At 69.5% G+C, this 50,614-nt stretch carries 41 protein-coding genes and 2 tRNA genes; 22 read left to right on the forward strand and 21 right to left on the reverse strand.

Annotation, left to right across the window (positions count from 1 at the left end):
• The 8 genes from PHN62_RS13445 to PHN62_RS13480 all read left to right on the forward strand — a co-directional run.
• On the forward strand, positions 1-424 hold a 424-nt coding region (locus PHN62_RS13445), incomplete at its 5' end, for a 3-oxoacyl-[acyl-carrier-protein] synthase III C-terminal domain-containing protein (RefSeq protein ID WP_300151490.1).
• A 108-nt stretch (positions 425-532) separates the two neighbouring features.
• Positions 533-841 carry an integration host factor subunit alpha gene (ihfA, locus tag PHN62_RS13450; RefSeq protein ID WP_300151492.1) on the forward strand — a complete coding sequence of 103 codons (309 nt, stop codon included), beginning with the start codon at positions 533-535 and terminating at the stop codon, positions 839-841.
• Complete coding sequence (locus PHN62_RS13455; RefSeq protein WP_300151494.1) at positions 816-1,499, forward strand: MerR family transcriptional regulator; 684 nt, start codon at positions 816-818, stop codon at positions 1,497-1,499. Before ihfA ends, PHN62_RS13455 begins: the two co-directional genes overlap by 26 nt.
• Before the next feature lie 381 nt (positions 1,500-1,880).
• Positions 1,881-1,957: transfer RNA gene (locus PHN62_RS13460), tRNA-Pro, on the forward strand.
• Between the two features lie 146 nt (positions 1,958-2,103).
• On the forward strand, positions 2,104-3,201 hold the full coding sequence (locus PHN62_RS13465; RefSeq protein ID WP_300151496.1) for a 2'-deoxycytidine 5'-triphosphate deaminase: 1,098 nt from the start codon (positions 2,104-2,106) through the stop codon (positions 3,199-3,201).
• A 73-nt stretch (positions 3,202-3,274) separates the two neighbouring features.
• A complete protein-coding gene (locus PHN62_RS13470; protein ID WP_300151498.1) occupies positions 3,275-3,568 on the forward strand; it encodes a hypothetical protein in 294 nt (97 codons plus the stop codon).
• A 122-nt stretch (positions 3,569-3,690) separates the two neighbouring features.
• Entirely contained in the window at positions 3,691-4,782 is a 1,092-nt protein-coding gene (locus PHN62_RS13475; RefSeq protein ID WP_300151500.1) for a LacI family DNA-binding transcriptional regulator, read from the forward strand.
• A gap of 158 nt (positions 4,783-4,940) precedes the next feature.
• Positions 4,941-5,261 (forward strand): 2Fe-2S iron-sulfur cluster-binding protein, encoded by a 321-nt coding sequence (locus tag PHN62_RS13480; protein ID WP_300151502.1) that lies wholly within the window; start codon positions 4,941-4,943, stop codon positions 5,259-5,261.
• Positions 5,262-5,655: 394 nt separating this feature from the next.
• On the opposite strand, the gene PHN62_RS13485 is transcribed toward PHN62_RS13480, so the two are convergent.
• Positions 5,656-5,907, reverse strand: coding sequence for a DUF1150 family protein (locus PHN62_RS13485; protein WP_300151504.1), 252 nt, complete (start codon positions 5,905-5,907; stop codon positions 5,656-5,658).
• Between the two features lie 47 nt (positions 5,908-5,954).
• Entirely contained in the window at positions 5,955-6,371 is a 417-nt protein-coding gene (locus tag PHN62_RS13490; protein ID WP_300151506.1) for an Hsp20 family protein, read from the reverse strand.
• A gap of 269 nt (positions 6,372-6,640) precedes the next feature.
• Here PHN62_RS13490 and PHN62_RS13495 point away from each other — a divergent pair, with 269 nt between their 5' ends.
• Positions 6,641-7,153 carry an H-type lectin domain-containing protein gene (locus tag PHN62_RS13495; protein WP_300151508.1) on the forward strand — a complete coding sequence of 171 codons (513 nt, stop codon included), beginning with the start codon at positions 6,641-6,643 and terminating at the stop codon, positions 7,151-7,153.
• A gap of 96 nt (positions 7,154-7,249) precedes the next feature.
• Here the strand turns inward: PHN62_RS13495 and PHN62_RS13500 are convergent, their stop codons facing one another.
• Together PHN62_RS13500 and tsaD are read right to left on the reverse strand one after the other, a co-directional pair.
• Positions 7,250-7,522, reverse strand: coding sequence for a YciI family protein (locus PHN62_RS13500; RefSeq protein ID WP_300151510.1), 273 nt, complete (start codon positions 7,520-7,522; stop codon positions 7,250-7,252).
• Positions 7,523-7,578: 56 nt separating this feature from the next.
• Entirely contained in the window at positions 7,579-8,700 is a 1,122-nt protein-coding gene (gene tsaD, locus PHN62_RS13505) for a tRNA (adenosine(37)-N6)-threonylcarbamoyltransferase complex transferase subunit TsaD (protein WP_300151512.1), read from the reverse strand.
• Between the two features lie 123 nt (positions 8,701-8,823).
• Between tsaD and hemC the strand changes: the two genes are divergently transcribed.
• From hemC to dusA, 6 genes are all read left to right on the forward strand, one after another.
• Positions 8,824-9,762, forward strand: a complete 939-nt coding sequence (gene hemC, locus PHN62_RS13510; RefSeq protein WP_300151514.1) for a hydroxymethylbilane synthase — start codon at positions 8,824-8,826, stop codon at positions 9,760-9,762.
• 17 nt (positions 9,763-9,779) lie between these two features.
• A complete protein-coding gene (locus PHN62_RS13515) occupies positions 9,780-10,499 on the forward strand; it encodes a uroporphyrinogen-III synthase (RefSeq protein WP_300151516.1) in 720 nt (239 codons plus the stop codon).
• A gap of 130 nt (positions 10,500-10,629) precedes the next feature.
• On the forward strand, positions 10,630-12,540 hold the full coding sequence (locus tag PHN62_RS13520; protein WP_300151518.1) for a hypothetical protein: 1,911 nt from the start codon (positions 10,630-10,632) through the stop codon (positions 12,538-12,540).
• 40 nt (positions 12,541-12,580) lie between these two features.
• Complete coding sequence (locus tag PHN62_RS13525) at positions 12,581-14,083, forward strand: heme biosynthesis HemY N-terminal domain-containing protein (protein ID WP_300151520.1); 1,503 nt, start codon at positions 12,581-12,583, stop codon at positions 14,081-14,083.
• Positions 14,084-14,254: 171 nt separating this feature from the next.
• Positions 14,255-14,330, forward strand: a tRNA-Thr gene (locus PHN62_RS13530).
• A 141-nt stretch (positions 14,331-14,471) separates the two neighbouring features.
• The gene (dusA, locus tag PHN62_RS13535; RefSeq protein WP_300151523.1) at positions 14,472-15,497 is read left to right on the forward strand and encodes a tRNA dihydrouridine(20/20a) synthase DusA; all 1,026 of its coding nucleotides are present in this window, start codon (positions 14,472-14,474) and stop codon (positions 15,495-15,497) included.
• A gap of 82 nt (positions 15,498-15,579) precedes the next feature.
• On the opposite strand, the gene PHN62_RS13540 is transcribed toward dusA, so the two are convergent.
• Together PHN62_RS13540 and PHN62_RS13545 are read right to left on the reverse strand one after the other, a co-directional pair.
• Positions 15,580-24,627: a translocation/assembly module TamB domain-containing protein gene (locus PHN62_RS13540; protein ID WP_300151525.1), complete on the reverse strand. Its 9,048-nt coding sequence runs from the start codon at positions 24,625-24,627 to the stop codon at positions 15,580-15,582.
• Positions 24,627-26,804 (reverse strand): autotransporter assembly complex family protein, encoded by a 2,178-nt coding sequence (locus tag PHN62_RS13545; protein ID WP_300151527.1) that lies wholly within the window; start codon positions 26,802-26,804, stop codon positions 24,627-24,629. Before PHN62_RS13545 ends, PHN62_RS13540 begins: the two co-directional genes overlap by 1 nt.
• A 196-nt stretch (positions 26,805-27,000) precedes the next feature.
• On the opposite strand from PHN62_RS13545, the gene folD reads away from it, so the two are divergent.
• On the forward strand, positions 27,001-27,906 hold the full coding sequence (gene folD / locus PHN62_RS13550) for a bifunctional methylenetetrahydrofolate dehydrogenase/methenyltetrahydrofolate cyclohydrolase FolD (RefSeq protein WP_300151529.1): 906 nt from the start codon (positions 27,001-27,003) through the stop codon (positions 27,904-27,906).
• Between the two features lies 1 nt (position 27,907).
• Here the strand turns inward: folD and PHN62_RS13555 are convergent, their stop codons facing one another.
• The 3 genes from PHN62_RS13555 to PHN62_RS13565 are packed head-to-tail and all read right to left on the reverse strand — an operon-like array spanning position 27,908 to position 30,233.
• Positions 27,908-28,654, reverse strand: a complete 747-nt coding sequence (locus tag PHN62_RS13555; RefSeq protein ID WP_300151531.1) for a 1-acyl-sn-glycerol-3-phosphate acyltransferase — start codon at positions 28,652-28,654, stop codon at positions 27,908-27,910.
• 1 nt (position 28,655) lies between these two features.
• Positions 28,656-29,537 carry an FtsX-like permease family protein gene (locus tag PHN62_RS13560; RefSeq protein ID WP_300151533.1) on the reverse strand — a complete coding sequence of 294 codons (882 nt, stop codon included), beginning with the start codon at positions 29,535-29,537 and terminating at the stop codon, positions 28,656-28,658.
• A 42-nt stretch (positions 29,538-29,579) separates the two neighbouring features.
• Entirely contained in the window at positions 29,580-30,233 is a 654-nt protein-coding gene (locus PHN62_RS13565; protein ID WP_300151535.1) for a cell division ATP-binding protein FtsE, read from the reverse strand.
• 135 nt (positions 30,234-30,368) lie between these two features.
• Between PHN62_RS13565 and PHN62_RS13570 the strand changes: the two genes are divergently transcribed.
• Entirely contained in the window at positions 30,369-31,076 is a 708-nt protein-coding gene (locus tag PHN62_RS13570) for a zinc-ribbon domain-containing protein (RefSeq protein WP_300151537.1), read from the forward strand.
• A gap of 442 nt (positions 31,077-31,518) precedes the next feature.
• Here the strand turns inward: PHN62_RS13570 and PHN62_RS13575 are convergent, their stop codons facing one another.
• Complete coding sequence (locus tag PHN62_RS13575; RefSeq protein WP_300151539.1) at positions 31,519-32,316, reverse strand: PAS domain-containing protein; 798 nt, start codon at positions 32,314-32,316, stop codon at positions 31,519-31,521.
• Positions 32,317-32,551: 235 nt separating this feature from the next.
• Between PHN62_RS13575 and PHN62_RS13580 the strand changes: the two genes are divergently transcribed.
• From PHN62_RS13580 to gltA, 3 genes are all read left to right on the forward strand, one after another.
• Positions 32,552-33,982: an FAD-binding oxidoreductase gene (locus PHN62_RS13580; RefSeq protein WP_300151541.1), complete on the forward strand. Its 1,431-nt coding sequence runs from the start codon at positions 32,552-32,554 to the stop codon at positions 33,980-33,982.
• Positions 33,983-34,051: 69 nt separating this feature from the next.
• The gene (gene gltX, locus PHN62_RS13585) at positions 34,052-35,467 is read left to right on the forward strand and encodes a glutamate--tRNA ligase (RefSeq protein ID WP_300151543.1); all 1,416 of its coding nucleotides are present in this window, start codon (positions 34,052-34,054) and stop codon (positions 35,465-35,467) included.
• A 144-nt stretch (positions 35,468-35,611) separates the two neighbouring features.
• Positions 35,612-36,904, forward strand: coding sequence for a citrate synthase (gene gltA / locus PHN62_RS13590; RefSeq protein ID WP_300151545.1), 1,293 nt, complete (start codon positions 35,612-35,614; stop codon positions 36,902-36,904).
• 69 nt (positions 36,905-36,973) lie between these two features.
• Here the strand turns inward: gltA and PHN62_RS13595 are convergent, their stop codons facing one another.
• Positions 36,974-37,528 carry a GNAT family N-acetyltransferase gene (locus PHN62_RS13595; RefSeq protein ID WP_300151548.1) on the reverse strand — a complete coding sequence of 185 codons (555 nt, stop codon included), beginning with the start codon at positions 37,526-37,528 and terminating at the stop codon, positions 36,974-36,976.
• Positions 37,529-37,785: 257 nt separating this feature from the next.
• Here PHN62_RS13595 and PHN62_RS13600 point away from each other — a divergent pair, with 257 nt between their 5' ends.
• On the forward strand, positions 37,786-38,382 hold the full coding sequence (locus PHN62_RS13600) for an HNH endonuclease (RefSeq protein ID WP_300151550.1): 597 nt from the start codon (positions 37,786-37,788) through the stop codon (positions 38,380-38,382).
• Between the two features lie 10 nt (positions 38,383-38,392).
• Here the strand turns inward: PHN62_RS13600 and PHN62_RS13605 are convergent, their stop codons facing one another.
• The 6 genes from PHN62_RS13605 to PHN62_RS13630 all read right to left on the reverse strand — a co-directional run bounded on the left by PHN62_RS13605 (position 38,393) and on the right by PHN62_RS13630 (position 43,713).
• A complete protein-coding gene (locus PHN62_RS13605) occupies positions 38,393-38,866 on the reverse strand; it encodes a disulfide bond formation protein B (protein ID WP_300151552.1) in 474 nt (157 codons plus the stop codon).
• Between the two features lie 2 nt (positions 38,867-38,868).
• Positions 38,869-39,462 carry a YqaA family protein gene (locus PHN62_RS13610; protein WP_300151554.1) on the reverse strand — a complete coding sequence of 198 codons (594 nt, stop codon included), beginning with the start codon at positions 39,460-39,462 and terminating at the stop codon, positions 38,869-38,871.
• Positions 39,463-40,104 (reverse strand): phosphoribosylglycinamide formyltransferase, encoded by a 642-nt coding sequence (gene purN / locus PHN62_RS13615; RefSeq protein WP_300151556.1) that lies wholly within the window; start codon positions 40,102-40,104, stop codon positions 39,463-39,465.
• A complete protein-coding gene (gene purM / locus PHN62_RS13620) occupies positions 40,101-41,174 on the reverse strand; it encodes a phosphoribosylformylglycinamidine cyclo-ligase (RefSeq protein ID WP_300151558.1) in 1,074 nt (357 codons plus the stop codon). The genes purN and purM overlap by 4 nt, the downstream gene beginning before the upstream one ends.
• Positions 41,175-41,316: 142 nt before the next feature.
• Positions 41,317-41,958 carry a hypothetical protein gene (locus PHN62_RS13625; protein ID WP_300151560.1) on the reverse strand — a complete coding sequence of 214 codons (642 nt, stop codon included), beginning with the start codon at positions 41,956-41,958 and terminating at the stop codon, positions 41,317-41,319.
• A 54-nt stretch (positions 41,959-42,012) separates the two neighbouring features.
• The gene (locus PHN62_RS13630; RefSeq protein WP_300151562.1) at positions 42,013-43,713 is read right to left on the reverse strand and encodes a tyrosinase family protein; all 1,701 of its coding nucleotides are present in this window, start codon (positions 43,711-43,713) and stop codon (positions 42,013-42,015) included.
• 272 nt (positions 43,714-43,985) lie between these two features.
• On the opposite strand from PHN62_RS13630, the gene PHN62_RS13635 reads away from it, so the two are divergent.
• On the forward strand, positions 43,986-44,594 hold the full coding sequence (locus tag PHN62_RS13635; protein WP_300151564.1) for a LysE family translocator: 609 nt from the start codon (positions 43,986-43,988) through the stop codon (positions 44,592-44,594).
• 6 nt (positions 44,595-44,600) lie between these two features.
• On the opposite strand, the gene gstA is transcribed toward PHN62_RS13635, so the two are convergent.
• From gstA to aceE, 4 genes are all read right to left on the reverse strand, one after another.
• Positions 44,601-45,212, reverse strand: coding sequence for a glutathione transferase GstA (gene gstA / locus PHN62_RS13640; protein ID WP_300151566.1), 612 nt, complete (start codon positions 45,210-45,212; stop codon positions 44,601-44,603).
• A gap of 87 nt (positions 45,213-45,299) precedes the next feature.
• Positions 45,300-47,075, reverse strand: a complete 1,776-nt coding sequence (lpdA, locus tag PHN62_RS13645; RefSeq protein ID WP_300151568.1) for a dihydrolipoyl dehydrogenase — start codon at positions 47,073-47,075, stop codon at positions 45,300-45,302.
• A gap of 19 nt (positions 47,076-47,094) precedes the next feature.
• Positions 47,095-48,420 (reverse strand): dihydrolipoyllysine-residue acetyltransferase, encoded by a 1,326-nt coding sequence (gene aceF, locus PHN62_RS13650; protein WP_300151570.1) that lies wholly within the window; start codon positions 48,418-48,420, stop codon positions 47,095-47,097.
• A 45-nt stretch (positions 48,421-48,465) separates the two neighbouring features.
• Positions 48,466-50,614 (reverse strand): pyruvate dehydrogenase (acetyl-transferring), homodimeric type (gene aceE / locus PHN62_RS13655; RefSeq protein WP_300151572.1); only part of this gene is annotated, 2,149 nt, incomplete at its 5' end.

The following is a 50,614-nucleotide window of genomic DNA, read 5'->3' on the forward strand; positions in this document are numbered from 1 at the left end:
CACGCTCCTGCGCTCGGACGGGGCTTTCTACGACATCCTCTACGTGGACGGCGGAGTCTCCAGCACGCAAAGCACGGGGCATCTGCGCATGAAGGGCCGCGAGGTCTTCCGCCACGCCGTCGAGAAGCTGTCCTCGGTGGGCGAGGATCTGCTCGCGCGCCACGGCCTCAAGGGCGAGGACGTGGACTGGATCGTCCCGCATCAGGCGAATTCGCGCATCATCGACAGCACCGCCCGCCGCATCGGCGCCAGCATGGACAAGGTGATTCTCACGGTTTCGGAGCATGGCAACACTTCGGCGGCCTCGGTGCCGCTGGCTCTGGACTGGGGCGTGAGGAACGGCCGGATCCGCAAGGGCGATCTCCTGCTGCTGGAGGCCATGGGCGGAGGACTCTCCTGGGGCGCGGCCTTGCTGCGCTGGTGAGCGCTTGCGCGGGATTTTCAAGACTCTCCAAGCCTTTGAGATTGACTTTGCCCGGAGGGCGGTCAAATCTGGCCCCTCAGAGGGACCAAGGGAGGGAGAACGAAAGCCATGGCTTCGCGAACCGTGACGCGGGCCGACCTCAGTGAGGCGGTCTATCGGGAGTTGGGATTGTCCCGCGCGGAATCCGCGGATCTCGTCGAGGCGATCCTCGAACAGATCGCCGAGGCGCTGGCGCGCGGCGAGAAGGTCAAGATCTCCTCCTTCGGAACCTTCGAGGTGCGCGAGAAGCGGGGCCGCGTCGGGCGCAACCCCAAGACGGGCGAAGAAGCGCCCATCGATCCGCGCCGGGTTCTCGCCTTCCGCCCCTCCCATGTGCTTAAGGACCGGATGAATGAAGGCCTCGACGGAGCGGCGTGAAGCCGGAGTCCGGCGGGTCGACTCGCCGGCCAAATCGGATCTGGCTTTCCGCACCATCGGCGAAGTGGCCGAGGAGCTGGGCGTGGCCGCGCATGTCCTGCGCTTCTGGGAGACCAAGTTCCCCCAGATCAAGCCCGTGAAGCGGGGCGGCGGACGCCGGTATTATCGCCCCGACGACGTGGCTCTGCTGCGCGGCGTGCGGCGGATGCTCCATGTGGAGCGCTATTCCATCAAGGGCGCGCAGAAGCTGCTGAACGAGCAGGGCGTGGCGGCGGCCATGGCGCTCGGGGCCGAGCCGGAGGGACGCCGCGCCAGGATGCGCGTGGCGGAGGCTCATCCCGTCGAGGGCTTCGGCGAGCCGGAGGCCTTCGGACTGGATCCCGTCGCCGGAGATTCCGCGCCCGAGGATTCCGGCGCGGCGCTCTTCGAGGACGACTTCGATCTGGATTCGGCTTCGCTCGGCGGGGTGGTTCCTCAGGGGCCTGCGCCCGAGCCTGCTCCGGCTTCGGCCTTCCGGCCTTCCAGCGCCTCGCCGGAGGCCCGCGAGATCGAGCGGGCTTCGGCGGAGCTGCGCGCGCGTCTGGAGGCCGCCCTCAAGGCCGCCGAGGAGGCCCGCGAGCTCCTCGCCCGTCTGGAGGCGCGTCGGCGCGACGTCTGAAGCCGGGCCTCGCGCCAGGCGCGACGCGGAACGACAAACGACCGGATCCGGATCGCGCGGGACAGGCGCGGTCCGGATTTTTCATGTCGGGCCCGGCGCTCCTGCGGCGCAAGGCCCATGCAGGGTCAGCGGAGGGGGCGTTCCGGAGATCCCCGGGGCCGCGGCGAGCCGGACGCGCAGTCCCGAACTGATGGGACATGGGGTCGCCGAAGCCTCCCGCGATTCCTGCGTGACGGCGGGCGTCCCGGCCTTTCGCAGGCGACGAGGCCCGAGCCTGGCCTCCGTCTGGAGGCCTGCGGCGAAAAAACCTGAAAATCCTTTCGGAAAACGCGTTTTCGCATTTGCGCTCCTGCGAAGAGGCGGTTATAACCCGCCCCGTGTCGGGCCGTGGCGCAGCCTGGTAGCGCGCTTGCATGGGGCGCAAGAGGTCGTGAGTTCGAATCTCGCCGGCCCGACCACCGACATACGAGACGCCGCCCGCCGAGACCTCGGCCGGCGGCGTCTTCGTTTTCAGACCGCCCCTTTCACGTCCGAAGACCGGCATGAAGGCGTCGCGAGCCGCGCCCGACGAAGGCGCCGCGCGGCTCCGTGAGGAGAGACGAAGATGAACGGCGACCGGACGGGGGTTCTGCCCTCTCAACATCTGCGGCGTCTCATCTCCGAAGGGGCGATCCGGGCGGAGCGTCCCGTCTCCGAGGCGCAGATCCAGCCCGCCAGCCTCGATCTGCGGCTCGGGCGGCGCGCCTGGCGTCTGCGCGCGAGCTTCCTGCCGGGCGCGGGCCTCGCCGGCGCCTCCGCCGCCGCGGCGACGGTCGCCGCGCGCCTGCCCGACTTCGCCATGCACGAGATGGATCTGACCGAAGGCGCCGTCTTCGAGCGGGGTTGCGTCTATCTCTGCGAGCTGGCGGAATCCCTGGCCTTGCCGCCCGACGTCTCCGCCGCCGCCAACGCCAAGAGCACCAGCGGAAGGCTTGACCTCTTCGTGCGGCTCATCGCCGACGGCGCCGCCGAATTCGACCGCACGCCGGAAGGCTACGCCGGGCCGCTCTTCGCCGAGATCTCGCCGAGGAGCTTCAGCGTCCTTGCGCGTTCGGGGGCGCGGCTGAACCAGATCCGCCTGCGGCGCGGCGATTCCCGGCTGACCGAAGCCGAGGCCCAGGCGCTCGATCCCGAGGGCCGCGGCGACGCGCGTCAGGGGCGGGCCTTCAGCGTGGACCTGCGTCCGGCGGGCTCGGATGTGGCGGGCTGGCGGGCCCGTCGCCATACGGGGCTGATCGATCTGGAGAAGACGGGGGGATACGCCGCCCGCGATTTCTGGGAGCCTCTGCCGGCGGAGTCCGCGGGGCGTCTGATTCTGGATCCTGGCGCCTTCTACATCCTGGCCTCGCGGGAGAACCTGCGCACGCCCCCCGACTGCGCCGCCGAGATGACGCCCTTCTCGGCGGGGGTGGGCGAATTCCGGGTGCATTACGCGGGCTTCTTCGATCCCGGATTCGGCTGCGCCGAGGCGGGCGGCGAGGGGGCGCGGGCGGTCCTCGAAGTCCGTTGCCACGAGATCCCCTTCGTGCTGGAGCACGGGCAGGACATGGGGCGTCTGGTCTACGAGCGGATGCTCGCCCGCCCCGACAAGCTTTACGGCGCCGGAGGCGTGGGCTCGCATTATCAGGGGCAGGGGCTGAAGCTCGCGAAGCAGTTCGCCTAGAGCCTGCGGTCTCTCTTCGGGCTTGCGCTCCGGAGAGCGGGCTCTATCCTGCGGCGAGAGCAGGAGGACGAAGATGCGGGAGGCGAGCGCGGCCCTGGAGGCCTTTCTCGACGAGACGATCCGGCGTTCGAAGAAGGCCGGATATCATCCGACCGCCTTCATCGTGATGCGCGGTCGTCTGGGGTCTCTCGAAACGGTCTCGCGGCTCGTGCGCTCCGGCGAGATCCAGAGCGGCTTCAGGGAGCTCAGGCGGCTGAACCTGCTGGACTGGTCCGTGGAGGCCGCCGTGGTCGCCTTCCCCGGCGAATTCTCGAAGGTCGATCTCGATTGCGCCCGCTGGCGGCTGGATCAGGCTCAGGGCCTCTGACTGCGGCTTTCTGACGATTCGCCTGATTCCCCGCGCCCTTGCGCCTGTCGCGGGTTTTCGGCAAGATGAAGCTTCGCGCCTTCGCGCGCCGACAGGTTCTCCCGAGAAGGTCCGCTCCCCTCATGACCGACAGCGATCTGGAATCCGCAGCCGCCGCGCAGGAGGAGGGAATCTGGCGTCAGGAGCGGATCAGTCTGAAGGATCTCTCCCGGCGTCTGAATCTCTCGCCGACCACCGTCAGCCGGGCGCTCAACGGCTTTCCGGAGGTCAGCGCCGCCACGCGTCAGCGGGTCTCGGAGGCGGCGCGGCTCTACGGCTATCGCCCCGACCGCAACGCCCGGCGTCTGGCTCAGGGGCGGGTGGGGGCCATGGGGCTGGTCTTTCCCGCCGAGGCCACCGCGCTGCATGATCCGCTCTACATCGAGTTCCTCGCGGGCCTGGGCGAGGCCGCCGCCGAGGCTCAGATGGAGATCACCCTGATCCCCGCCCAGCGCGCCGACGAGATCGGCGCCTATCGCCGCGCCGCCAGCGAACGCAGCGTGGACGGCTTCGTGGTCTCCTCGCCCCTTCTGCGCGATCTGCGGGTGAAGGAGCTGGCCGCTCAGGAGATCCCCTTCGTGCTGCACGGCCGCACCCAGGGCGCGGGAGCCCACGCCTGGTGCGACATCGACAACCGCGACGCCTTCGCCCGGGCGGCGCGTCTGCTGACCGACCTCGGGCATCGACGCTTCGCGCTGATCAACGGCAAGGCCGAGGCGCAATTCGCCGTCGAGCGCCGGACGGGGGCGCTCGGGGCTCTGGAGGCGCGGGGTCTGCGGATCGCGCCGCCCTTCGTGTTCCATGTGAACATGACCGAGGAGGAGGGCTATCGGGCGGGCAGGCTCTGTTTCCAGCGGGCGCCCGCCGAAAGGCCGACGGCCTTTCTGGTCTCCAGCGTGTTTCTGGCTCTGGGGCTGATGCGGGCCGCGCGCGAAGCCGGACTCGAGGCGCCGCGGGATTTCTCGGTGATCGCCCATGACGACCGCACGCCCTATCTGCGGGGCGAATTCTTCGATCCGCCCCTGACGGCCACCAGCGCCTCGATCCGCGACGCGGGGCGTCGGGCGGTGGAGCTGCTCAGCGCCCGGCTGGAGGGCGCGCCCATCGAGAGGCTTCAGGAGATCCTGCCGCTGGATCTCGTGCTGAGGGCCTCGACGGGCCCCGCCCGGAGTTGAAGGCGCAGGCTCTGGCGCGTCGCTGCGCGATGGGCTAAAGCGGGCCGGAAGCGCGATCCGGATGAATTGCGCGCCCCATTCGAAACCTGAAGCGTTCGAGGATCCGGCCCGGTCCGAAGACGCTCCAGCCTCGCGCCAGATGCGTTCAGGAGTCCGTCATGCCGAAGATCACGTTCCTCGATTCCGAGGGGACCGCCCGTGAAGTCGAGGCTCAGGCGGGCCTGAGCGTGATGGAGGCGGCGATCCGCAACGACGTGCCCGGGATCGACGCCGATTGCGGCGGCGCCTGCGCCTGCTCGACCTGCCATGTCCACGTCGCGGAGGATTGGGCGGAGCGTCTGCCGCCCATGGATCCGCTGGAGCAGGACATGCTCGACTTCGCCTTCGAGCCCGGCCCGACCTCGCGGCTTTCCTGTCAGATCCGGATCACCGCCGAGCTGGACGGACTGGTCGTGCGCACGCCGGAACGCCAGATCTGAGGCCGTCGCAATTCTCCGGATTCAGGTCGCCTGGAGCGCCGCCGCAGGAGGCCCGCTTCTTGCGCATGGTGAACGAATCCTTGCGAAAATCCGTCCAACCCCCTGGGAATTCTCAGAAAAAGACGCGAAAGGAGTCGCGGGCCGCAGCGGCGCCGCCAGCTTCCGCAGGGGCGCAGGCGCTGAGGGCGCCGGAAGGCGCTTCCGCGATCTCGCCGCGCTCATGAAAAACCGCCCTTCCCGAGGGGAAGGGCGGTTCTGAGTGGGGTTCGGCCCGTCGCGGCGTCCGGAGCCGGAGGCTCCGGCCGGGATCCGCGACGGAAGGGCCCTTCGCGAGGGCCTGCGATCCTGTCCCGCCGGTTCGCGGCTGCGGCGAGCGGCCGCCCCCGCGGGAGGCTCAATGCGCGCTGACGGGCGCGAAGCTGTTCTGCCGGGCGATGGCGAAGGCTGCGGCGCGGTCGTCGAAGACCGCCAGCCGACGGCCGTTTTCATCATGCACGGCGTAGAGATGGGTCACGCCCGGGGGCAGAGCGCCGAAACGGCCGATCTCGTCGGCGCGGATCTCGCGCACATAGGCCAGAGGCTGGGCGGCCAGCGCCTCCTCCGGATCGGCCTCGGGAAGGACGCTCTCGCGATCGAACTTGGCCATGGCGATTCTCCTTTCCAATGCGGCTCCCTCTTCAGGAGGCGGCCGCGTCAGTCTCCGCCCGCGATGGGCACGGTGCGGACGACGGTCTCGGGCTCGGACTTCGCAAGGTCGATATGCAAGAGTCCGTCCATCAGGCTCGCGCCCGCGACTTCGACGCCTTCCGCCAGCACGAAGTTGCGCTGGAACTGGCGGGCGGCGATGCCGCGATGCAGGAAGACGCGGGGCTCCGCGTTCTCCTCCTGTCTTCCCCGCACGACGAGTTCGTTGTCCTCGATGGTGATGTTGAGGTTCTCGCGCGAGAACCCGGCCACCGCGAGGGTCACTCTGTAGGATCTGGGGCCGGTCTGCTCGATGTTGAACGGAGGATATCCGTCCGAACCGGATTTCGCGGCCCGCTCCACCAGCCGCTCGACCTGCTCGAAGCCGAGCATGAACGGATGGAGGGCGAAGGTCGTGCGCGTCATTGCGAGTCCTTTCAAAGCCCTTGATGCAAGCGACTTTATCGCAGGGCCCGTGAGCGGCGCCCTGCAGGGATCATGTGGGGGGCGGTCTCATCCTTTCAAGGGGAAAGCGCGGGGGCCTCTCATGTTTGCGGTTGGCGGAGAGCGAAGAGGGACGAGCCGCCGCCGGAGAAGCGCTTTTTGCAATCCTTATGGATGTGTAGATCATAGACCTCTCTTTTGCGGTCGTTTAGACTCCACGCGACTCCATTGTCGAATGAGGGAGGTCGATCATGCGTCTGACGAAGCGAGGTTTTCCGAATTCTGCGCGCGCGTCGGTTTTGCTGGGAGTTTTGACGGTCGTTTCAGGGAGCGCGTCCTCCATGGCGCAAGTGGCGGGGGCCGGCCTCATTCAGCGTCTGCAGGCGCTTGAGGCGAAAGTCGCGGCCTTGGAGGAGCGGCGCTTCGAAGGCGGGGATCTGTTGATCCACAAGGATCAATTTCCGGAATTGCTCGACACCAGCAACTGCGCCGGCGAGCATAGAGGAATTGTGAATAAACGCGTGACCTTCTCGCAGCCTTTCGTCAGGACGCCCAAAGTGGTTTCCGGCGTCACCAAATTTGCCATTGGCGAAGGTGGATCAAGCCCATGGCATCGGTTGGATCTTTACATCTCGACGGTAGATGAAGAAGGATTCACCTATAGTTTTACAACTTATTGCGACACAGCTCTCTGGTATGCGAATGGGTCATGGTTCGCCTTTCTGGAGGATGAGCCTCCGGAGAAGCCGTCGCAGCCGGATTGATCCGGCGCGCCGCGTCTCAGGCTCCGGAGCCCTCCCGCCGTCTGGGGGGAAGGCTCCGGCCCGCTTCAGGCCCGCAGGCCCGATCCTGACGAGGCCTCAGCCGATGACCTTGCGGAAGGGACGGATCTCGACCGTGGCGAAGAGGCCCGCCTTGGCGTAGGGGTCGTTGGCGGCCCAGGCCTCGATGGCGGCGCGGTCGGGGGCCTCCACGATCAGCAGGCTGCCGATGGGAGTCTTCTCGTCCTCGCCCAGCATCGGGCCCGAAAAGACCGGGCCGCCCGCTTCGAGATATTTCAGATGGGTCGGGCGGGTGGCGTCGCGCAGAGCGCCGGAATCGGGTTTGTCCTTGCAGATCACCGCGTAGAGCATGGGGTTTCCTCCAGAAGATGAGGCGGGTCCGGAAAGGCCCGCCGGGTTGTGAAGAGTCAGGCCTTGGCGCCCTTGCGTCCGGCGCCCACCAGAGGCGCCGCCGTCTCGTCGAGAGGCCAGCGGGCGCGGGGCCGCGCCGTCAGAGACGCCGGAAAACCCGCCGCCAGACGCTCAAGTCCGGCCCAGGCGATCATCGCGCCGTTGTCGCCGCAGAGGCTCAGCGGCGCCGCGTGAAAGGCGAAGCCCTGAACGGCGCAGGCCTCGGCGAGGGCAGCCCTCACCGCGCCGTTGGCCGCCACGCCGCCCGAAACCGCCAGAGCAGGCGTCGCCTCCGGTCGGCGCTGGACGAAAAGACGCATGGCTCTGGCGCTCTGGCGCGCGAGGTGCTCGGCGGCGGCGCTCTGGAAGGCGGCGCAGAGATCGGCCTTGTCCTGCTCCGTCGGAGCGGCGCCGAGGGAATCGCGGGCCATGCGCGCCGCGGTCTTGAGCCCCGAAAAGGAGAAGTCGCAGCCGGGGCGCCCGATCAGCGGCCTCGGCATGGGAAAGCGCGCCGGATCGCCCGATTGCGCCGCGCGCTCGACGGCGGGCCCCCCCGGATGCCCGAGCCCCAGCATCTTGGCGGTCTTGTCGAAGGCCTCGCCGGGGGCGTCGTCGAGGCTGGCCCCCAGCCGCGTGAAGGCGCCCGGGCCATCCACGATCCCGAGGAGGCAATGTCCGCCCGACGCCAGCAGCGAGAGATAGGGATAGGCCGCTCCATCCGTCAGACGCGCCGTCAGGGCGTGGCCCTCGAGGTGGTTCACCGCCACCAGAGGCTTGCCCGCCCCGAGCGCCATCCCCTGAGCCGCGAGGACTCCGGCGATCAGCCCGCCGATCAGTCCCGGCCCGGCGGTCACGGCCAGAGCGTCGACCTCGTTCAGCGTGAGGCCCGCCTTGCGCAAGGCCTCCTCGACGGCGCGGTCGATCTTCTCGGCGTGGGCGCGGGCGGCGATCTCGGGCACCACGCCGCCATAGAGCGCATGCAGGTCCATCTGGTCGTAGACCACGCTGGAGAGGATCCCGGCCCGAGGCGCGCCCGCCTCCGGGACGACGCCCCGCACCAGAGCGGCGGCGGTCTCGTCGCAGCTGGATTCGATCCCCAGAACGGTGATGGGCTCCAGAACGCCAGGGGCGCGCGCCATGGCCGGTCCTTTCCTGTCAGGCCTTTCATTGTCAGGCCTCCCCGCCTCTGATAGAGCGGCGCAAGGCGTGAGGAAAGCCCCCGCCGCATCTCCGGACTCCATGATCTTGTCGAAGGCCCGCCCATGACCGCCCTCTGGACCCGTCCGCTTGTTCTGGCCACGCGCGCCAGCCCGCTCGCCATGGCTCAGGCCGAGGAGACGGCGCGGCGCCTGCGCGAGCAGGCGGGAGTCCCGGCGGAGCTGGTGACGATCCTGCCGCTGACCACCGCCGGAGACCGCATCCAGGATCGGGCGCTGAACGCGGCGGGCGGCAAGGGGCTCTTCACCAAGGAGATCGAGGAGGCCCTTCTGGAGCGTCGCGCGGACATCGCGGTCCACAGCATGAAGGACGCGCCCACCGAGACTCCTGCGGGCCTGGTCTTCGCGGCCCATCCGCCGCGCGAGGACGTCCAGGACGCCTTCGTCTCGATGAAGGCCGCCAGCCTCAGGGAGCTTCCGCCGGGCGCGACGGTCGGCACGGCCTCGCTGCGCCGTCAGGCCCAGACGCTGCGTCTGAGGCCCGATCTCAAGGTGGCGCTGCTGCGGGGCAACGTCCAGACGCGGCTGAAGCGTCTGGAGGAAGGCGCCGCCGACGCCACCTATCTGGCCATGGCGGGGCTGAACCGTCTGGGGCTCGGGCATGTGGCGCGGGGGCCCGTCGAAGGGATGCTGCCCGCCGTGGCGCAAGGGGCTCTGGGGCTCCAGATCCGCGCCGGGGATTCCGGACTCGCGGAGCTGATGCGCGCGCTGCATTGCCGCCGCACGGGGCTTGAGGTCGCCGCCGAGCGGGCCTTCCTCGCGGCGCTGGACGGCTCCTGCCGGACGCCTCTGGCGGGGCTGGCGCGGGTCGAGGGCGAGGAGGGCCGCGAGCGCCTGCGCTTCGAGGGCGAGATCCTGACTCCCGACGGGCGGATCCGCCATCACGTCATGCTGGAGGGCGCCGCCTCCGAAGGCGAGGCCATGGGCCGCCGGGCGGGCGAGATCCTCAAGGCCCATGGCGGGCCGGATTTCTTCGCGCATTGATCCTCCATGAGACTCTCATGAGCCGCCGCGTCGTCCTGCTCACGCGCCCGGAAGGCGCCGCCGCCGCGCGCAGCCTTCGGCGTCTGAAGGCCCTCGGCTGGGAGGGGATCCATGTCCCGCTCACCCGCATGGAGGCTCTGCCCGATCCGGGCCTGACCTCGGGCGCGCTGGATCCGGCGGCGGCTCAGGCGCTGATCTTCACCAGCGCGGAGGGCCTGCGGCGCTTCGCGGCCCTGAGCGGCTTTCGCGGACGCCCCGTGCACGCGGTGGGCGCGGCGACGGCCTCGGCGGCGCGGGCGGCGGGCTTCGCGCAGGTCGAGGAGGGCGGCGGCGACGTCCGGAGCCTCGCGCTGCATCTGGCGGCGCGGCTGCGTCCCGAGGCGGGTCCGGCGCTGCATTTCGGCGCCGAGGCGCCTGCGGGAGATCTGGCGGGGGATCTGGCGGGCTTCGGGCTGCGGCTGATCCGGATTCCGCTCTACCGGACCCTGCCCCTGACGCGCCTTCCTGAATCGGCCCTGCGCGCCGAGGGCCTCCGGGCGGCGCTTTTCCACGCCCCGAGCGCCGCCCGCGCCTTCGCGGCCCTGCGGCCCGAGCCTGCGGCGCTGGAGGGGATCTTCGCCGCGACGATCAGCGCGGCGGCGGCGGAGCCCTTGGAAGGATTGGGCTTTCGCGGAGTTCTCCGCGCCGCCCGTCCGGACGAGGCCCACATGCTCGGAGTTCTGGCGGCGCTCGGCTGAGCCCCTCCGCCTCCGGACCCTCTCCGAAAGCGCAAAAATCTTGGCCCGAGGCCCGCGCTGGTCTAGGTTGATGCGCGCCCTGCAGGCGCGTTCACCCTATGAGAGTCGGACGTCAACCGGAGCGTGAATCATGGCCGATCCCAAAGGCAAACCCAAAAAGCCGACAGACGAAGCCTTCAAGGACGTGTCCATCGGTCAGGACGGGGTCTATCGGGTCACCGAAGCCGCCTCCGCAGCCGCCGCAGAGGCCGCGAAGCCCGCCGCTCCGCCTCCTCAGCCGTCCGAAGCGCCGACGCCCCGGGACTCCGCGCCCGAAAAGACCGCGTCCGGCAAGCCCACCCCCGGGAAAACCATGACGGAGAAGCCCGTGACCTCCACCACCGCCTCGGGCGGCGCCTCCTCCAGCTCTTCGCCTTCCTCCTCCTCCGCGCCGCCGCCGTCTTCGGGCGGCTCCTCGGGCGGCGGGATGAAGACCGCCCTGACGGCGGTCGGCGCCCTCGTGGCGGGCGCGCTGCTGGCCTTCTGGGTCGGACCGAAGCTCACCGGCGCCGCCGAGACCGAGCGCAAGGTAAATGATCTCGGCCAGCGCGTCGCGCTCTTCGACCAGCAGACCAACGCCCTCAACGAGGCCGCCGGACGCGTCGACGCCCTGGACGCGCGGGTCGAGGCCATGGCGGGCGGGCTCGGCGCGCTGGAGGGCTCCGTGGCGGGCCTGCCCAGGACCGACGAGGCCGGGCCGCGAATCGCCGCCCTGACCGAGCGCCTCGACTCTCTGGAGACGGCCCTTTCGGCGCTCTCCGAGCAGCAGGCCGCCGTGGTCCGCAGCGTCAACGAGGCCGCCGCCGCGCCCGCCCGTCCCTCCGAGGAGACGACCGCGCAGCTCGGCGAGATCGAATCGCGCCTCGCGCAGCTCGGCGAATCCGGAGCCGCGCGCGCCAGCGCGGTGGACGAGAAGCTCGCCGCCCTCGCGGAGCCGAGGCTCCCCGCCGAGGCCGATTCCCGCATCGGCGCCCTCGAAGCCCGTCTGGAGTCGCTGACCGGCCAGATCGCCGCGGCCCTCGCCAACGGCGGCGGCGAGGAGACTCCCGCCGCGCCGAGCGCCGAAAGCCTGCGCGCGGCCTCCGACGCCGCCGCCGCCCTCGCGGGGATCCAGCGGCTCGAAACGCGCTTCGGGAATTTCGACGGCGCCGCCCTGCGGACCGAGCTTCAGGGCGAGATCGCCGAAGCCCGCGCCCGCGCCGAGGCCGCCGAAGCTTCGGTCGGCGCGCGGCCTTCGGTCTCGCCCGAGGAGCTGGCCGCCCTGAGCGCCCGTCTGGACGAACTGGCCGCCCGTCAGGAGGCCGCCGCCGAAGCGCCCGAGCCCGAAGCTCCTGCGGCGCCCGCCCTCTCCGCCGCCGATCTCGAAGGCTTCGGCTTCGCCAGCCGCACGGATCTGGAGGCCCTGGCCTCGCGCGAGGATCTCGACGCCCTGGCCGCCCGCTTCGACAAGGTGGAGTCCGAATCCGCCTCGGCCAACGCGGTCCGGGTGGAGGCCGCCGCCGCGGTGGCCGCCGCCGATCTGGCGAGCGTCGCTTCGGGCTCGGCGCCCTTCGCGACGCAGCTGGCCAATCTCCAGCGCCTCTCCGGCGTGGAGCCCGACCCGGCTCTGGCGATCTACGCGCGGACGGGCGTGCCGACCATGGCCACGCTGCTCTCCGGCTACGACGCCGCCGAACGCGCGGCGCTCGCCGCCGAGCAGGCCGCCCGCGCCCGCGAAGCCGAGGCCCTCGGCGACAAGCTGACGGGCGCCTTCTCCTCTCTGGTTTCGGTGCGCAAGACCGCCGAATCGACCGGAGTGGACACGGCCTCGATTCTGGCCCGCGCCCGCGTGCGGCTGGGCGAAGGCGACCTCGCCAGCGCCCTGACGGAGCTGGATCTCCTGCAGGCCGCCCCGCGTGAGGGCATGGCCTCATGGCTGCAGGGCGCCCAGGCGCGGCGCAACGTCGAGCAGAGCCTCGGACGCCTGCGCCAGAACCTGCTGATCGCGCCCGGCGCTCAATGACCAGCCGCTCCGCTCCTCATTCCTCAGGGAAGAAGCCGCCATGCCTCGCCTTATTTTCCGCATCCTTCTGATCTTCGCGCTCGCCGGAGCGGCGGGCTGGGGATATCTCTGGATCCGCAAGAACGTGAGCGCCGCCTCGATCACGGTCGGGGACCGGATCGTCGACGTCCAGGCGCCTTTGCTGATCCTCGGGCTTCTGCTCGGGGGGATCGGCTTCTACATGCTGATCCGGCTTCTGCGGCTGGTGTTCTTCGCGCCGAGCCTGGCGGCCAGGGCGCTGGAGCGTCAGCGCGAGGCCCGGGGCGTCGAGGCCGTGACGCGCGGCCTCGCGGCCATGGAGGTCGGCGACGCGAAATCGGCGCTCCACGAGGCGCGCAAGGCCGAAAAGCTGCTGCATCACCGCAAGGACCGCAGCCTCGCGCGTCTGGTGCAGGCGCGGGCCCAGACCCTCGCCGGCAACGCCGACGAGGCCCGGCAATATTACGAAGCCATGCTGGAGGCCCCCGGCACCGAGCTCGCGGGTCTGCGGGGCCTGACGGCTCAGGCGGCGGCTTCGGGCGACACGGCGAAGGCGCTTCAGCTGACGCGCCGCGCGGTGGAGCTGCGTCCGCGCGATCCGGCGGTGCTTTCGGCGGCCTTCGACACCCAGGTTGCGGCTCATGAATGGGGCGAGGCGCGCCAGAGCCTCGCGGCGAGCATCCTTGCGGGCGCCGTCCCGAAGGCGGTGGGCAAGCGTCGCGAGGCGGCGCTGCATCTGGCCGAGGCCATCGAGGCCGATCTCGCGGGCGACAGGACGCGCGCGCTGGAGGAATCCCGCGCGGCTCTGAAGATCGCGCCGGGGCTGTCTCCGGCGGCGGTTCTGGCGGCGCGGCTGCTGGCCGACGGCGGCGAGAAGGAGAAGACCGAGGCCGCGCGCCACATCGAGGCGGCCTGGGCGCAATCTCCGCATCCGGACCTCGCGGAGGCCTATGCGGCCCTCGCGCCGGACGATCCGCCCGACACGCGCCGCAAGCGCCTTCAGCGGCTGATCAAGAGCTATGCGGATCATCCGGAATCGCGGCTGCTGTCGGCGGAGCTGGCGCTCTCGGCGGGCGACGCGGCGGCCGCGCGCAAGGCTCTGGCGGGCATGGAGGTCAATCATCCCGGGGCGCGGGTCTTCGCGCTGATGGGGGCCGTGGCCCGGGCCGAGGGCGCTTCCGAGACCGAATTGCGGCAATGGCTGGCTCGGGCGGTTCAGGCGCCGCGCGCAGCCTGGACCTGCGAGTCCTGCGGTCTGACGGCGCCGCGCTGGGTCTGCTGCTGCCCGCAATGCGGAAGCTTCGACAGCTTCCACTGGACCTGGCCTCCGGCTGCGCCGGTGGCGGACGGCCATGCTCTGGCGGCGGCGATGGCGCCTCTGCTGGAGGGCGGGCCTCGCGCGGCCTCCGCCCGACCGGGGCCCGGCGTGGAGGCTCCGGCTGCTCCGCCGCCGCGTCCGGCGCCCGGGAGCGAGCTGGTGCCGGTGCCGCCGAAAGCGGAGGGCCCGGAGGCCAGACCGGCCTGAGGCCGGGCGCTCCGCAGAGATCTGAAACCCGAGGAGGGGAGCGGTTCCAGGCCGCTCCCCTTCGTCTTTCGGGGAGGTCTGCGCCGATTGCGTCGCCGGAGGACGGGAGCTCGGCGAACCTGCGTTTTTTCGCTTGCGCGACGTGCGGGCTGCCCCTATGGTCCGCCCCGCGCCGCAGTAGCTCAGCTGGTAGAGCACGTCATTCGTAATGATGGGGTCGGGGGTTCGAGTCCCTTCTGCGGCACCAGATCTCCCCTGAAGTTCCGGATCGTCGCGCGCCTTCGGAGGATGTCGGAGGCGCGGCCTCGCATGGCCTCGGCGAGAGGCCCCCGAGCGCGCGGACCGCCCGCCCTCCGGAGCAGGCGCGCAAGAGCGGGAGCGCCCCGGCATGACCACACCCCAGACAAATCCCCCGGATCATCGCCTCTGCGTCGCGCCGATGCTCGACTGGACGACAGGTCCTTGCCGATTCTTCCACCGTCGGCTGTCCCGCCGGACCCGGCTCTATACGGAAATGGTCGTGGCGGAGGCCCTGATCCGCGGCGACCGCGAAAAGCTCCTCGGGCATGATCCCGAAGAACGCCCGCTCGCCCTCCAGATCGGCGGCTCCGATCCGCGCCGCCTCGCCGAGGCCGCCCGCATCGGCGCCGAAGCCGGTTACGACGAGATCAACCTCAACGTCGGCTGCCCCTCGGACCGCGTGCAGTCCGGAACTTTCGGCGCCTGCCTCATGCGCAGCCCCGATCTCGTGGCCGAGGGCGTCGCCGCCATGATCCGGGCCGTCGGCGGAGCGGCGGAGATCACCGTGAAATGCCGCATCGGCGTGGATGATCAGGAGCCCCGCGACGTCCTGCCCGACTTCATCGAACGCGTCTCGGCGGCGGGCTGCGGAGTCTTCATCGTCCACGCCCGCAAGGCCTGGCTGAAAGGGCTCTCGCCGAAAGAAAACCGCGAGATCCCCCCGCTGGATCACGAGCTCGTCCATGAGGTCAAGGCCGCGCGGCCCGATCTGCGGATCATCCTCAACGGCGGCGTCGAGAGCCTCGACGTCGCCGAAGCCCACCTGGCCCGGGGCCTCGACGGCGTGATGATCGGGCGGGCCGCCTGGCGCGATCCGGTCGCGGTGCTGGCCTCGGCGGATCGGCGCATCTACGGCGAGGCGGTCCCCGACGCCGATCCCTTCGCCGCCGCCGAGGCCATGCGGCCTTATCTGGCGGCGCGGCTGGCCGAGGGCTGGCGGCTCGGGGCTCTGGTCCGGCCGATGATCGGGCTGTTTCTGGGGCGTCCGGGCGCGCGGCTCTGGCGACAGAGGCTTTCGGAGGGCGCAGCGAAATCCGGCCCGGGGCTGGAGCTGTTCGACGAGGCCCTCGCCGCCATGAGGGCCGAAACCCTCCGCGCGCAGGACGCCGCCTGACGGGATCTGCGGACGAAGGAAAGGGGCCGCCTCTCGGTTGGAGAGGCGGCCCCTTCGTCGTTGCGGTCGGGCGGAGGGCGGATCAGTAATCCATCTTCCAGTTGATTCCGGCCTTGGTCTCGCTCTGGCCGATCTCGGCGTCGATGACGATGTTGTTGAAGGTCTCGATCTCCACGAGGGCGGTGGTCTGGCCCGTGCCGAGATCCTGACGCGCCCCCACGAACACCCCGTCGGCGACGTATTTGCCGGTCGAGATGGCGGCGCCGCCGTCGGTTCCCTCCTCGATGCGCAGGGTGTCCACGCCCGCCACGTCGCGGAGCATGTCCATGGCGCCGGGGCGTCCGCTCATGAGCGTGGCCACGCCCGCCGCCAGCTGCGCCGCCTCGATGGCGGAGAGCGACTGCTTGGAGCGTCCGAAGAGCAGGCGCGGCAGCACCTCTTCTTCAGGCAGGCCCTGGTCCGAGCCGAAGGAGACCTTCGGATCCGAGGAATAGCCCGCCACCTGCAGCCAGCCGCGGATGTCGTTGGACTCCGCCGTCAGGCGCACCGTCACATAGGGATCGAGATCTCCCGAGAAGCGCACCTCGCCGATCTCCAGATCGAACTGACGCCCGAGGAGATCCAGCCAGCCGCGCCGCTTCTGGATCATGCCGTTCACGCGGGGCGCTCCCGCATGGCCGGTCACCTGGAGCTGGCCGCCCCATTCCGATTCCAGACCGCGCCCGCGCACATAGGCCTGGCCGGGGATGTTCACCACGAGGTTCAGGTTGATCCTCTGGCTGGCGGCCGAGGGCGCGCCTGCGGCGCGTCGAGGGGTGCGCGGCGCCGAGAGCCCCACCGGAGTCGCCTCGATCACCACCAGATTCGGAGCCCCGCCGCCGATCAGACGGAACTCCAGGAAGTCGTTGTCGATGCGCCCGTTCACGTTGATCGAGGCGGCGTCTCCCCGGGCGGTGATCTCGCCCGAGACGATGGCCGTCAGATCGTCGCGCCGGGCGGCGGCCATGCGGTTGACCCGGACGGTCGCGTCCAGAACCCGGCTGGAGAGCACATAGGAGCCCATGGCCGAGATCTGGCCGCCATAGCCGTCGTTCCCCTGCGCGGTCAGCGTCAGGCGTCCGTCGGCGGAGAAGGTCGCGTCGGCGCCGAGGCTCTGGACCACCGTGCCGTATTCGAGATTCTCGTAGCGTCCGTTCCGGATCTGCAGGCCGCCCGCCGTGCGCGGCGCCGCCAGAGAGCCCTCCAGCGTGGCCGAAAGCGTGGCCGAGCCCGAGAGCAGATGATCCGGCAGAGGCAGAAGCGGCCAGATCTCGCCGAGGTCGCCCGCCCAGGAGGCTTGCGCCGAAATCGGGCCGTTGCGGTCGGGCATGGGGATGCCGCCGCCCGGCAGCAGGGTCAGGCGGGCGTTGGCCTGGAGGGGCTGGCGGAAGCTGGCGCTGGTCATGGTCAGGGAGGCGGTGAGCTGCGTCCCCGACCAGGAGCCTTCGGCGTTGGCCTGGATCGGCGAGGTGAGCCCCGCCTCGCTCAGGGTCATGCCTTCGGTGCGCAGGCTGAAGCTCCCCGAGTTCCGGCGCGAATCCATCTGCGCCTCGCCGAAGAGATGGCCCTCGGCGGGCGGCGCGCCCGCGAGGCTCAGCAGCCGCAGGGGCAGATTGTGCAGCACCAGATGTCCGAAGGAGCCGCTCGGGGCGTAGGTCAGATAGCCGCCCAGCATCCCCGAAGCGCCGAGGCGCAGGTCGAGGTTCTGGAAGCCGAAGCCGCCGTCCGGCGTGGGGCGCAGCTCCACCGCCTGAGCCAGAGAAAGGTCTTCGCCGCTGATCCGCCCGTTGAAGCGGTGCAGCGTGACGCCCTTGAAGCCGCCCGCCGCGTTCACCCGCGCCTGAAGGCTGAAGCTGTCGAGTTCGCGCAGGCCCTCGTCGAGCAGGTCGCCCGTGCCGTCGAAGGTCGCGTCGAGATCCGAGAGCGGCCCTTGCAGCGCCGAACGCACGTCGGTGAGCAGGATCCCCGCCGCCTCCAGGCGCTGGCCGTCGAGATTCGCCCGGATGTAGGGATCGGCGCCGAAGGCGTCGTCCACCTGGGCGTTGAAGTTCAGGCTGGTGATCCCCGCGAGGAAATCGCCGTTCTGCGCGATGCGCAGATTCGAGGCCGCGCCGCGCGCCAGAACCGTCTGACGCCCGCTCTGGCCGCTGAAGCTGAGGTTCGCGTCCAGAGCGCCCGTCGCCTCATAGCCGAGCAGGGCGCCGATGGGCCCGAGGCTGGCCGAACTCAGCAGAGCGGAGCCCTCCATGAGTCCGCCCGAAGCCATGTTCAGGCGGCCCTCCGCGAAGAGCCCCAGGCCTTCGAGGCGGAAATGATCCAGCTGGATCTGTCCGTTCTGCGAGGCGAAGCGCGCCGAGGCCGTCAGGGGGCCCTGCGGAGTCTGGGCGCTGAGGCTGGCCTCGCCCTGAGGCGCCGAAACCAGGCGCGTCAGATTGAACTGCGCCTGAGCGTCGCCGAGGGCGCGCCCGTCATGGGCCAGAGCCCGCAGGCTCGCCGAGCCTCGCGCCGAAGGATCGGCGAAGGGGCCTTCGATCCGGGCGTCGAGCTTGCCCGCGCCGGAGATCTGCGCCCCCGCGAAGCCCGAAAGCGGCGAGAGGTCGGGGAGATCCGCCGTCACGTCGAGGGCCATGGCCTGATTGGCGAGGTCCACCTGTCCCGAGGCGCGCAGATGGCCCGCCGCCATCCGGACTTCGGCGGGGTTCAGCAGAAGCTGACGCGTCGAGGGATTGTAGGAGCCCTGAGCCGAGAGGGTCGCCTCGCCGAGCAGTTGTTCGATGCGCGGATCTCCCATGCGCGGGCCGGAAACCCGCGCCTGGGCGCTGAAGGGAATCGAGCCGTCGGGCTGGGGCGAGCTGGAGAGATCCAGATTCAGCCCCGCCAGGCCGTATTTCCCGTATTGCAGGCTCTGGCCTTGGGCGGTCGCCTGGAGGCGGGGCGCGGAGAGCGTCCCGTCGATGCGTCCCGAGGCCGAGAAGGCGCCGCCGAGCGTCTCGCCCGCAAGCTGCGAGAAAGGCGCGAGATTGCCGATGTTGGCGCTGAAATCGAGTCCGAGCGTCTGGTCCCTGGTTCCGAAGAAGCCCGAGACCCGCGCCGAACCAAGGCCCGCCGTCACCTCGCCGGGCTCCAGACGGAGCAGGCCGGTGGTCGGGTTGAAGGAGCCCCGCGCGCTGAGGTTCACGTCGCCGATCAGGGCGTCAAGCTGCGGATCTCCCATGCGGGGGCCGCGCGCCTGAGCCGAAACCGTGAAGGGGATGGTCCCGTCCGGCTGAGGCGCGCCGGAGAGGTTCAGATTCAGCCCCGCGATCCCGTATTTTCCATATTGCAGGTTCTGGCCCTGCGCCGCGAGGGTCACGCTGGGGGCCTTGAGGCTCCCCTCCACGCGGCCCGAAGCCGACAGAGATCCGCCGAGAGCCTCGCCCGCCAGAGCGGAGAAAGGCGCGAGATTGCCGAGATTGGCGCTGAAATCGAGTCCGAGCGTCTGGTCTTTGGTCCCGAAGAATCCGGAAACCCGCGCCGAGCCCGCGCCCGTCGAGACTTCGCCGGGCTCCAGACGGAGCAGGCCGGTGGTCGGGTTGAAGCTCCCCTGCGCATTGAGGCTGACGTTTCCAAGCAAGGCTTCAAGCTGCGGATCGCCGAAGCGGGGTCCGGCGGCCTGAGCCTCCACCGAGAAGGGGATGGTCCCATCCGGCTGAGGCGCGCTGGAGGCCTTCAGATTGAGCCCGGCCAGGGCGTATGGGCCGTATTGCAGGCTCTGGCCCTGGGCCGTCAGGCTGACGCGGGGCGCCGAGACGCTGCCGTCCACGCGGCCCGAAGCCGAAATCGCGCCGCCGAGAGTCTCGCCCGCAAAGCTGGAGAAGGGCGCCAGATTTGCGATGTTCGCGCTGAAATCGAGGCCGAGACTCTGGTCTTTGGTTCCGAAGAAGCCCGAGACTCGCGCCGAACCCACCGCCGAAGTCGTGACTTCGCCGGGCTCCAGACGGAGCATGCCGGTCTCGGGGGTGAAGCTGCCCCGAGCGTTCAGCGTCACGTTTCCAAGCAGGGCCTCAAGCTGAGGATCGCCCAGACGCGGCGAGACCGCTTGCGCCTCGACGCTGAAGGGAATCGTCCCATCGGCGCCGGGGGCGCTGGAGACCTTCAGATTCAGCCCCGCCAGGCCGTATTTCCCGTATTGCAGGCTTTGCGCTTCAGCCGTGGCGTTGACGCGGGGCGCCTTGAGGCCGCCTTCCACGCGGCCCGAGGCCTTCAGAGCCCCGCCCAGAGCCTCGCCCGCCAGGCCCGACAAGGGCCCGAGATCGCGCGCGTCCAGGTTGAAGTCGAGGCCGATGGTCTGGTCCTTGGTCCCGAAGAAGCCCGAGGCTCGCGCCGAGCCGAGGCCCGTCGAGATCTCGCCGGGATCCAGCTTGAGCAGGCCCGTCTGCTGGTTGAAGGAGCCCTTGGCGTTCAGCGTCACGTCGCCGATGGCGGCGTCAAGCTGAGGATCGCCGATGCGCGGCGAACGGAGGTCGCCCGCCACGGAGAAGCCCATGGTTCCATCCGCCGCAGGCGAACTGGAGATGTCGAGGTTCAGCGAGGCCGCGCCATATTTCCCATATTGCAGGCTCTGGCCTTGGGCGGTCGCGTTGATCTTGGGCGCCGTGAAGCTTCCCTCCACGCGGCCTGCGGCCTTGAGCGATCCGCCGAGCGTCTCGCCCGCGAAGCGGGAGAAAGGCGCGAGATTGCGCGCGTCCACGTCGAAATCCAGGGCGAGGGTCTGGGCTTTGGTTCCGATCTGGCCCGAAAGCTTCGCCATGCCGAGTCCGGTCGTGATCTCGCCCGGCTCCAGACGCAGGAGTCCCGTCTTCTGGTTGAAGCCGCCGCGCGCGTTGAGCTTCACATCGCCGATCAGGGCGTCAAGCTCCGGATCGCCGATGCGCGGGGAACGGACGTCGCCCGTCGCGGTGAAGCTCAGGGCGCCGCTCGCATTGGGCGCGGCCGAGAGATTCACATCCAGAGCCGCCGCGCCATAATCGCCGTAGCGCAGGCCCTCGCCCTGAGCCGCGAGGCTCACCTTGGGCGCGGAGAGCGAGCCCTCGACGCGGCCCTCGGCCTTGAGCGAGCCCGCCAGAGTCTCGCCCGCCAGACCCGAGAAAGGCGCGAGATTGCGCAGGTCGGCGTCGAAATCCAGCGCGAGGCTCTCGTCCTTGGTCCCGAAGCGGCCCGAGACCTTCGCCGAGCCCGCGCCCGTGACCGCCTCGGCGGTTTCGAGGCGCAAGAGGCCCGAAGAAGGATTGAAGCTTCCCGCCGTCTTCAGAGTCACGTCGCCGAGCAAAGCCTCAAGCTGCGCGTCGCCGAGCAGGGGGCCCTGCGCCTCCACGTCGGCCTCGAAGGAGACCACGCCGCCTGAGCCGGGCGTGGTGCGGGCCGAGATCTTCAGCCCCTTGGCGCCGTAGCGGTCGAAGACGAGGTTGTCGCCCGTGGCGTCGAAGACCAGACGCGGCGCCGAAACCTCGCCCGTCAGACGGCCTTCGGCCTTGAGCGATCCGCCGAGCCTCTGGCCCGCCTTGGCGGAGAGCGGCGCGATGTCGTCGAGATCAGCGGCGAAGCGCAGATCCAGAGCCATGGTCCTGGAGTTGACCGTCCCCGAGAGGTCGGCCCCGCCCATGGCGGTCTCCAGATGCGTGGAGGTCAGGCGCAGGAGCCCGCTCTCCGGATCGAAAGAGCCCTTCGTGGTCAGCGAGGGATCGCCGAGCAGGGCTTCAAGCGCCTCGTCGCCGAGGTTCGGCCCGGCGATTTTCAGATCCGCCTCGAAATTCAGCGCGCCGTTCGCTTGCGGCGCGGCTGTGGCGGTCAGGGCGACGCGATCCGCGCCGCGCCCGTCGAAGACGAATTTCGTGGCCTCGCCCTGCAGCGTGACGCTCGGCTGCGTGAAGGAGCCCTTCGCCGAACCCGAGCCCTTGAAGGCGCCGCTGAGAGGGGCGCCCGCATAGCCCGAGAGCAAGGCGAGGTTCTTGACGTCGGCGTCAAAGGTCACGTCGAGGGTTTGAGCCTTGGTCTCGATGCGGCCCTTGAGGTCGATCTGACCGATGGCGGCGATGACGCGGGCGGAATCCAGCACCACCCGGCCCGTCTCCTGATTGAAGGAGCCCGTCGCCCGGATGCGCGGCTTGCCGCCGAGCACGCGCCGCAGATTGGGGTCGTCCAGCGGCGCGCCGTCGAGCGTGGCGGTGGCGGTGAAGGGGAATTCGCCGTCCTCGCGGGGCGTGGGGCCATATTCGACCTCAAGCTCGGAAAGGCGGTATTGCTCGTAGAAGAGGTCGACGCCGCCGCCCTTCACGCCGATCATCGGCTTGTCGAAGGCGCCCGCGAGGCTGATCGAGGCGCGGATTTCGCCGCCCATCTCGGCGCCCCCCGCCAGGGGGGAGAGGCTCGCGAGGTTCAGCCCCTCGGTGTCGAGTTCGAGGTCCATCTCCCGCCCGGCGAGGTCCACCTCGCCCTTGACGAGGATCTCGCCCGGCGCCGCCGTCAGATGCGAGGAGGCGAAGTTCAGCTTCTGCGCCGCCGGATCGAAGGAGCCTTCCAGCGAGAAGGTCGGATTGGGGCCGATGGTTTCTTCAAGGGCCTCGTCGCCGAGGCGGGGGCGGTCGAGCGCCAGATTCAGGTCGAAGGGCAGGGCGCCCGAAGGCCGCAGCGTCGCCGAGCCCTTCAGCGAGGCTTCCTCCGCGCCATATCGGCCGTAGCGCGGCGCCTGAGCCGCGAGGTCGAGGTTGATCCGGGGCGCGTCGAGCGAGCCGCGCGCCTCGACGGTCAGGCGGCCCGAGCCCGAAACGGGCTCCGGCGCCAGAGCCGAGAAGACCGCCAGATCCGGCAGATCCGCCGTCAGGTCCATGTTGACGGTGCGTTCGGTGAGATTCGCCTCGCCCGAGATGACCGCTTCGCCCGCGGCGAGGCTGGCCTTGATCTCGTCCACAGTGAGCAGGCCAGTCGCCATGTCGTGGATTCCGCGCCCTTCCAGACGCGGCGTCTCGCCCGCCAGAGAGGTCAGGGCGGGGTCGCCGAGGTCGGGCTGACGGATCTCCGCCGTGAAGCTGAAGGGCGCGCGCCGATCCTTGCGGGTCTGGCCTTCGGCCTCCAGCGCCACGGAGAGGGCGCCATATTGCTGGAACTTCGGATCATCCACCTGGGCGGTGGTGCGGAGCTGCGGCTCGGAGAGGCTGCCCGTCACCGCCGCCTGACCAGCCGCCGCCGAGAAGCTCAGGCCCGGCGCGAAGCCCGCCAAAGCCTGAGGATCGGTCACGCGCCAGTCGATGGCGAGGTCCACGCGGTCCTGCGCCGGAGAAATCTCGCCGGAGAAATCCGCCGCCAGAGAGGCCGAGGAGATTCCGCCCTTCGCGACGCGCATCACCCCCGGAGAGGATTCCGCCACGTCCAGCGTGATGGTCGCCTCTTCGCCGAGCGCCGCCTTAATATTGGGATCGCTGGAATCCAGCCCGCGCAGGCCCGTTTCGAGCTGAAGCGCATGGACGCCCTCGGCGCCCGCCTTCTCCACGGTCAGATTGAAGTCGGCGGCGCCGCTCAGGTCGATCCCCGCCAGACGCGCGAAAGGCGCGATCTGCTGCGAAACGCCGGTCAGGCTTCCGTCGAAAAGCTTGGTCCCGACGTCGAAGGCGCCTTGGCCGTCCATCTGGAGGCCCTCGGCGCGCAGAGTCAGGGCCTCGATGGCCGCGACGGACTGCGCCGCGCGCCATTGGCCTCGCAGATCAAGGGTCGGCTCGGCGCCGAGGGCCTCCAGCAAGGCGGGGTCTTTGGGCGCGAAGCCCGTCGCGCCGATCTGCGCCGTGAAGCGGGAATCCGCGATCCCGCCTCCGGCGGGCGCCGAGGCTCCGGCGGGCGGGGCGGCGTCGATCTTCAGCCCGATGCGGCCCACCGCGCCGAAATCGCCTTGCAGCCCCTCGACCACCGCGTCGATATGGGCCGTCGGGGCTTTGAGGTCGCCGGTGATCTCGGCTTCGCCCTGCATGGCGGTGAAGCGGGTGGGGGCGATCACCGCGTTGAAGGCGGCCACGTCGCGGGCGCGCCACGAGATCTTCAGCGCCGAATCGCTGGAGCCCGGCGAGAGAAGCCCCGCGCCTTCGGCCTCCAGAATGGGGCTCTCGACGCGGAAGGCGTTGAGCTCATAACCGCCGCTGGCGGTCTGGCGGCCGTCGAAGGTCAGGGTCGAGCGCTCGCCCAGAGCCCGCCGCCAGGTCGCCGAGGCGCGTTCGTCCGGGGCGATGGCGCCCGAGAAGGTCACGGCGGGCGGACCCCGGAAGGCGACGGAGCCTTCGCCTGTGGCCGCGCCCATCTCGCCGATGCGGCCACCGATCTGGAAAGGCAGATTCTCAAAACCGCCGTCGGCGGTGAAGGTCAGCTCCACGTCCTGTCCGGCGGGCAGGCCCGCCGCCGTGGCCACCAGCCCCCCCGCCTGCTCCGAGGCTTCGAGCGAGAGCTTGGCCTTCCCTTCGTCGAAGTCGAGGTCGCCGGAGAACTTGAACGCGCCGCGCCTTCCGTCGGTGCGGGTGACGGTCAGGCTGGCGGTCTGTTCGTCGCCGACGTCCGAGAATGAGCCCTCGACCCGCGCCTGGAGCGCCTGAGGCGCCAGCTTGTCGCTGACGGTCAGCTTGTCGATGCGCAGCTTGTCGATGGTCAGGCTGGTCGGAGGCCGCGGCCAGGCGAAGGAGACCTGGGCCTCTTCGCCGGGGGGATCGCCGCGCCCGATGGGCGCGCGCAGGACGTTGATCTCTTCGGCGCTGAGCGTCTGGAAGTTGAAGCGCGCCCGCAGCAGCGAGCGCACCCGCCAGTCGATGACGATTCCCTTCGCCGTGACCCATTCGCCGTCGCCGTCCTTGAGGCTCAGGGTCTCGATGCGGGCGAATCCGTCCTCGGGCCGCGTGACGCGCCCCAGCTCGATCTCGAATTCTCCGGGCGCGTTGATCTGGCGCACGGCGAACTGCAGCACGTCGTTCCAGGCGCCTTCGGTGTCGAGGAAGGCGGAGGCGGGGGTGGTCCAGCCGAGGCTCAGGCTGAGCGCGAGGCCGGCGGCGCCTGAGCGCAGGATCGTCTGTCGCTGGGTCATCAGAAGGCCTGCCCGATGCTGAAGTAGAGTTGATACCGGTCGTCCTGCGGACGCGGGTCGATCGGCACGGCGACGTCAAGGCGGATCGGCCCGATGGCCGTGTAGTACCGGAGCCCGAGGCCCGCCGAGAAGCGGACGTCGTCGAATTCGCTGAAGAGCTCGCGGCCGACGATTCCCGCCTCCACGAAGGGCACCACGCCGATGCTTTCGGTGACCTTGGCGCGCAGCTCCAGAGCCGCCTCGCCGAGCGTCAGCCCGCCGACGGGATCGCCGTTTCCATCCAGCGGATTGGCGAACTTCAGGGAATAGCCTCGCAGAGAGCCGCCGCCGCCCATATAGAGCTGACGGGTAGGGGGCACCTTGTCGGGACCATCGGCGAAGATGGCCGCTCCGCGCAGACGCCCCGCCAGCACGAAGCGTCCGTCCTCGTCGATGGCGTAATAGGCCGAAGCCGTGGCGTCGGTGGAGAGGAAGGCGGTCGCGTCGCCCTTGTAGACGCCGCCCCAGGGCGTCGCCGCCAGCCCGAGCCGGAAGCCGCGCGTCGGATCCAGCAGATCGTCGGTGTTGTCGAAGCTCAGCGAGACCGGCGCGCCGAGCAGATAGCTCCATTCATGCTCTTCGCCGGGGCGCTCGACGCGGGCCACCTCGAAGGCCAGCCCCGCCGCGCCGCGCCAATGCTCGCCGAGGATCTGGGCGACGCCGATTCCGCCTTCCGCCGCGAAGGCTTCATAGGCGTCGGTGTCCTCGTGGTAGATCTCGAGCTCGGCGGTGAGGTCGCGGTTGCGGTGATGGAAGCGCGGCTTGCGGAAGCCCAGATCGAGGCTCTGCTTGTTGAGCGAGCCGTCCAGCGTGACGCCGAACTGCTCGCCGCGCCCGAACATGTTGCGATGCTGCCAGAAGACCCGCGCGCCGGGCCCGTCGACGGTGGAGTATTTCAGGCCGCCGCCGATGGTGCGATGCGGAGCCTCCTCCACCTCGATGTGCACGGGGGCGACGACGTAGGCCGCTTCGGGCGGCTCCTCGGCGATGCGCAGGCTCACCGCCTTGAACAGCCGCGAGGCGGTCAGATCGCGGCTGACCTCGGCGATCTCGGCCCGCGAGACCGGATGTCCCTCGGCCCAGGTGGGGAACTGCAGCACGTAGTCCGGCTGCACGCTGGTCAGGCCGGAGACGGTGGTCTCTCCGTAGGCGGCGTAAGGGCCGGTGGCGATCTCCGTCTCGACGCGGAGTCGGTCGTCGTCCCAATCGGCTTCGGCGGCGCGGCCCGACTGCTTCGCCCAGGGGTTGCCGGAGTTCTGGAAGGTCCCGACGAGGCGGCTCTCGGCGCTGGCCACTTCGGCGCCGCGCGCGGGGCCGCCCACATGGCGCTGAGCCTCGGCCTCCTCCATCGCCCAGAGGATTTCGGCCTCCGAGGGCGGGGGCGTGAAGGCGAACTCGTGCTTCTCGATGAGGAAGAGCGGGCCCTTCTCCACCTCGATCACCGCCAGGGGGCGGAGATCGGGAGCGGGCTTTTCGGCTTCGGCCCTTTCGCGCTCGCGCTCCAGCAGAAGGTCGTAGGCGGTCTGAGGGGCGGCGGCCTCGTCGGGCGCGCGGCCGTCGGCGTAGATCTTCACCTCGGCGCGGCCCTTGTAGTAGCCTTCCGACTTCAGGATGCGTTCGATGATCTCCTTGTCGGCCTCGGCGCGGCGACGCAGCAGCGGCAGGCTCGCGGGGGGGCGGTCCTGCATGCGGTACAGCCGCGTCGCGGCTTCGATCAGCCCCGTGATTCGCGCGTTTTCGGCGGAATCCCCCTCTTCGAGCCCCTTGACCTCGATCTCGTAGAGCACGCCCTCGGTGGCGCTGAGCCTCGGCAGATTCATCAGCGGGCGCTCTTCCTCTCCGGTGAACCAGCTGGTCACGCGTCCGAGAATCGAGCGGAATCCCTGGGGCTGCTCGGGCGCGGAGGCGTCCACCAGCGGCGAGGCCGCCGCCGCCTCGGCCGCCGAGAGCGAAGCGGCCAGCAACGCCGGATCGGTCGCGGCGGCGCCCTGATCGGTCGCCGGGACCGCGCCGAGAGCCGGATCCTGCAGGTCCCTCGGCGCAGGCGAGCCGAGGTCCATGAAGCTTGCGCAACCCGCCGTCAGGGCGCCGAGCGCGCAGGCGAGTCCGGCTTGGCGGAAGGTGCGGCGGAAGGTCATGCGGCGGGCTCCGTCTGGGGGGGCGTGGAACGGCGAGGCCGACGCGCCTCTGCGAGGGCTCGATTTTATGTGCATGACACGGCTGAAAAACAAGGTAAATGGGCGCGACGATCTTCGCGGCCGCCCGAGCGTGGCCGCCATGGCGCCTTGGGGCGAGCCCCCAGCGGCCCGCCGGGATCCCGGAGCGGAGCGAATCATGACGGCTCAGATCATTGACGGAAAATCCTTCGCGGAGCGTGTACGCGCGCGGGTGGGAAAGGCTGTGGCGCGGCTCGGGACGGAGCGCGGCCTGACGCCGACTCTGGCGGTCCTGCTGGTCGGCGAGAACCCGGCGAGCCAGGTCTACGTCGCGAGCAAGGGCAAGACCGCCAGAGCCCTGGGCGTGGGCTCCCTCGAGCGCATCCTCCCCGCGACGGCGTCCCGGGCGGAGGTCGTCGCCGTGGTGGACGAGCTCAACGCCGACCCGGAGGTGCACGGGATCCTGATCCAGCTTCCGCTCCCGAAGGGCCTCGACGAGGATGAGATCCTCGCCCGCGTGGACCCCGCCAAGGACGTCGACGGCTTTCATCCGCAGAACGTGGCGGCTCTGGCTCTGGGGCGTCCGGGGCTGGTTCCCTGCACGCCGCTCGGCTCCCTGATGCTGCTCAAGGCGCAGCTCGGCGATCTCTCGGGCAGGGAGGCCGTGGTCCTGGGGCGCTCGCGGATCGTGGGCGCGCCCATGGCTCAGCTTCTGCTGCGCGAGAACGCCACCGTGACCATCGCCCATTCGCGCACGCGGAATCTGCCGGAGACGATCCGTCGGGCGGAGATCCTCGTGGCGGCGGTGGGGCGTCCGGAGATGGTGAAGGGCGAATGGCTGCGTCCCGGCGCGACGGTGATCGACGTGGGCATCAACCGCCTGCCGCCCGACGCTTCAGGCAAGGCCCGCCTCGTCGGCGACGTGGATTTCGCTTCGGCCGCGCAGGCGGCGGGGGCGATCACGCCGGTTCCGGGCGGGGTGGGGCCGATGACCATCGCCTGCCTGATGCACAACACGGTCCTCGCCGCGACGCGTCAGGCGGGACTCCCCGACCCCGAGGAGTTCGCCGGGCTGGTCGGCTGACTCAGGTCAGCCGATCCGCGATCCGGCGCTGTTCGATCTCGCCTTCGAGCCTCAGCCGCTCGGAGGCGGTTTCGATGGCGACCTCCATCCGCGCGAGAAGCTCGGCGGGAGTCCCCTCGGGCTGGATGCGCTCGGGCAGGAACTCGATCACCGCCAGGCCGGGCCGCTTCGGCCCGCGCTTGGGCCAGCAGAGCCCCACGTTGGTCGCCGCCGGAACGCAGGGCATGCCGAACCGCTGCGCCAGAACCGCCGCCCCGATCTTGTAAGGCGCCTTGACGCCCGGCGGAATGCGCGTGCCCTGGGGATAGATCACGATCTGGCCCCGCTCGCCGCGCTGCTCGGCGAGGCGCTTGCTCATGCTCTCGAGCGCGGCCTTGCCCTTGCCCCGGTCCACCGGCGCCGCCCCGATGCGCAGCGCGTAGAACCCGAGGATCGGCGTCCACATGATCTCCTTCTTCATCACGTATTTGCCGCGCGGCAGGGCGTGCATGAGCAGCAGGATGTCGAGATAGGACTGATGCTTGCTCGCGACGACCACTTCCTCGCCGGGCTTGGGCGGCTCGCCCCTGATCTCGACGCGGACGCCGCAGATCACGCGCAGCAGCCAGAAGACGTTGCGCGAATAGGTCTTCATGATCCAGTAGGTCGCATCGCGCGAGGCGATGGCGGCGGGCGCCGCAAGCAGGCCGAACACGAACATCCAGCCGTAGATGAGGACGTCGGCGATCACGGAACGAAGGCGCATCATGTCAGGTCTCCCGGCGCAAGGCGGCGAAGGCGGCGGCCCGGGCGGCGAACATGGCGGCCAGAGCCGCCGCTCCCACCACGCCCAGAGCGGCGAAAGGCCACCATCCCGGAATCTCGAGTCCCGGCGCGAGTCCGCGCAGATGGGCGGCCCGCGTGAAGGCGACCACCACCCCCATCCCCAGACCCACCCCGATCAGGGCGCCGAGGCCCCCCAGAACCAGAAAGCGGCGCTGATAGATCGCCGCCACGAAACGGTCTTCGGCGCCCGAGAGCCTCAGGGCCGCGATGACGTGGCGCTGCGCCCCCATGCCTCCCCGCACCGAAGAGACGATGGCCGCCAGCATCGCCGCCAGAACCGCCGCCAGCGTGCAGATCGCCGTCAGACGCACCGCGCGGGCGGCGGCGGCGGCGCGTCCGCGCCAGACGTCGTGGCCGTCGTAGGTCGCCTGAAGCTGCGCGCCGTCGAGCCGGGCCTGCATCACGCCCGGATCGGGCGGAGAGGAAGGGTCCAGCGTCACCTCGATCACGCGCGGCGCCGGCAGCGAGTCGAAATCCTCGCCCTCGCCGAACCAGGGCTTGAGCAGATCCGCCACCTCCTCGCGCGTGAGCGCCCGCGCCCTCTGGACGCCCGGCGTCTCGCCGAGCAGCCGCAAGGCGGTCTGGACGCGGGCGTCGGCGCCCTCGTCGAAGGCGGAGACCCGCACCGTGGCCGCCGTGGCCAGCCCGTCCGACCAGAGATCCGCCGCCCGCGAGGCTCCCACCGCCGCCGCCAGAGACAGACAGGCCACGAAGGCCAGAGCGCCCACGATCACGGCCATCAGCCAGCCTCCTCCCGCGTCGGGCGGGATGAGCGCGCTGCGGCGTGGTTTCGTGAGGGCTCCCATGGGCGGCTCCTGAGGCGGTTCCGGGAGAATCCCCGGAGGAGGTCAGACGGCGAAGGCGCCGTCCACCAGCTTGAGGATGGGCGCGCCGTAGCGCGCGGCGAGGCTCACGTCATGCGTGGCGATGAGCACGGTCTTGCCGATGCGGTTCATCTCCAGGAACAGCCGCATGATGCGCTCGGCCATTTCGGGATCGACGCTGCCCGTGGGCTCGTCGGCGAGGATCAGGTCCGGAGAGGCCACCACCGCCCGCGCGATGGCCAGCCGCTGCTTCTCGCCGCCCGAGAGCTCCGGCGGACGGGCGTAGATCTTGTGTCCGAGCCCCACCCATTCGAGCATCTCGGCGACGTTCTCGCGATAGCCGCTCGCCCGCGCGCCCGCCACCCGCAGCGGCAAGGCCACGTTCTCGGCGGCGGTCAGATGGTCGAGCAGGCGGAAATCCTGGAACACCACTCCGATGCGCCGCCGGAACCAGGCCGACTCGTCGCGCGAGAGGCTGGAGGCGTCGCGGTTGAAGATCGTGAAGCGTCCGCGCGTCGGCGCCGATTCGAGATAGAGCATCCGCAGGAGCGAGCTTTTGCCCGCTCCGGAGGCCCCGGTCAGGAAATGCAGGGAGCCCGAGCCTAGCCTGAAGTTCAGATCCCGCAGGATTTCCGCGCCCCTTCCATAGCGAAAACCGACATTTTCAAACTGAATCAAGACGGGGCTCCACTTTCGCGCGCGGCGGCGCGCTTGGCGCGGCGTGCGCCGGACGCTATTTAAAATTCTCCGTCCGGGCAAGCGGTCGCGCTGCGGAATCCGGATGGACTCCCGAGCGCGAAAGGGGTTTCGCCGATGATCGTCTCCTGTCCGGAATGCCGCGCGCGCTTCATGGTGGACGACGCCCTCTTTCCGCCGCGCGGAAGACGGGTGCGCTGCTCCTCCTGCGGCAAGGCCTGGTTCCAGCCCGGACCCGTCGCGGCGGGCGTCGCGGCCGCAGGCGCGGAGGCCGCTCCGGCGCCGCCCGGCGCGGCGCGTCCGGAGGGCGAGGGCAGGCTCACGGGCTGGCTCTTCGCGGGGCTGGGGGCTCTGGTGGCGGTTCTGGCCGGGGCCTACGCCTTCGCGCCGCAACTGGCCGCGCGGGCTCCGGCTCTGGCGCCGACGCTCGAATCCTACCGGGCGGCGGTCGGCTTCGGGGCGGGCGCCATCGGCGGAGGCGGGGGCTCGGGCGCCTTCGACGGCCGCCACTTCAGCGTGATCGACCCGCTCTATTCCTATGAGGATCCCGACGAGGACGAGATCGCGGCGGCGGGAGCTCCGCGCTTCGTGATCGTCTCGGCCAGTCTGGCGAATCTGGATTCGCGGCCGCATCCGGCGCCCCGGCTCAAGGCCACCCTGCGCGACGCGCAAGGCGATCTGGCGGCGGAGGCCTACATGGGCGCTCTGGAGGACAGGACCATGCTGGCGCCGCGCGAGACGGCGCATTATTTCTTCCGCGTGCCGCTGCGCGACCGGCGCGAGGTCGAGGTGACGCTGCGGGCCGTGGAGGCCAAAAGACCCTGAGATCGGGCGCGATCCTGTAAAATTCTCCGCAAATTCCGCGCGGGCCTTCAGGATCCGCGAAGCGCGCCGCCCTATCCTGTCCGGAGAATGGAGGATGGGGGCATGGTCCGTTTCACGAAACTCCTCCCGAAGGGCTTGCGGCGGCTTGGCGTCGCGGCGGCGCTCGGGAGCCTCATGGGGGGAGCCTGCGGGGGCGCCTGCCAGGCCGAAAGTCCGGCGGGACGTCCGGAGGCGGCGGCGCGCGAATCGCGCCTCGCCATGCGCGCGCCGCTCGCGAAGGAGACGGCGGCGCGTCCTCCGGCCCTCTCCGCGGAGGCGGCCGGGCTGGAGGCGGCCCGCGCGCAGCAGGCCGAGGCGGCCCGCAAGGGCGTTCTGGCGCTTCTGGCGGTGCTGGCTCAGGGCGGTCCGGAATCCGCCCTCTGGGCCGACTCCGGACGCGGCCTCAGACCGCGTCGGACTTCACGAGCCGCAGATGGCCGCGATCCTTCAGCCCAGGCTCCTTGCGGGCGCCGTCTTCGCCCTCGGCGCGGAAAGGCCTGACTCCGCCGGGCTTGCGTCCGCCGTCGATGGCGGTCAGCACCGGAGCGCCCTGAAGGGCCCGGAAAGGCGGAGAAGCCCGGAAGGGATCGCGTTCGCGCGGCGGCGGCGTCCGGAAGGGGTCGCGTCTGGCCTGTTCGGGCGCGGCGGCGGGGCCGGGGCGCGTGAAGAGCCGTTGAGCCGGGAGATCCTCGGCGGCCTCGTCCGAATCGATGGGATAGAGGTTCACCGTGTCGACCCAGTGGTGGATCGGGTCGTAGACGTTGGCGAAGGCGCGCTCCTCGCCCATGTAATAGCCGCAGCCGAGGATCCGGGTCAGCTCGTCGCGGTCCGAGCGCAGCGGCATGTAGAGGAATTCGGCGCCGTAGACGAATCCGCCGCGATTCTCGACCGTGCAGGCCACATGGCCGATGGTCGGGCCGCTGACCACCCGCAGGATGAGGTCGCGCACCTTGGCGCGGTCCTCGCCATGCCAGAGCGCCAGGGCGCTCATGCCGCGCAGCTCCATCCCGAAGGCTTCGCAGAGCCGCGTCCCCGCCAGGCGGAAACGGATGTTGTCGGCGTTCTGGACTTCCAGGATAAAGGTGCTGTCGAGCAGCGGGGCGATCTCTCGTGGATCGACCTCGTTGCGTCCAGGGGCCAGACGGCCGTCGCGGAGGGCGTTCCAGTAATCATAGAGCGCGCGCGTTTTCGGGTGTCTCATGCTCGTTCTGCCCCAAGATCAGACGTTTTCCGAGTGCTTTTGCGAGAAGCTTTTCCCGAGCCTTCGCAAGCTTTGTGCCGAAAAACGCCCCGATCTTGCCATGGTCGGGCGGGAACGGAAAGATCTTTCCGCAGATTCACCCCAAAATGAAACGGATCAGATGAAGATTTGTAAACGTCATATCTGAGCGTGGCGCTGCCAAGCCCTTGAATTTCCCGAATGAGGAATGGATCTCATGAATTTGTGCGAGCCTGCCGAGGATTTCCTCGCCGCTGCGAAAAACCTTCTCGGCCCGGCGGGCTGGCGGGCCGGGCCGGAGGCCGCAGGCTATCTGACCGAGCCGCGCGGATTGTATCAAGGCAGGGCGGCTCTGGTCGCGCGTCCCGACTCGACGCAACGGACGGCCGATCTGGTGCGGCTCTGCGCGCAGGCCCGCGTCGGGATCGTGCCCCGGGGAGGCGGCACCGGGCTGGTCGGCGGACAGGTCAGGCCCGAAGGCCCGACGCCCATCCTCCTGTCTCTGGAGCGGCTCGGCCGCACGCGCGCCGTCTCGCGCGCCGACGAGGCCATGACCCTGGAGGCGGGCGTCACGCTCGCCGCCGCTCAGGCCGTCGCCGAGGGCGTCGACCGGCTCTTTCCGCTCAGCCTCGCCTCGGAGGGAAGCTGCACCGTGGGCGGAGTCCTCTCCACCAACGCGGGCGGCGTGCAAGTTCTGCGCTACGGCAATGCGCGCGACCTCTGCCTCGGGCTGGAGGTGGTGACCGCTCAGGGCGAGATCTGGGACGGGCTCTCGCCCCTGCGCAAGAACAACACGGGCTATGATCTGCGCCATCTGCTCATCGGCGCCGAAGGGACTCTGGGGATCGTCACGGCGGCGACGCTGAAGCTCTTTCCGCGTCCGCGGGCCTGGGCGACGGGCTTCGCGGCTCTGGCTTCTCCGGCGGCGGGTCTGGCGCTGCTGGCCCGGGCGCAGGAGGCCGGCGACGGCGCGGTTTCGGCCTTCGAGCTGATGCCCGCCTTCGGTCTGGATCTCTCCTTGCGTTTCAATCCTGGAACGGCCTCGCCTCTGGCGGCCCCGACTCCCTGGATGGCGCTGGTGGAGATCTCCGGCGCGCGGCCCGAGCCTGTGGCCGAGGCGCTCGAAGCGGCCTTCGGCGCGGCCTGGGAGGCGGGCGAGATCTCCGACGCCGCCCTGGCCGCCAGCGAAGCCCAGCGCCAGGGGCTCTGGAGGCTGCGCGAGAGCCTCTCCGAGGCCCAGAAGCTGGAGGGGGGCGGAATCAAGCATGACGTCTCTCTGCCGCCGCGCCGCATCCCGGAGTTTCTGGAGCAGGCCGCCGCCCTGATCGAGCGTCTGGCGCCCGGCGCCCGGCCCTGTCCCTTCGGGCACATGGGCGACGGCAACCTGCATTACAACGTGCTGCCTCCGAGCCTCGCGGAGAAGGGCCCCTTCCTCGCCCGCTGGCAGGAGATCAGCGAGGCCGTGCATGATCTCGTCCTGAGCTTCGGCGGCTCGATCAGCGCGGAGCATGGAATCGGGCGGCTCAAGGCGCGGGAGCTGGCCCGCACCGCCGATCCGGCGAAGATGGCGATGATCCGCCGCATCAAGACGGCCATGGATCCGCTCGGGATTCTGAATCCCGGCGTCATCCTGCCGGAGAGCCCCTGACCGCCAGACCTTTACGCGCCCGCCCTGCGGCGATAAGACCCCCCGACCAATCCTTGAGGAAATCCCGTCATGACCGCCGCCTCTTCGCCGCTCGTCTGCCGCTTCGCGCCTTCGCCCACGGGCTATCTGCACATCGGCGGAGCCCGCACGGCGCTGTTCAACTGGCTCTACGCGCGCGGCAGGGGCGGCAAGTTCCTGCTGCGCATCGAGGACACCGACCGCGCCCGCTCCACGCCCGAAGCCACCGAGGCCATCTTCAACGGCCTGAAATGGCTCGGCCTGGACTGGGACGGCGAAGCGGTCTCGCAATATTCCCGCGTCGAGCGCCATCGGGCCGCCGCCCGCGAGCTTCTGGAGAAGGGCGCGGCCTATCGCTGCTATTCTCCGGCCGAGGAGATCGACGCCGCCCGCGAGGCGGCCAGGGCCGAAGGCCGTCCCCAGCGCTTCGACAGCCCCTGGCGCGACGCCAAGCCCGAGGACTGGCCCGCCGACAAGCCCTGGGCGGTGCGCATCCGGGCCCCCCGCGAAGGCGCGACCGTGATCCGGGATCACGTCCAGGGCGAGGTCGTGATCCAGAACGAGCAGCTGGACGACATGATCATCCTGCGCTCGGACGGCGACCCGACCTACAACTTCGCCGTGGTGGTGGATGATCACGACATGGGCGTGACCCTCGTCATGCGCGGCGTGGATCATCTGACCAACACCGCCCGCCAGAGCCTCGTCTACAGGGCCATGGGCTGGGATCTGCCGGAATTCGCCCATGTGCCGCTGATCCACGGCCCAGACGGCGCGAAGTTCTCCAAGCGCCATGGCGCTCCGGCGGTCGAGAACTACCGCGACATGGGCTATCTGCCCGAGGCCATGCGCAATTACCTCGCGCGGCTCGGCTGGAGCCACGGCGACGACGAAGTCTTCTCCACCGAGCAGGCCATGGAGTGGTTCAACCTTGAATCGCTCGGCAAGTCTCCGGCGCGCTTCGACTTCGCCAAGCTCGAGGATCTGAACGCCCGCCACATCCGCGCCGCCGAAGACGAAAGGCTGGTCGAGGCCGTCGAGGAGCTGCGCGCCCTGCGCGGCGAAGCCCCGATTCCCGCCGCGAAACGCGAACTCCTCCTGCGCTCCATGCCGGGGCTCAAGGAGCGGGCCCGCACCCTGACGGATCTGGAGGATTCAGCCGGATATCTCTTGAAAGACAGGCCTCTGGACCTCGATGAAAAGGCGGCGGCGCTTCTCTCCCCCGAGGCGAAAGCGCGCATCGCCCGTTTGACTTCGCTTTTGCAGCATGTTAGCGAATGGAAAGCGGAGAATTTGGAAAGCGCCGTGAAAGATTATGCCGAGGCGGAGGGGATGAAGCTCGGCAAAATTGCGCAACCTCTGCGCGCCGCCCTGACGGGACGCAGCGTCTCTCCGGGCGTCTTCGAGGTCATGGAAGTTTTGGGCCGTGCGGAAAGCCTCGCGCGGCTGGAGGCGCAGGCTTCTTGAAGCTCCGGCGAGTCCGCAGGGCTGAGGAAGAATCGCGCCTGTTCGAGATCCGCGCCGGATTCGTCCGGCGCGCGAGACTGCGGCGCAGCGCGACTTCATGGCGCGCGCCGGGGGAGCGCCCGCATCTGCTAGGGAGAAGCCTTGATGCCTGACTCGAAAGCCGCCATCTCCTATGGCGAAACCAAGACCGAAGCTCCGGTTCTGTCCGGGTCCGTCGGCCCTTCCGTCATCGACATCCGATCTCTCTACGCCCAGACGGGCTGCTTCACCTACGATCCGGGCTTCACGTCGACCGCCGCCTGCAAATCGACCATCACCTACATCGACGGCGACAAGGGCGAGCTGCTCTATCGCGGCTATCCCATCGACCAGCTGGCCGACAAGAGCAACTATCTCGAAGTCTGCTATCTGCTGCTCTACGGAGAGCTGCCGACCGCCGCCCAGCTCAAGGACTTCGAGAACCGCGTGACGCGGCACACGATGATCCATGACCAGATGCAGTATTTCTTCCGCGGCTTCCGTCGCGACGCGCATCCGATGGCGGTCATGTGCGGCGTGGTGGGCGCGCTTTCGGCCTTCTACCACGACTCGACCGACATCAACGACCCGGTCCAGCGCGAGATCGCGTCGATCCGGCTCATCGCCAAGATGCCGACCATCGCGGCGATGGCCTTCAAGTACTCCAGCGGCCAGCCCTTCATCTACCCGAAGAACGAGCTGAACTACGCCGAGAACTTCCTGCACATGTGCTTCGCCACGCCCTGCGAGGAGTACAAGGTCAATCCGATCTTCGCGCGGGCCATGGACGTGATCTTCACGCTCCACGCCGACCATGAGCAGAACGCCTCCACCTCGACGGTGCGTCTGTCGGGCTCTTCGGGGGCGAATCCCTTCGCCTGCATCGCGGCGGGCGTGGCCTGTCTCTGGGGCCCGGCCCATGGCGGCGCCAACGAGGCGGCGCTCAACATGCTCCGCGAGATCGGCACCCCCGACCGCGTGCCGGAATACGTCGCCAAGGCCAAGGACAAGAACTCGGGCTTCCGCCTGATGGGCTTCGGCCATCGCGTCTACAAGAACTACGACCCGCGCGCCAAGGTCATGCAGCAGACCGCCAAGGAGGTTCTGGCGCAGCTGGGCGCTTCGGACAATCCGATCCTCCAGGTGGCGCAGGATCTGGAGAAGGTCGCGCTCTCCGACCCCTACTTCATCGAGAAGAAGCTCTATCCGAACGTCGATTTCTATTCGGGCATCATCCTGAACGCCATCGGCTTCCCGACCTCCATGTTCACGGCGATCTTCGCCCTGGCGCGCACGGTCGGCTGGATCGCCCAGTGGAAGGAGATGATCGAGGACAAGGACCAGAAGATCGGCCGTCCGCGTCAGCTCTACATCGGCGCTCCGCAGCGCGATTACGCCGACATCAAGACCCGCGGCTGATCCGCAGGCCTCAGGACGAAGACCGAAGCCCCGCGCCGGACAGGCGCGGGGTTTTTCACGCCGGGGCTTTCAGCCCTTCGCCTGCAAGGCTTCGAGATCCGGCGGCTCTGCGCCGAGTCCCGCGCGCGGCGAGCGGCGGTCGAGAATCGCGACGTCGCGCCAGCGCCGGTAGGCCGGATGTTCGTGCCAGCCCATGCGCTCGCGGATTCCGAAGAGCTTGAAGCCCAGGGATTCATGCAGCCGGATGCTGGCGCGGTTCTCGGCGAAGATCAGCCCTGTCACCAGCCATGCGCCCGCCGCGTCGGCCTCCTCCAGGGCGGCCCCGAGCAGCGCCTTGCCGAGGCCTCGGCCCTTGGCTCCGGGCGCGACATAGACCGTATCCTCCAGCACGCCCGCATAGAAGGGGCGCGAACTGGTCGGGCTGAAGCCCGCATAGCCGAGGATCTCGCCGTCTTCCTCGGCCACGACGCGTCCGAAGGGCAGGCGGGCGGCGAACCACTCGGGCCACCAGCTTTCGCGCTCGGGGATCCGGGTGAAGAAGGTGGCGTCTCCGCCGAGGATTCCGGCCGCGTAGACGGCGTGCACGCCGTCGCGGTCGTCAGGCGTCATGGGACGCAGGCGCATGTGGATCTCCTGATCCGTCCTGGTTTCGTCATGAAGGGCGCGGAGACTGGACCTCGGGCGCAGATGCGGGCTGCGCCGAATCGTGGCCTCCCGGTTGCAGGAACAACAAGAAAACAATCCTGCGTCCATGCGTGATTTGACCGCAGCGAAGGGGCGCGATAGAAAGAGGTTCGGGGACGCTTGTCCCGATCAGGGATGGCGCTCCGGTTTTTCGCCCGGAACGGTCCGGGCTTCTTGTTGCTCAGAGGCTCCCAGAAATGTCCCTCACCGCCGCCGCCGCCGCTCTGGCCTTCGCCCGAAGTCCGGCCGCGCTGCGCGACCATCCGGCTCTTGTGCTCAACGCCGATTACCGGCCGCTGTCCTATTTCCCCTTGTCGCTCTGGTCCTGGCAGGAGGCGGTCAAGGCGGTGTTTCTGGATCGCGTCTTCACGGTGTCGGAATACGACTTCGAGATCCGCAGCCCCAGCTTCGCGATGAAGCTGCCGAGCGTGGTCTGTCTGCGCGATTACGTGAAGCCGGCCAGGCATCCGGCCTTCACGCGGTTCAACCTCTTCCTGCGCGACGAGTTCCGCTGTCAGTATTGCGGCGCGGTCGGCGAGATGACCTTCGATCATGTGACTCCCCGCGCCCGCGGCGGCAAGACCACATGGGAGAACGTCGTGGCGGCCTGCCCCTCCTGCAATCTGCGCAAGGCGGACAAGGCGCCGGACGTGGTCGGGTTGCGCCTGCACCGCAAGCCCGTGCGGCCTTCGGCCTCGCAGCTGCAGAACATCGGGCGCAAGTTCCCGCCCAACCACCTCCATGAGAGTTGGATGGACTACCTCTATTGGGATGTGGAGCTTGAAGCCGAATGACGGCCCGCCCTCACCCGGCGGGCCGAATTTTTCTCAGGGTCGAAAAGGCGAGAAAAGCCAGAACCAGAGAAACGAGGCCGTTCCAGTTGGCCATGCTCAGGCCGAGCCAGGGATCTTTCCACGCGATCTCGTCGCAGCGAGGGGCGACGTTCGCGCCGGAGAGCAGGGCGGCCGGATCGAAGGTTCCGGGCAAGCCGCCCGAGCAGGCCGATCCCCAGAACTTCAGCTCCACGCCGGAGTGAAACCCGGCGAGCCCGGCGTTCACCAGAAAGGCGAAGCCCGCCAGAAAGGCCAGAAAGACTCCGACCCGCCGCCCCACCGCCCGACTGGCGAGCAGGCTGACGACCGCCGCCGCGCCCAGAGCGTAACGCTGCTGGATGCAGAGCGGACAGGGATGCAGACCCCAGACGTATTGCGAGGCCAGAGCCCCGCCGAGCATCGCCGCTGCGATCAGCGCGACGAGGGTGAGAACCGGTTTGGCCATCTTCAGGCGCTCCCCGCCAGATATTTCAGGGCGACGAATCCGCCGACCACCAGAATCGTGAAGACCGTGGCGACCAGAGTCAGGCGCTTTTCGATGAAGGCGCGCACGGGCTCTCCGAACCACCAGATCAGGGCGCAGGGAATATAGAACCTCGTCGCGCGGGCGAGAAGACTGGCCCAGATGAAATCGAAGAGATTCATGCTCATGGCGCCGGAAGCCACCGTCACCACCTTGAAGGGGATGGGCGTGAAGCCGCCCGCCAGAATCACCGCCCAGATTCCATTGCGGTCGTAGAAGGCCTGGAACTCGGCGAATTTCGCGCCCGCCCCATAGAAGTTCAGGATCTTCATGCCCCAGCTGTCGAAGAGCGTCGCCCCGATCCAGTAGCCGAAGAGCCCCCCCAGCACCGAGGCCAGAACCGCCACCGTCCCGATCCACCAGATGCGCTTCGGCTGAGCCAGCGCCATGGGGATCAGCAGCACGTCGGGGGGAATGGGAAAGAAGGAGCTCTCCGCGAAGGAGACCCCCGCCAGAGCAGGCAGGGCGCGGGGGCCTTCGGCCTGCTTCATGGTCCAGTCGTAAAGGCGACGCAGCATTCAGGATTCCGCGAGATCGGCGCGAAGGACGACCGGCTCGCCGAGGACGCGTTCGCCGCGAACGCTCAGGCGACCGGAGGCGAAGCGCCGCAGAACCTCCGGATAGAGCCGATGCTCCTGAGCCAGAACCCGCGCGCCGAGGGTCTCCGCCGTATCGCCCGACAGGACCGGAACGGCGGCCTGCCCGAGGATCGGCCCCTCGTCCATGGCGGGGCGCACCAGATGCACCGTGCAGCCATGCCACAGAACGCCCGCTTCAAGCGCCCGCTCATGCGTATGGAGGCCCTTGAAGCTCGGCAGAAGCGCGGGATGGATGTTCAGGATCGCGTCCGGCCAGGCCTCGACGAACCAGGGCGTCAGCAGGCGCATGTAGCCCGCGAAGACGACGATCTCCGCTCCGGCGGCCCGAAGCTGCGCGTCCAGAGCGCGTTCGTGGGCCTCGCGGTCGCCCTTGAAGGGGCGGTGGTCGAGGGCCTCGGCGCGCAGCCCCGCCGCGCGGGCCTTCTCCAGCCCGCCCGCATCGGGATTGTTGGCCAGGACGAGGACGATCTCGAAAGGCGCCTCGGGCGCGGCGGCGGCGCGGATCAGCGCCTCCATGTTCGAGCCGCGCCCCGAAATCAGGATTCCGATCCGCCGTTTCACGCTGCGGACTCGCGATAGACCACGCCCGCCGCGCCTTCCGGACGCGCGATCATGCGGCCGATCTCGAAGACCGTCTCGCCTTCGGCGGCCAGCAGATTCCGCAGAGCCCCGGCGTGGGCCGGATCCACGATCAGCGCCAGGCCGATCCCGGAGTTGAAGACGCGGAGCATCTCCTCCGGATCGACCTCGCCGGTCTCCTGGAGCCAGTCGAAGACGGGCGGACGGCTCCAGCTTCCGAGCCGGATCTCGGCGCTCAGCTCCTCGCCGTAGACGCGGGGGATGTTCTCCGTCAGGCCGCCGCCGGTGATGTGGGCCACGGCCTTCACGCCGCCCGCCCTGATCGCCGCGAGGGTGGATTTCACATAGATGCGCGTAGGGGTCAGCAGGGCCTCGCCGAGGCTCAGGCCCGGCGCGAAGGGGGCGGGCGCCTCCCAGCCGAGCCCCGAGCGCTCGACGATCTTGCGCGCCAGCGAAAACCCGTTGGAATGGACCCCCGAAGACCCCAGACCGAGGATCACGTCGCCTTCGCGCAGCGCGACCGGCAGCAGGGCGTCGCGGGCCACGGCCCCCACGGTGAAGCCCGCGAGGTCATAGTCGCCTTCCTTGTAGAGCCCCGGCATTTCGGCGGTCTCGCCGCCGATGAGGGCGCATCCGGATTCGAGGCAGCCTTTGGCGATGCCCTCGACCACGGCGCGGGCGGCGGCCACGTCGAGCTTGCCGGTGGCGTAGTAATCGAGGAAGAACAGGGGCGTCGCGCCCTGGGCCACCAGATCGTTGACGCACATGGCCACGAGGTCGATTCCAACTCCGCCGTGAATGCCGGTGTCGATGGCGATCTTGAGCTTGGTGCCCACGCCGTCGGTGGAGGCCACGAGGATCGGATCCTCGAAGCCCGCCGCCTTGAGGTCGAAGAGCGCGCCGAAGCCCCCGAGGCCGCCCATCACGCCGGGGCGCTTCGAGGCGGCGGCGGCGGGCCCGATGGCCTTCACCAGAGCGTCGCCCGCGTCGATGTCCACGCCGGCGTCGCGGTAGCTGAGGCCCTTGCGGGCTTGGGGATCGGCGGCGGTCATGCGGAGGCTCCCGGGCGGTCTGGAGAAGGAGGAAGGCCCTCGGCGGGGCGCGCCGGAGAGCTATCCGATTCCCGACCGCGCGCCAAGCGTCGAGGCGAGGGCGCGTCGCGCCATGGGGCGATCCGCCACGCCGCCGCGCGGCTCATCGCGGGGCTTCGAGCCCCATGCCCAGAAGCCGCAGCTCGAAGGGCGGCGCCGTTCCTGCGCCCGCGCCGAGATCCACCGGAACCAGCGTGACCTCCGCCGTCTCCGGAGCCACGGGGCCGATGCGCCCCAGAGTCTCGCGGAGCGGCAGCCGGAAGCGCGAGCCCTCGGCGCCGGGCGAGAGGGGGAAGAAGCTCACCACCCCCACGTAATGCGGATCCTCCGTGGAGGTGGCGGGCGTGGCGTCGGGCTTGTTCAGGAAGACGCGCACCGCCGGAGCCGTCGCGGCGGCGGCGGCGAGATCGGCGAAATGCAGCTCCAGAACCGGGTCGGCGGGCGGGGATTCAGGAGAGGCCGCAGGCGCCGCCGCGACCGGAGAGGCGGCGGTCGAAAGCCGGTCGCGCGTCGCAGTCTCGGGCGCAAGGCGGAAGGTCGAGGGGGCTCCGGCGCGCAGGCGCGTCGGATCGGCGGGCGCCGAGGCGGGCGCGGCGAAGGAGGAGGCCGCCGCAGCCTCCGGCGCCGGGCTCGCGAGGGAGGCGGGGGGCTCGGCCGAGGGCGCGCGGCTGTCCATCGCCCAGGCGTTCGCGGCCGCCCCCAGACCCCAGATCAGGGCCGCCGCTCCAGAAATCCGACCGTTCATCAGAACCTTCCTCCCTGAGAGGCCATCCAGAGCTTCAGATGTGGGACGCCCCGCTCAGAGCGCAAGCACCTCCGCCTGACGGGCGTAGAACTCCGTTCCGGCGAGCGGGCGGCCCTGGACGTCCACGGGCATGAGCTGGATGTCCGCTTCGGCGCCGCCTCCCGCGCCCCCGACCCGCCGCAGGGCCTCGGCGGCGTCGAGCAGATAGGAGGCCTTGAGCCCGTTGGTCGAACAGACTTCGGCGGCGAAGCGCGTCTGGAAGAAGCCGAAGGAGCCCACGTAATGCGGATCGCTGACCGGAGTCGCGGCGGTGAGGTTCGGGTGGTTCACGAAGACGCGCACGATCACGTTTTCATTGACCGGCGGCGCGTCGATCTGCGCGATGCGGATCAGGGCGCGTTCGGGATCGCTCAGCGCCGCTTCGGCCGCGACGGGCGGCGGCGGCGCGATGAATCCGGCGGGCGCGGCGAAGGTCGCGGCGCGGGCGAGGGGCGCAGGCGCGGCGATGCGGGCGCGCAGGCTGTGGGGGCGGCCCGCCGTGACGGGCGCCTCGTTGAGCGCCGAGGCCGCCACCACCGGCAGAGGCGCTTCCGGCGTGAGGCTGGAGAGGTTCTGCGCCGTGGCGCGCCGTCCCGCGAGGCCCGGGGCTTCGGCGGTGGCGGTCTGGTCGTAGCGGTAGCCCAGTCCGGCGATGGAGGAGACGCCGCCCGAAGTGTCGGTCACGCGGTTTCCGGAGCGGTCGAAGAAATCGCGGAAGGGCAGATCGCGCCAGGCGGAATCGGTGGGGTTCTGGCCGCCGCGCTGGTTCCAGACCTCCCAGAGGCGGTCCACGTTGGCGTGATGCACCCAGAACAGCGGATCGACCGGCGCGATGAAATTGGCCATCTCGCCGCCGACGAAGACATGGATGTGGTTATGGGGCGCGGCCTCCAGAGGGCCTTGCGAAGCCTGATCGCGCTGTCCGCCCGCGCGGCCGCTGCCGAAGACCTCGAAATTGCGCTCGCCGAGGATGCGCTCCACCACGGCGGAGGAGACCATCTCCGCAGCGGCGGAGGAGGTGGGCCCGGCGGCCCGGCCCGCCTGAAACAGCGGGCTGGAGGCGTCGAAGAATCCCGCGGGAATCCGCGGATCGCGCGACCAGTTCCAGTAGGGCAGGGCGAAGCCTTCGTCCTGGATCATCTCGCGGCAGATCTGCTCGAAACGCTGCACATAGGCCCGATGCCAGGGCAGGAACCACCAGTTCCCGTGCGGGCAGGCCTGAAGATGGATCGTCGCCTGAGCGCCCCAGCTGCGCGGATCGGAGGAGGGCAAGGCCTTCATGCGCCGCACGGCCTCGGCGTAGGCCAGCAGGATGGGGTGGTTCGCGCCGAGGGCTCCGGCGTCCTGACGGGTGCGGTTCGCGCCGGAGACCGGATTGGCCGGAACGGGCGGCTGCACCGGGGGCTGGACGGGCGGCTGCACCGGAGGCTGGACAGGCGGCTGCACCGGAGGCTGGACGGGCGGTTGCACCGGAGGCTGGACGGGCGGCTGCACCGGAGGCTGGACAGGCGGTTGCACCGGAGGCTGGACAGGCGGTTGCACCGGAGGCTGGACAGGCGGTTGCACCGGAGGCTGGACGGGCGGCTGCACCGGAGGCTGGACGGGCGGCTGCACCGGAGGCTGGATGGGCGGCTGAGCAGGTTGACAGGCGGCCAGGCCCAGGGCCGCGCCGCCGCCGCCGATCTTCAGGATTTCGCGTCTGGAAAGCCGCGCCATGATCTCGTCCCTCGTCCGGTTCGCCTATGCTAAAGGTCAGGGCAGGCTAGGCGAAGGCGCTTTCCGGGTCAATTTTCGCTTTACGGCATAAGTCCGCACCGGAGGAACCGGCTGCGTCCTTCCTCCGGCCCGGCTTCCCGAGCGGTCTGCGGCTCCTCCATGGGGCCGGAGCCGGAAAGCTCTTCACAGGCCGCGGAGCGCGGTCTATGCCTCGCCGGATGCGATCCTCGGGCCGGAGACGGCTTCCGGAGCGCCTTCCGGAAGGCCCCTCCATGAATCTCGACCTTTACGCCCCCCTGGTCGGCTACGCCGTGGCGACCTCCTTCACCCCCGGACCCAACAACACGATGCTCGCGGCTTCGGGCGCGCAATTCGGCTTCGCCCGCACGAGGCCGCATCTCTTCGGGGTGGGGCTCGGCTTCGGCTTCATGATCTTTCTGGTGGCGCTGGGCCTGGGCGGCTCCGTGGCGCGGCTGCCCTGGCTGAATCTCGGCATGACGCTGGCCGGAGCCGCGCTGCTGCTCTGGATGTCCTGGCGCATCGCGAGCGCCCCCGTCGACGAAGAGGAGGAAGCCCGCGTCCGCGCGCCCCTGACCTTCCTCCAGGCGGCGGGCTTCCAGTGGATCAATCCCAAGGCCTGGACCATGGCGCTCGCGGTGGCGGGCGGCTACGTCACGGGCGCGGCGCCTCTGCGCGAGGCGTCGATCTGCGCGGCGATCTTCGCGCTGGTCGGGATCTTCTCGGCGGGGAGCTGGGCGGCCTTCGGCGTGAGTCTGCGCCGCTGGCTGACCAACCCCCTGCGGCGCCGGATCTTCAACGTCGCGATGGGCGCGCTTCTGGCGGGCTTCGTGATCCACGGGACGATCAGGGCCCTGTCCTGAAGGGCCTCAGGCCGCGAGGAGCCCCTCGGCCCTGAGCGCCGCCTGAACCGCCGGACGCGCCCCGACCCGCGCCCGATAGGCCTGGATCTTCGGATAGGAGCCGAGGTCGATCTTCAGCGGAATCGACCAGTTCAGCACCACGAACAGATAGGCGTCGGCCACGGTGAAGCGCTCGCCGAGCAGATGGGGGCGTCCGTCGCCGAGATGGCCCTCGACGCTCTCCAGCCGCCGGTTGAGCGTCGCGAGGGCCTTGTCGCGGAGCTCCGGCGCCATGGGGCGAAAGAGGACGCCGAAAGCCTTGTGCAGCTCCGAATTGATGAAGCTCAGGGCTTCGGTCAGCCGCGCCCGGGGCAGAGGCGCGTTCTCGGCGCCGATCCCCGCCTTGGGGTTGCTCTCGGCGAGATATTGCAGGATCGCGACGTTCTCCGTGAGGATCTCGCCGTCGTCCAGCGCGAGGGCGGGCACATAGCCGTTTTCATTGATCTCGGCGTAATCGGCGCCGGTTTCGTCGCGGCCGGAGGCGGTGTCCACCTTCACGGCCTCGTAGGGAAGGCCGATCTCGTGCAGCGCGATGCGGCTCGCGAGCGAGCAGGCGCCGGTCTTGTAATAGAGCTTCATGGCGGGGCGAATCCTCGGAGGGGGGAATGGAAAGGCCGCCCCGGATCGCTCCGGAGCGGCCTTGTGTAACGCTTGCGGAGGAAGGAGTTAATGCTTCTTTTTCTTCGGCGGGATCAGATCGGTGATGGTGCCCTCGAACATCTCGGCGGCCATGGCGAGGGTCTCCGAGAGGGTCGGATGCGGATGCACCGTCAGACCGATGTCGCGGGCGTCGGCGCCCATCTCGATGGCGAGGGCCGCCTCCGCGATGAGGTCGCCCGCATTGGGGCCGACGATCCCCGCGCCGAGGATTCTCTGCGTCTCCTCGTCGAAGAGGACCTTCGTGATCCCTTCGTCGCGGCCCAGACTCAGCGCGCGTCCCGAAGCCGCCCAGGGGAAGACGCCCTTGCCATAGGCGATCCCCTTCGCCTTGGCTTCGGTCTCGGTGAGCCCCGCCCAGGCGATCTCCGGATCGGTGTAGGCCACCGAGGGGATGGTCTTGGCGTCGAAGGCCGATTTGTGTCCCGCCGCGACTTCGGCGGCGACCTTGGCCTCATGGGTGGCCTTGTGGGCCAGCATGGGTTGTCCCACGATGTCGCCGATGGCGAAGACATGCGGCACGTTGGTCCGCTGGTCGCGCCCGACCGGGATGAAGCCGCGTTCGTCCACCGCGACGCCCGCCGCCTCCGCCTTGATGAGCTTGCCGTTGGGCTTGCGGCCCACCGCCACCAGGATGCGGTCGAAGACGTCGCGCTCGGGAGCCCCGGCGCCTTCGAACTTCACCACGAGGCCTTCGCGCGTGGCCTCGATTCCCGCGACCTTGGTCTTCAGGAAGATGTTCTCGAACTTTCTGGCCATGCGCTTGCGCAGGGGCTCGACGAGATCGCGGTCGGCGCCGGGGATCAGCTGATCCATCAGCTCGACGATGGTGATCTGGGTCCCGAGCGCGGCGTAGACCGTCGCCATCTCCAGGCCGATGATGCCGCCGCCGATGACGAGCATCCGCTTGGGGGCGCTCTCCAGAGCCAGGGCTCCGGTCGAGTCGAGGATGCGCGGATCCTCCGGCGCGAAGGGCAGACGCACCGGCTCGGAGCCCGCCGCGATGATCGCCTGCTCAAAGACGATGGTCTGCGTCGAGCCGTCTTCGGCGGTGACGAGCAGCCGGTGCGGATCGACGAAGGCGCCCGAGCCCGCGACCACCTGCACCTTGCGCCCTTTGGCGAGGCCCGAGAGCCCGCCCGTCAGGCGCGAGACGACGCTTTCCTTCCAGCCGCGCAGCTTGTCGACGTCCACGGCGGGCGCGCCGAAGCTGACGCCATGAGCGGCCATCTCCTCGGCTTCGGAAATCACCCTGGCCGCGTGGAGCAGCGCCTTGGAGGGAATGCAGCCCACGTTCAGGCAGACGCCGCCGAGGGTCGGCCAGCGCTCGACCATCACGACCTTCTTGCCGAGATCCGCCGCGCGGAAGGCGGCGGTGTAGCCGCCGGGGCCCGCGCCGAGGACCAGAACCTCGGCGGAGATCTCGCCCGCCTTGGCCGCCGGAGCCTGAGAAGGCGCGGCGACGGGCGCAGGGACCGGAGCGGGGGCCGCTTTCGGCGCTTCGGCCTTGGGAGCCTCCGCCTTGGGGGCGGGCTTGGGCGCTTCGGCGCCCGCGCCCTTGAAGGTGGCGATGACGGAGCCTTGCGCCACCTTGTCGCCGAGCTTCACGGTCACGCTCTCGACCACGCCCGCCTGAGGGGCGGGAACGTCCATGGTGGCCTTGTCCGATTCCAGCGTGATCAGCGGGGCGTCGGCGGCGACTTCGTCGCCGGGCTTCACATGGATCTCGATGACCGGGACGCCGGAGAAGTCGCCGATGTCGGGAACCTTGATTTCAATCGACATGAAGAATGCTCCCGGAATGTCAGAGGACCAGACGACGGACGTCCTCGACCGTCACGGCCAGGGCGCGCGTGAAGCGGGCCGCCGCCGCGCCGTCGATGACGCGATGATCGTAGGACAGGCAGAGCGGCAGCATCAGGCGGGGGATGAATTTCTCGCCGTCCCAGACCGGCGCCGTCTTCGAGCGCACCACGCCGAGGATCGCCACTTCCGGCGCGTTGACGATGGGCGTGAAGTTCGTGCCGCCGATGCCGCCCAGGCTGGAGATGGTGAAGCTGGCGCCCTGCATCTCCTCGGGCTTGAGCTTGCCGTCGCGGGCGCGGGCGGAGATGTCGCCCAGCTCCTTGCTGATCTCGACGATTCCCTTGCGGTCCACGTCGCGGACCACCGGAACCACGAGCCCGTCGGGCGTGTCCACGGCCACGCCGATGTTGTAGTATTTCTTGTAGATCAGCGACGCCTTGTCCGGCGCCAGCGAAGAATTGAAGTCCGGGAACTCCTTGAGGATCTTCACCGAGGCCTTCATCAGGAAAGGCAGCAGCGAGACGCGGTAAGGCGACTTCTTGTCGGCCTTGGCGGCGTCGTCCAGCTCCTTGCGATAGGCGTCGATCTCGGTGATGTCGGCTTCGTCCGTATGGGTGACATGCGGAATGTTCAGCCAGGCCCGATGCAGGTAAGGCCCGGAGATCTTCTTGATCCGGCCCAGAGGCTTCGTCTCGACGGGGCCGAACTTGCTGAAGTCCACGGCCGGAATCTCGGGGATGCCCGAGCCCCCCTGAACCGCCGCCGCCGGAGCCGCCGCGCCCGCTCCGGAGCCGACAAGGAAGCCCTTGACGTCGGAAGCGGTGATGCGGCCCTTCTCGCCGGTGCCCTTGACCTGCGTGAGGTCCACCTCCAGCTCGCGCGCCAGACGCCGGACGCTCGGCGAGGCGTGGACGCCGGAGAAATCCGCCAGAGCCGGAATCGGCAGGCCGCCCCGGATCGCGGGCAGGGCGTCGGAGGAGGCCGGGGCGGAGGCCGCCGCAGCCGGAGCAGGCGCCGGGGCGGCTTTGGGAGCCTCCGCTTTCGGCGCTTCGGCCTTGGGGGCCGCCGGAGCCGCGGCGGCGGCGCCGGCCGCCTTGAGGCGCACGAGGGGCGCGCCTTCGCTGACCTTGTCGCCCACCTTGACGAGGATCTCGGCGATCTCTCCGGCGGCGCTGGAAGGGGCCTCCATGGTGGCCTTGTCGGATTCCAGCGTGACGAGGGGAGTGTCGATCTCCACCTTGTCGCCGACGCTCACCAGAACCTCGATGACGGGGACGTTCTTGAAATCGCCGATGTTCGGGACTTTGACTTCGATGTCGGACATGAAACGGGTCCTCTGCGCGAATGGATGTTCAGGCGGATTCGGACGTCACGTCCGGGCCGGATTGGCCTTCTCGGGGTCGATCTCGTATTTGCGGATGGCGTCGGCGGCCAGCTTCGAGGCCACGCGGTTGTCTTCGGCCAGAGCCTTCAGAGCCGCCACCGCGATGAAGCGGCGGTCCACCTCGAAGAATTCGCGCAGCTTGCGCCGATAGTCCGAGCGGCCGAAGCCGTCGGTGCCCAGCACCTTGTAGCGCCCCGGAACCGCCGGACGGATCTGGTCGGCGAAGAGCTTCATGTAATCCGTGGAGGCCACCACCGGCCAGTCGCCGCGCGTGGCGAGCTGCTGCGTCACGAAGGGAATGCGGGGCTCCTCCAGAGGATGGAGCAGGTTCCAGCGCTCGCAGTCGAGGAAGTCGCGGCGCAGCTCGGTGAAGCTGGTGACGCTCCAGACGTCGGCGGAGACGCCGAAATCCTTCTCCAGCATCTCGGCGGCGGCGAGGGACTCGCGCAGGATCGAGCCGGAGCCCAGAAGCTGCACCTTCTTCGCGCCGCGCTTCTTCGCGCCCTCGCGGACGAGATGCATGCCGCGGCGGATGCCTTCCTCGGCGCCTTCGGGCATGGCGGGATGCGGATAATTCTCGTTGAGCAGGGTGAGGTAGTAGAAGACGTCCTCCTGCTCGCCGACCATCCGGCGCAGGCCGTCCTGCACGATCACCGCGACCTCGTAGGCGAAGGTCGGATCATAGGAGACGCAGTTCGGGATGGTCGCCGAGATCAGATGGCTGTGGCCGTCCTCATGCTGGAGGCCCTCGCCGTTGAGCGTGGTGCGTCCCGAGGTGCCGCCGAGCAGGAAGCCGCGCGCGCGCATGTCGCCCGCCGCCCAGGCGAGGTCTCCGACCCGCTGGAAGCCGAACATCGAATAATAGATGTAGAAGGGGATCATCGGCTGGTTGGAGGTCGAATAGCTCGTGGCCGCCGCGATCCAGCTGGCCATGGCGCCGGCCTCGTTGATGCCCTCCTGAAGCATCTGACCCTGAGGCGTCTCCTTGTAGTAGTTCATCTGGTCGGCGTCTTGCGGCTTGTACTTCTGCCCGACCTGGCTGAAGATTCCATATTGGCGGAACATGCCCTCCATGCCGAAGGTGCGGCTTTCGTCGGGCACGATGGGCACCACGCGCTGACCCAGCGACTTGTCGCGCAGCAGCGTGTTGAGGATGCGCACGAAGGCCATGGTCGTCGAGATCTCGCGCTCGCCGGTGCTGGCGAGCTGGGTCTCGAAGGCCGAGAGGGGCGGAATCTCCAGCTGGACGTCGGTCTTCATGCGCCGCCCGATGGGGCCGCCGAGCGCCGCGCGCTGCGCCAGATAATATTTCATCTCCGGCGAGTCGGCGTCCGGCTTGATGAACTTCAGATCCTTGACCTCCTGATCGGTCAGGGGGATCTGGAAGCGGTCGCGGAACTGGAGCAGCGCCTCGTCGCCCATCTTCTTCTGCTGATGGGTGATCATCTGGGCCTCGCCCGCCGAGCCCATGCCGTAGCCCTTGACGGTCTTGGTGAGGATCAGCGTGGGCTGGCCTTTGTGCTCGGTGGCGGCCTTGAAGGCCGAGAAGACCTTCAGCGGATCATGGCCGCCGCGCGTGAGCTTCCAGATGCGGTCGTCGGTCCAGTCGGCGACCATGGCGGCGGTTTCGGGATAGCGGCCGAAGAAATGCTCGCGGATGTAGGCGCCGTTCTTGGACTTGAAGTCCTGATATTCGCCGTCGACGCATTCCTCCATGAGCTGGCGCAGACGCCCGGTGACGTCCTTCGCCAGGAGTTCGTCCCAGCCCGAGCCCCAGATCACCTTGATCACGTTCCAGCCCGAGCCGCGGAATTCGGATTCGAGCTCCTGGATGATCTTGCCGTTGCCGCGCACCGGGCCGTCGAGCCGCTGGAGGTTGCAGTTGATGACGAAGATCAGGTTGTCGAGCTTCTCGCGCCCCGCGAGGCTGATGGCGCCGAGCGATTCCGGCTCGTCCATCTCGCCGTCGCCCATGAAGGCCCAGACCTTGCGGTTGGCGGTCTGGGAGAGGCCGCGCCCCTCCAGATAGGGCAGGAAGCGCGCCTGATAGATCGCCATCAGCGGCCCGAGGCCCATGGAGACGGTCGGGAACTGCCAGAAATCCGGCATGAGCCAGGGATGCGGATAGGAGGAG

It is taken from the genome of Neomegalonema sp., from assembly GCF_028688855.1.
Lineage (GTDB): Bacteria > Pseudomonadota > Alphaproteobacteria > Rhodobacterales > Rhodobacteraceae > Neomegalonema.

What these genes read in the sequence shown, in the direction of transcription:
- PHN62_RS13575 (WP_300151539.1), bottom strand. Translation starts at nt 32,316, where the DNA reads ATGAGACACCCGAAAACGCGCGCGCTCTATGATTACTGGAACGCCCTC.
- folD (WP_300151529.1), top strand. Translation starts at nt 27,001, where the DNA reads ATGACGGCTCAGATCATTGACGGAAAATCCTTCGCGGAGCGTGTACGC.
- PHN62_RS13475 (WP_300151500.1), top strand. Translation starts at nt 3,691, where the DNA reads ATGACCGACAGCGATCTGGAATCCGCAGCCGCCGCGCAGGAGGAGGGA.
- PHN62_RS13595 (WP_300151548.1), bottom strand. Translation starts at nt 37,528, where the DNA reads ATGCGCCTGCGTCCCATGACGCCTGACGACCGCGACGGCGTGCACGCC.
- gltA (WP_300151545.1), top strand. Translation starts at nt 35,612, where the DNA reads ATGCCTGACTCGAAAGCCGCCATCTCCTATGGCGAAACCAAGACCGAA.
- PHN62_RS13515 (WP_300151516.1), top strand. Translation starts at nt 9,780, where the DNA reads ATGAGCCGCCGCGTCGTCCTGCTCACGCGCCCGGAAGGCGCCGCCGCC.
- PHN62_RS13625 (WP_300151560.1), bottom strand. Translation starts at nt 41,958, where the DNA reads ATGAACGGTCGGATTTCTGGAGCGGCGGCCCTGATCTGGGGTCTGGGG.
- PHN62_RS13580 (WP_300151541.1), top strand. Translation starts at nt 32,552, where the DNA reads ATGAATTTGTGCGAGCCTGCCGAGGATTTCCTCGCCGCTGCGAAAAAC.
- PHN62_RS13500 (WP_300151510.1), bottom strand. Translation starts at nt 7,522, where the DNA reads ATGCTCTACGCGGTGATCTGCAAGGACAAACCCGATTCCGGCGCTCTG.
- PHN62_RS13470 (WP_300151498.1), top strand. Translation starts at nt 3,275, where the DNA reads ATGCGGGAGGCGAGCGCGGCCCTGGAGGCCTTTCTCGACGAGACGATC.
- lpdA (WP_300151568.1), bottom strand. Translation starts at nt 47,075, where the DNA reads ATGTCGATTGAAATCAAGGTTCCCGACATCGGCGACTTCTCCGGCGTC.
- PHN62_RS13455 (WP_300151494.1), top strand. Translation starts at nt 816, where the DNA reads ATGAAGGCCTCGACGGAGCGGCGTGAAGCCGGAGTCCGGCGGGTCGAC.
- tsaD (WP_300151512.1), bottom strand. Translation starts at nt 8,700, where the DNA reads ATGGCGCGCGCCCCTGGCGTTCTGGAGCCCATCACCGTTCTGGGGATC.
- hemC (WP_300151514.1), top strand. Translation starts at nt 8,824, where the DNA reads ATGACCGCCCTCTGGACCCGTCCGCTTGTTCTGGCCACGCGCGCCAGC.
- PHN62_RS13570 (WP_300151537.1), top strand. Translation starts at nt 30,369, where the DNA reads ATGATCGTCTCCTGTCCGGAATGCCGCGCGCGCTTCATGGTGGACGAC.
- PHN62_RS13605 (WP_300151552.1), bottom strand. Translation starts at nt 38,866, where the DNA reads ATGGCCAAACCGGTTCTCACCCTCGTCGCGCTGATCGCAGCGGCGATG.
- PHN62_RS13560 (WP_300151533.1), bottom strand. Translation starts at nt 29,537, where the DNA reads ATGGGAGCCCTCACGAAACCACGCCGCAGCGCGCTCATCCCGCCCGAC.
- PHN62_RS13525 (WP_300151520.1), top strand. Translation starts at nt 12,581, where the DNA reads ATGCCTCGCCTTATTTTCCGCATCCTTCTGATCTTCGCGCTCGCCGGA.
- gstA (WP_300151566.1), bottom strand. Translation starts at nt 45,212, where the DNA reads ATGAAGCTCTATTACAAGACCGGCGCCTGCTCGCTCGCGAGCCGCATC.
- PHN62_RS13630 (WP_300151562.1), bottom strand. Translation starts at nt 43,713, where the DNA reads ATGGCGCGGCTTTCCAGACGCGAAATCCTGAAGATCGGCGGCGGCGGC.
- dusA (WP_300151523.1), top strand. Translation starts at nt 14,472, where the DNA reads ATGACCACACCCCAGACAAATCCCCCGGATCATCGCCTCTGCGTCGCG.
- purM (WP_300151558.1), bottom strand. Translation starts at nt 41,174, where the DNA reads ATGACCGCCGCCGATCCCCAAGCCCGCAAGGGCCTCAGCTACCGCGAC.
- PHN62_RS13635 (WP_300151564.1), top strand. Translation starts at nt 43,986, where the DNA reads ATGAATCTCGACCTTTACGCCCCCCTGGTCGGCTACGCCGTGGCGACC.
- PHN62_RS13465 (WP_300151496.1), top strand. Translation starts at nt 2,104, where the DNA reads ATGAACGGCGACCGGACGGGGGTTCTGCCCTCTCAACATCTGCGGCGT.
- aceF (WP_300151570.1), bottom strand. Translation starts at nt 48,420, where the DNA reads ATGTCCGACATCGAAGTCAAAGTCCCGAACATCGGCGATTTCAAGAAC.
- PHN62_RS13540 (WP_300151525.1), bottom strand. Translation starts at nt 24,627, where the DNA reads ATGACCCAGCGACAGACGATCCTGCGCTCAGGCGCCGCCGGCCTCGCG.
- gltX (WP_300151543.1), top strand. Translation starts at nt 34,052, where the DNA reads ATGACCGCCGCCTCTTCGCCGCTCGTCTGCCGCTTCGCGCCTTCGCCC.
- PHN62_RS13495 (WP_300151508.1), top strand. Translation starts at nt 6,641, where the DNA reads ATGCGTCTGACGAAGCGAGGTTTTCCGAATTCTGCGCGCGCGTCGGTT.
- PHN62_RS13600 (WP_300151550.1), top strand. Translation starts at nt 37,786, where the DNA reads ATGTCCCTCACCGCCGCCGCCGCCGCTCTGGCCTTCGCCCGAAGTCCG.
- ihfA (WP_300151492.1), top strand. Translation starts at nt 533, where the DNA reads ATGGCTTCGCGAACCGTGACGCGGGCCGACCTCAGTGAGGCGGTCTAT.
- PHN62_RS13490 (WP_300151506.1), bottom strand. Translation starts at nt 6,371, where the DNA reads ATGACGCGCACGACCTTCGCCCTCCATCCGTTCATGCTCGGCTTCGAG.
- PHN62_RS13485 (WP_300151504.1), bottom strand. Translation starts at nt 5,907, where the DNA reads ATGGCCAAGTTCGATCGCGAGAGCGTCCTTCCCGAGGCCGATCCGGAG.
- PHN62_RS13555 (WP_300151531.1), bottom strand. Translation starts at nt 28,654, where the DNA reads ATGATGCGCCTTCGTTCCGTGATCGCCGACGTCCTCATCTACGGCTGG.
- PHN62_RS13610 (WP_300151554.1), bottom strand. Translation starts at nt 39,462, where the DNA reads ATGCTGCGTCGCCTTTACGACTGGACCATGAAGCAGGCCGAAGGCCCC.
- PHN62_RS13545 (WP_300151527.1), bottom strand. Translation starts at nt 26,804, where the DNA reads ATGACCTTCCGCCGCACCTTCCGCCAAGCCGGACTCGCCTGCGCGCTC.
- PHN62_RS13480 (WP_300151502.1), top strand. Translation starts at nt 4,941, where the DNA reads ATGCCGAAGATCACGTTCCTCGATTCCGAGGGGACCGCCCGTGAAGTC.
- PHN62_RS13520 (WP_300151518.1), top strand. Translation starts at nt 10,630, where the DNA reads ATGGCCGATCCCAAAGGCAAACCCAAAAAGCCGACAGACGAAGCCTTC.